54 protein-coding genes, 1 other RNA gene and 1 pseudogene (1 of these 56 running past the window's edge) are annotated in these 57,671 nt (G+C 40.3%); 32 read left to right on the top strand and 24 right to left on the bottom strand.

Annotation, left to right across the window (positions count from 1 at the left end; all coding sequences use genetic code 11):
• Positions 1-571: 571 nt before the first annotated feature.
• The 10 genes from pyk to KSK37_RS05910 form a co-directional block, all read right to left on the bottom strand.
• A complete protein-coding gene (gene pyk / locus KSK37_RS05865) occupies positions 572-2,017 on the bottom strand; it encodes a pyruvate kinase (RefSeq protein ID WP_088359482.1) in 1,446 nt (481 codons plus the stop codon).
• Positions 2,010-2,483, bottom strand: coding sequence for an IPExxxVDY family protein (locus KSK37_RS05870; RefSeq protein WP_217200096.1), 474 nt, complete (start codon positions 2,481-2,483; stop codon positions 2,010-2,012). The genes pyk and KSK37_RS05870 overlap by 8 nt, the downstream gene beginning before the upstream one ends.
• Positions 2,452-3,219 (bottom strand): ribonuclease III, encoded by a 768-nt coding sequence (rnc, locus tag KSK37_RS05875; protein ID WP_088359484.1) that lies wholly within the window; start codon positions 3,217-3,219, stop codon positions 2,452-2,454. Before rnc ends, KSK37_RS05870 begins: the two co-directional genes overlap by 32 nt.
• Before the next feature lie 11 nt (positions 3,220-3,230).
• Positions 3,231-4,475: a beta-ketoacyl-ACP synthase II gene (fabF, locus tag KSK37_RS05880; protein ID WP_088359485.1), complete on the bottom strand. Its 1,245-nt coding sequence runs from the start codon at positions 4,473-4,475 to the stop codon at positions 3,231-3,233.
• 32 nt (positions 4,476-4,507) lie between these two features.
• On the bottom strand, positions 4,508-4,747 hold the full coding sequence (locus KSK37_RS05885) for an acyl carrier protein (RefSeq protein WP_015807007.1): 240 nt from the start codon (positions 4,745-4,747) through the stop codon (positions 4,508-4,510).
• 242 nt (positions 4,748-4,989) lie between these two features.
• Positions 4,990-5,904 carry a formimidoylglutamase gene (hutG, locus tag KSK37_RS05890; RefSeq protein ID WP_217200098.1) on the bottom strand — a complete coding sequence of 305 codons (915 nt, stop codon included), beginning with the start codon at positions 5,902-5,904 and terminating at the stop codon, positions 4,990-4,992.
• A gap of 41 nt (positions 5,905-5,945) precedes the next feature.
• On the bottom strand, positions 5,946-6,398 hold the full coding sequence (locus tag KSK37_RS05895) for a hypothetical protein (protein WP_217200099.1): 453 nt from the start codon (positions 6,396-6,398) through the stop codon (positions 5,946-5,948).
• A 17-nt stretch (positions 6,399-6,415) separates the two neighbouring features.
• On the bottom strand, positions 6,416-7,360 hold the full coding sequence (gene paaA / locus KSK37_RS05900; protein ID WP_217200101.1) for a 1,2-phenylacetyl-CoA epoxidase subunit PaaA: 945 nt from the start codon (positions 7,358-7,360) through the stop codon (positions 6,416-6,418).
• Positions 7,361-7,403: 43 nt separating this feature from the next.
• Positions 7,404-7,661 (bottom strand): hypothetical protein, encoded by a 258-nt coding sequence (locus tag KSK37_RS05905; protein ID WP_088359489.1) that lies wholly within the window; start codon positions 7,659-7,661, stop codon positions 7,404-7,406.
• Between the two features lie 52 nt (positions 7,662-7,713).
• The gene (locus KSK37_RS05910) at positions 7,714-8,802 is read right to left on the bottom strand and encodes an FAD-binding oxidoreductase (protein ID WP_217200103.1); all 1,089 of its coding nucleotides are present in this window, start codon (positions 8,800-8,802) and stop codon (positions 7,714-7,716) included.
• A 350-nt stretch (positions 8,803-9,152) separates the two neighbouring features.
• On the opposite strand from KSK37_RS05910, the gene clpB reads away from it, so the two are divergent.
• A complete protein-coding gene (gene clpB, locus KSK37_RS05915; protein WP_217200105.1) occupies positions 9,153-11,756 on the top strand; it encodes an ATP-dependent chaperone ClpB in 2,604 nt (867 codons plus the stop codon).
• A gap of 451 nt (positions 11,757-12,207) precedes the next feature.
• On the opposite strand, the gene KSK37_RS05920 is transcribed toward clpB, so the two are convergent.
• Entirely contained in the window at positions 12,208-13,041 is an 834-nt protein-coding gene (locus KSK37_RS05920) for an endonuclease/exonuclease/phosphatase family protein (RefSeq protein WP_217200107.1), read from the bottom strand.
• A gap of 144 nt (positions 13,042-13,185) precedes the next feature.
• Here KSK37_RS05920 and KSK37_RS05925 point away from each other — a divergent pair, with 144 nt between their 5' ends.
• The 6 genes from KSK37_RS05925 to sucC all read left to right on the top strand — a co-directional run bounded on the left by KSK37_RS05925 (position 13,186) and on the right by sucC (position 19,583).
• Positions 13,186-15,108, top strand: coding sequence for an ABC-F family ATP-binding cassette domain-containing protein (locus KSK37_RS05925; protein ID WP_217200109.1), 1,923 nt, complete (start codon positions 13,186-13,188; stop codon positions 15,106-15,108).
• Between the two features lie 139 nt (positions 15,109-15,247).
• Positions 15,248-16,579: a hydroxymethylglutaryl-CoA reductase, degradative gene (locus KSK37_RS05930; protein ID WP_217200699.1), complete on the top strand. Its 1,332-nt coding sequence runs from the start codon at positions 15,248-15,250 to the stop codon at positions 16,577-16,579.
• 175 nt (positions 16,580-16,754) lie between these two features.
• Positions 16,755-17,141, top strand: a complete 387-nt coding sequence (locus tag KSK37_RS05935) for a DUF423 domain-containing protein (RefSeq protein ID WP_217200110.1) — start codon at positions 16,755-16,757, stop codon at positions 17,139-17,141.
• A gap of 2 nt (positions 17,142-17,143) precedes the next feature.
• A complete protein-coding gene (locus KSK37_RS05940) occupies positions 17,144-17,404 on the top strand; it encodes a zinc ribbon domain-containing protein (protein WP_217200113.1) in 261 nt (86 codons plus the stop codon).
• A 2-nt stretch (positions 17,405-17,406) separates the two neighbouring features.
• Entirely contained in the window at positions 17,407-18,273 is an 867-nt protein-coding gene (locus KSK37_RS05945) for a DMT family transporter (protein ID WP_217200115.1), read from the top strand.
• A gap of 113 nt (positions 18,274-18,386) precedes the next feature.
• Entirely contained in the window at positions 18,387-19,583 is a 1,197-nt protein-coding gene (gene sucC, locus KSK37_RS05950; RefSeq protein WP_088359500.1) for an ADP-forming succinate--CoA ligase subunit beta, read from the top strand.
• A 187-nt stretch (positions 19,584-19,770) separates the two neighbouring features.
• On the opposite strand, the gene KSK37_RS05955 is transcribed toward sucC, so the two are convergent.
• Positions 19,771-20,637 (bottom strand): mechanosensitive ion channel family protein, encoded by an 867-nt coding sequence (locus tag KSK37_RS05955; RefSeq protein WP_217200117.1) that lies wholly within the window; start codon positions 20,635-20,637, stop codon positions 19,771-19,773.
• Positions 20,638-20,734: 97 nt separating this feature from the next.
• Here KSK37_RS05955 and rnpB point away from each other — a divergent pair.
• Positions 20,735-21,061: RNase P RNA component class A (gene rnpB / locus KSK37_RS05960), an RNA gene on the top strand.
• Between the two features lie 83 nt (positions 21,062-21,144).
• On the opposite strand, the gene KSK37_RS05965 is transcribed toward rnpB, so the two are convergent.
• A complete protein-coding gene (locus KSK37_RS05965; RefSeq protein WP_217200119.1) occupies positions 21,145-22,014 on the bottom strand; it encodes a polyphosphate kinase 2 family protein in 870 nt (289 codons plus the stop codon).
• Positions 22,015-22,095: 81 nt separating this feature from the next.
• Positions 22,096-22,602: a DUF1573 domain-containing protein gene (locus KSK37_RS05970; protein ID WP_088359504.1), complete on the bottom strand. Its 507-nt coding sequence runs from the start codon at positions 22,600-22,602 to the stop codon at positions 22,096-22,098.
• A gap of 124 nt (positions 22,603-22,726) precedes the next feature.
• Here KSK37_RS05970 and KSK37_RS05975 point away from each other — a divergent pair, with 124 nt between their 5' ends.
• The 4 genes from KSK37_RS05975 (at position 22,727) to KSK37_RS05990 (ending at position 27,969) form a co-directional block, all read left to right on the top strand.
• Positions 22,727-25,345, top strand: a complete 2,619-nt coding sequence (locus tag KSK37_RS05975) for a valine--tRNA ligase (RefSeq protein ID WP_217200121.1) — start codon at positions 22,727-22,729, stop codon at positions 25,343-25,345.
• 31 nt (positions 25,346-25,376) lie between these two features.
• Complete coding sequence (locus KSK37_RS05980) at positions 25,377-26,015, top strand: DUF4241 domain-containing protein (RefSeq protein WP_088359506.1); 639 nt, start codon at positions 25,377-25,379, stop codon at positions 26,013-26,015.
• 117 nt (positions 26,016-26,132) lie between these two features.
• Positions 26,133-27,026, top strand: a complete 894-nt coding sequence (locus tag KSK37_RS05985; protein WP_088359507.1) for a ribokinase — start codon at positions 26,133-26,135, stop codon at positions 27,024-27,026.
• Positions 27,027-27,126: 100 nt separating this feature from the next.
• Positions 27,127-27,969, top strand: a complete 843-nt coding sequence (locus tag KSK37_RS05990; RefSeq protein ID WP_217200124.1) for an alpha/beta hydrolase family protein — start codon at positions 27,127-27,129, stop codon at positions 27,967-27,969.
• A 35-nt stretch (positions 27,970-28,004) separates the two neighbouring features.
• On the opposite strand, the gene KSK37_RS05995 is transcribed toward KSK37_RS05990, so the two are convergent.
• Positions 28,005-28,598, bottom strand: a complete 594-nt coding sequence (locus tag KSK37_RS05995; RefSeq protein WP_217200126.1) for a hypothetical protein — start codon at positions 28,596-28,598, stop codon at positions 28,005-28,007.
• On the bottom strand, positions 28,585-29,070 hold the full coding sequence (locus KSK37_RS06000) for an RNA polymerase sigma factor (protein WP_217200128.1): 486 nt from the start codon (positions 29,068-29,070) through the stop codon (positions 28,585-28,587). Before KSK37_RS06000 ends, KSK37_RS05995 begins: the two co-directional genes overlap by 14 nt.
• Positions 29,071-29,325: 255 nt before the next feature.
• On the opposite strand from KSK37_RS06000, the gene KSK37_RS06005 reads away from it, so the two are divergent.
• From KSK37_RS06005 to KSK37_RS06015, 3 genes are all read left to right on the top strand, one after another.
• Positions 29,326-29,895: a cob(I)yrinic acid a,c-diamide adenosyltransferase gene (locus tag KSK37_RS06005; protein ID WP_217200131.1), complete on the top strand. Its 570-nt coding sequence runs from the start codon at positions 29,326-29,328 to the stop codon at positions 29,893-29,895.
• Positions 29,885-30,505, top strand: a complete 621-nt coding sequence (locus tag KSK37_RS06010; protein WP_217200132.1) for a thiamine diphosphokinase — start codon at positions 29,885-29,887, stop codon at positions 30,503-30,505. The genes KSK37_RS06005 and KSK37_RS06010 overlap by 11 nt, the downstream gene beginning before the upstream one ends.
• Positions 30,506-30,704: 199 nt before the next feature.
• Positions 30,705-32,096: a type III PLP-dependent enzyme domain-containing protein gene (locus KSK37_RS06015; RefSeq protein WP_088359513.1), complete on the top strand. Its 1,392-nt coding sequence runs from the start codon at positions 30,705-30,707 to the stop codon at positions 32,094-32,096.
• 155 nt (positions 32,097-32,251) lie between these two features.
• Here KSK37_RS06015 and KSK37_RS06020 read toward each other — a convergent pair whose 3' ends face one another.
• Positions 32,252-32,911, bottom strand: a complete 660-nt coding sequence (locus KSK37_RS06020) for an HAD family hydrolase (RefSeq protein WP_217200134.1) — start codon at positions 32,909-32,911, stop codon at positions 32,252-32,254.
• A gap of 123 nt (positions 32,912-33,034) precedes the next feature.
• On the opposite strand from KSK37_RS06020, the gene speB reads away from it, so the two are divergent.
• Positions 33,035-33,886: an agmatinase gene (gene speB, locus KSK37_RS06025; protein WP_217200137.1), complete on the top strand. Its 852-nt coding sequence runs from the start codon at positions 33,035-33,037 to the stop codon at positions 33,884-33,886.
• A 56-nt stretch (positions 33,887-33,942) separates the two neighbouring features.
• Here the strand turns inward: speB and KSK37_RS06030 are convergent, their stop codons facing one another.
• Positions 33,943-35,799, bottom strand: a complete 1,857-nt coding sequence (locus tag KSK37_RS06030; protein WP_217200139.1) for a CocE/NonD family hydrolase — start codon at positions 35,797-35,799, stop codon at positions 33,943-33,945.
• 63 nt (positions 35,800-35,862) lie between these two features.
• Between KSK37_RS06030 and KSK37_RS06035 the strand changes: the two genes are divergently transcribed.
• The 10 genes and pseudogenes from KSK37_RS06035 to KSK37_RS06080 all read left to right on the top strand — a co-directional run bounded on the left by KSK37_RS06035 (position 35,863) and on the right by KSK37_RS06080 (position 48,133).
• On the top strand, positions 35,863-36,477 hold the full coding sequence (locus KSK37_RS06035) for an alpha-ketoglutarate-dependent dioxygenase AlkB family protein (protein ID WP_217200701.1): 615 nt from the start codon (positions 35,863-35,865) through the stop codon (positions 36,475-36,477).
• Between the two features lie 184 nt (positions 36,478-36,661).
• Positions 36,662-37,141, top strand: a complete 480-nt coding sequence (locus KSK37_RS06040) for a BON domain-containing protein (protein WP_088359517.1) — start codon at positions 36,662-36,664, stop codon at positions 37,139-37,141.
• 8 nt (positions 37,142-37,149) lie between these two features.
• Positions 37,150-37,569 carry an SH3 domain-containing protein gene (locus tag KSK37_RS06045; protein ID WP_217200141.1) on the top strand — a complete coding sequence of 140 codons (420 nt, stop codon included), beginning with the start codon at positions 37,150-37,152 and terminating at the stop codon, positions 37,567-37,569.
• A 188-nt stretch (positions 37,570-37,757) separates the two neighbouring features.
• Entirely contained in the window at positions 37,758-40,460 is a 2,703-nt protein-coding gene (locus tag KSK37_RS06050; RefSeq protein WP_217200143.1) for a TonB-dependent receptor, read from the top strand.
• A gap of 158 nt (positions 40,461-40,618) precedes the next feature.
• Entirely contained in the window at positions 40,619-41,869 is a 1,251-nt protein-coding gene (locus KSK37_RS06055) for a dicarboxylate/amino acid:cation symporter (RefSeq protein WP_217200145.1), read from the top strand.
• Positions 41,870-41,926: 57 nt separating this feature from the next.
• Positions 41,927-43,242: pseudogene (brnQ, locus tag KSK37_RS06060) on the top strand (branched-chain amino acid transport system II carrier protein).
• An 81-nt stretch (positions 43,243-43,323) separates the two neighbouring features.
• The gene (locus KSK37_RS06065; protein WP_088359521.1) at positions 43,324-44,427 is read left to right on the top strand and encodes an Mrp/NBP35 family ATP-binding protein; all 1,104 of its coding nucleotides are present in this window, start codon (positions 43,324-43,326) and stop codon (positions 44,425-44,427) included.
• A 64-nt stretch (positions 44,428-44,491) separates the two neighbouring features.
• Positions 44,492-44,734, top strand: coding sequence for a NifU family protein (locus KSK37_RS06070; RefSeq protein WP_088359522.1), 243 nt, complete (start codon positions 44,492-44,494; stop codon positions 44,732-44,734).
• Between the two features lie 180 nt (positions 44,735-44,914).
• Positions 44,915-45,775, top strand: coding sequence for a BadF/BadG/BcrA/BcrD ATPase family protein (locus KSK37_RS06075; RefSeq protein ID WP_217200147.1), 861 nt, complete (start codon positions 44,915-44,917; stop codon positions 45,773-45,775).
• A gap of 72 nt (positions 45,776-45,847) precedes the next feature.
• Positions 45,848-48,133, top strand: coding sequence for an NADP-dependent malic enzyme (locus KSK37_RS06080; protein WP_217200149.1), 2,286 nt, complete (start codon positions 45,848-45,850; stop codon positions 48,131-48,133).
• 81 nt (positions 48,134-48,214) lie between these two features.
• On the opposite strand, the gene KSK37_RS06085 is transcribed toward KSK37_RS06080, so the two are convergent.
• Positions 48,215-48,709, bottom strand: coding sequence for a CinA family protein (locus KSK37_RS06085; RefSeq protein WP_217200151.1), 495 nt, complete (start codon positions 48,707-48,709; stop codon positions 48,215-48,217).
• Positions 48,710-48,815: 106 nt separating this feature from the next.
• Between KSK37_RS06085 and KSK37_RS06090 the strand changes: the two genes are divergently transcribed.
• The 6 genes from KSK37_RS06090 to KSK37_RS06115 all read left to right on the top strand — a co-directional run bounded on the left by KSK37_RS06090 (position 48,816) and on the right by KSK37_RS06115 (position 54,072).
• Positions 48,816-50,327: an FAD-dependent oxidoreductase gene (locus KSK37_RS06090; RefSeq protein WP_217200153.1), complete on the top strand. Its 1,512-nt coding sequence runs from the start codon at positions 48,816-48,818 to the stop codon at positions 50,325-50,327.
• 11 nt (positions 50,328-50,338) lie between these two features.
• Positions 50,339-50,569, top strand: a complete 231-nt coding sequence (locus tag KSK37_RS06095; RefSeq protein ID WP_088359527.1) for a hypothetical protein — start codon at positions 50,339-50,341, stop codon at positions 50,567-50,569.
• Positions 50,570-50,620: 51 nt separating this feature from the next.
• On the top strand, positions 50,621-51,631 hold the full coding sequence (locus KSK37_RS06100; RefSeq protein ID WP_217200155.1) for an SDR family oxidoreductase: 1,011 nt from the start codon (positions 50,621-50,623) through the stop codon (positions 51,629-51,631).
• Positions 51,632-51,636: 5 nt separating this feature from the next.
• Positions 51,637-52,803 (top strand): zinc-dependent alcohol dehydrogenase, encoded by a 1,167-nt coding sequence (locus tag KSK37_RS06105; protein ID WP_088359529.1) that lies wholly within the window; start codon positions 51,637-51,639, stop codon positions 52,801-52,803.
• A 192-nt stretch (positions 52,804-52,995) separates the two neighbouring features.
• Positions 52,996-53,322 (top strand): PAS domain-containing protein, encoded by a 327-nt coding sequence (locus tag KSK37_RS06110; RefSeq protein WP_217200157.1) that lies wholly within the window; start codon positions 52,996-52,998, stop codon positions 53,320-53,322.
• Positions 53,323-53,340: 18 nt separating this feature from the next.
• Positions 53,341-54,072: a sensor histidine kinase gene (locus tag KSK37_RS06115; RefSeq protein ID WP_217200158.1), complete on the top strand. Its 732-nt coding sequence runs from the start codon at positions 53,341-53,343 to the stop codon at positions 54,070-54,072.
• A gap of 85 nt (positions 54,073-54,157) precedes the next feature.
• Here KSK37_RS06115 and KSK37_RS06120 read toward each other — a convergent pair whose 3' ends face one another.
• The 5 genes from KSK37_RS06120 to KSK37_RS06140 all read right to left on the bottom strand — a co-directional run.
• A complete protein-coding gene (locus KSK37_RS06120) occupies positions 54,158-54,814 on the bottom strand; it encodes a DUF6766 family protein (protein ID WP_217200160.1) in 657 nt (218 codons plus the stop codon).
• Positions 54,815-54,852: 38 nt separating this feature from the next.
• Positions 54,853-55,326, bottom strand: coding sequence for an adenylyltransferase/cytidyltransferase family protein (locus tag KSK37_RS06125; RefSeq protein WP_088359531.1), 474 nt, complete (start codon positions 55,324-55,326; stop codon positions 54,853-54,855).
• Positions 55,327-55,335: 9 nt separating this feature from the next.
• Positions 55,336-56,460, bottom strand: a complete 1,125-nt coding sequence (locus tag KSK37_RS06130; RefSeq protein ID WP_088359532.1) for a hypothetical protein — start codon at positions 56,458-56,460, stop codon at positions 55,336-55,338.
• A 230-nt stretch (positions 56,461-56,690) separates the two neighbouring features.
• Positions 56,691-57,398, bottom strand: a complete 708-nt coding sequence (locus KSK37_RS06135; protein WP_217200162.1) for a ferritin-like domain-containing protein — start codon at positions 57,396-57,398, stop codon at positions 56,691-56,693.
• Between the two features lie 65 nt (positions 57,399-57,463).
• On the bottom strand, positions 57,464-57,671 hold the end of the coding sequence (locus tag KSK37_RS06140; RefSeq protein ID WP_217200164.1) for a hypothetical protein. The gene runs 653 nt beyond the window's last position; 208 of the gene's 861 nt are visible here — the last part of the coding sequence; the start codon falls outside the window, past its right edge; the stop codon is at positions 57,464-57,466.

Here is a 57,671-nt window from a genome sequence, read left to right on the forward strand (position 1 = left end):
CATTCTATTTGAAGCAATTCAACAAATAAGAGAAAGTAGAGGACTAATGCGGCAGATAAGTCGTAGAACTTAGCGCGAATCATAGTTCACCTCTACTTCTCTTTCTAAAGATAAGGTTTTACATTTACTTATAGAATACAAAGTAAAGGCACGAAATGCAAATTCGACGAAGACAATCCTTTCGCGTGGCTTGCATAGAGGTAAAACTTTACGTCCATAGCTAAATGTTTACTTGAGGAATCTAAAATTTTAAGTCAGAAACCTAAAGCTTTACCTCCAGAACCTAAAATTTTACCTTCAAGACCTAAATACTGACGTCGTCAACCTAAACAATGAGGTTCCGAACCTAATCGTTGGTGTTCGAAACCCCAAATTTGAAGTCCAAGACCCCAAATTTGAGGTCCGAGACCCCAAATTTGACGTCGATAGCCTCAAAAATGAGGGTGAGAACCCCAAAAATGAGGTCGTTATCCTCAAATTTGAGGTGAAGAACGTCATCCACCATGTGTCACCATCCAAACATAGAAAAGCCCGCCATACCGGCGGGCTTTTTATATTTTATAACAACCGATTAAATCGTCGTTAATCTCAGCGTATTGGTTTTACCGCCTTCATAGGCAGGTGTTGCGTTGAGGTTGATAACGAAATCACCCTGTTCAACATAACCTTTTGTATGAGCCATCATATTCACCTGAATAATGGTTTCGTCAGTAGATTTCTGCATGTCGTAATGAAATGCACGAACGCCCCAAAGTAAATTCAGCATTGTGAGAACTCTTTTGTTTGAAGAGAAAACGATGATATTTGAATTCGGTCTGTGCGCCGAAATCTGGAACGCTGTATAACCTGAATAAGTAAGCGTAATGATCGCTTCTACATTCGCTGACTTTGCAATTCTTACCGCTGCAAGACATACTCTGTTCGTAATGAAACGCTCATCTACACAGTTAAATTCGTGTTCGATAGGGGAGTTTTTATTCTGATAGAAATGGGTCTGTTCGATATTTTTTACAATTTTCGACATGTTTTTCACCACATCCACCGGATATTTTCCTACAGAAGTTTCTCCGGAAAGCATTACTGCATCAGCGCCGTCCAATACGGAATTGGCAACGTCATTTACTTCAGCTCTTGTCGGCGTTAAACTTGAAATCATTGTTTCCATCATCTGGGTTGCAATAATTACCGGTTTGGAATATTTTCTTGCAATTTCTACAAGATTTTTCTGGATGGCCGGAACTTCTTCCATTGGAACTTCCACTCCAAGATCTCCTCTGGCAACCATTAATCCGTCACACTCCATTAAGATCTGTTCGATGTTTTTTACCCCTTCAGGTTTTTCAATCTTTGCAATGATCGGAGTTTTCACTTTGTTGGTAGGATGGTTTTTCATCAGTTCCTTCAGATCGATAATATCCTGTGCATGACGAACGAATGAAAGGGCAATCCAGTCCAGCTCCAAATCGAGCATAAAATTGGCGTCTTCAATATCTTTTTCAGTAAGCGCGGGCAGCGATACGTTGGTATTTGGGAGATTCACTCCTTTTTTAGAACTCAGTGGTCCACCTTGAATTGTTTTGGCTTTTACCGTGTCTATATTGTTGGTTTCAATAACTTCAAGAACGAGTTTTCCGTCATCAATCAGAATTCTTTCTCCAGCTTTTACATCCTGAGGAAACTGCTGATAGGTCATGTAAACTCTGGTGGAATCGCCCTCGATTTTTTCGTTGGTAAATGTTAAGATATCACCAGGGTTAAGGTAAGAACCTTCTTTTACAACACCTACTCGAAGTTTAGGACCCTGCAAATCTCCAAGAATTCCTACAGAGAAGCCATATTCCTGATTAAGTTCACGGATGGTCGCTACATTTTTTTTAACTAAGTCGTAATCGGCGTGTGAAAAGTTTATTCTGAAAACATCTACTCCTGCCTGGATCAGCTGCAGCATTGTTTCTTTATCAGATGATGCCGGACCCAGGGTTGCAATAATTTTTGTCTTTTTTAAATATTTATTCATAATATTGAATTATTTGATAAAGCTCCTCGTGGGGGCTTAGGGAAAAATTCTGTGTTTTGAACACAATATTTTCCGGGAGCAAAATTACGGAAAAATCGTCAAATGGCTCCGATGTTTTAATGATATAATCTACGTCCTGGAAATGTTCGAGCAGAAATTTGGTTTCATGCTCACCTGAAAACAGTTCAGTTGAAATTTTCTTCTGAATGTTGTGGGAAGATTTGTTGGCAATGAAGTGAATGCAGATTTTGGAATCGGTGTGAAAAGCTTCAAATCTCGGAAAAAAATAATCGAAATGGTTTCCTTCAAAAATAAAATCTGAAATCCTCGAAAAATTAAAAGAATTGATGGAATTGATGTGAAAAAAAAGTTCGTGATCGGCAACTTCTTTCGCCAAACGAACCAGGCCTAAAGTTATTTCTTCATCCTGTTCTTCAATATCCAGCAGTATCTTTTGAGTTTTCAATGATGCTTTGTTTTTTATTTAAGATATAAAAAGCTCTTTGTGCTGCCTTTTCTTCAGCTTTTTTCTTGGATGTTTCCGCGGCATTGGAAATTTTTTCGTCATCCAGCCAAACATGACTCCTGAACACCAGATTTTTATTGGGTTGAATTTCTTCATGGGTTTCATACCTGATGGCCACTTTCTTCTTCTGGCTCCACTCCAGCAGTAAACCTTTATAACTCACAATTTTGTTTTCGAGTTTATTGATTTCTGAAGGCGTTAAGAGGCGTTCCAGAACTACTTTTTTGCAGGTTTCGTAATCAACATCAAGGTACAGCGCTCCAATTAGTGCTTCGAAAAGGTTTCCTGCAATGTTTTCGCTCAATGTAGTAGGCGAGTCGTTCTGCAGAAATTTTGTTAATGCAAGTTCGTCACCCAACTTATTAAGGTTTTTACGGTTGACGATTTTCGATTTCATCTGCGTAAGGTACCCTTCATTCGCATGAGGATACGTTGAAAAAAGGTGACACGAAATAATAGCCCCCAAAACAGAGTCGCCTAAAAATTCAAGTCTTTCGTAATTTTTAACCTGTTTTTTAGAAGATGTTTTTAAAGAAAATGCTTCCCGGTAAAGATTGATATTCTGTATGTTGCAACCTGTAATTTTGGTAATTTCGTTGCTTAAAAAATAATCTTTCTCCGAGAGATGTTTTTTTCTGTTGACTAGGAATTTAGGAAAATACTTCTTTAACTCCATAGATTTTTTGCTTAGATTTTTTGGAAAAGTACACAGGCATTGTGTCCACCGAAGCCGAAAGTATTACTCATAGCGATTTTCACTTCTTTTTCCACCGCATGATGGAAAGTGAAATTCAGTCGGCTGTCGATTTTTTCATCATCAGTAAAATGATTGATGGTAGGTGGAACGATATTGTGAATGATCGTGTGCAATGCTGCAATAGCCTCAATAACTCCAGCTGCACCTAAAAGGTGACCGGTCATTGATTTGGTAGAGTTGATCTGAATATCGAAAGCATGATCTCCCAGTAATTTCGAAATTGCATTAGATTCCGCGATGTCGCCCAATGGAGTAGAAGTACCGTGCATATTGATATGATCTACTTCGTCGGCCGTTACACCTGCGTCTTCAAGACAGTTTTTCATTACGAGATATGCGCCTAATCCTTCAGGATGCGGTGCGGTCATGTGATACGCATCTGCACTCATTCCGCCGCCTTTTAATTCAGCATAAATGGTAGCACCACGTTTCACAGCATGCTCATATTCTTCAAGAATGATAGATCCTGCACCTTCACCGAGAACAAATCCGTCTCTGTCCTTGTCAAAAGGTCTCGAAGCGGTTTTAGGATCATCGTTTCTGGTAGAAAGAGCCATCATTGCATTAAAACCGCCAACGCCACTTGCTGTAACTGCTGCTTCGGAACCTCCGGCCACAATGATATCTGCTTTTCCTAACTGGATCAGCATTTTCGCATCGATAAGCGCATTGGCAGATGAAGCACAGGCAGAAACTGTGGTGTAATTTGGTCCGTGAAATCCGTACTCGATAGAAATCTGACCTCCGGTAATGTCGGCAATCATTTTCGGAATAAAGAACGGATTAAAACGGGGGATTTCCGTGTTTGCCCAGCCCAGAACTTCCTTTTCGAAAGTTTCCAAACCGCCAATTCCCGAACCCCAAATTACCCCAACTCTGTTTTTGTCGATATCAGCGTTGAGAATACCGGAATGTTCCACGGCTTCTCTGGCTGCAACGATCCCTAACTGAGTGTTTCTATCCATTTTTTTTGATTCTTTCTTATCGAAATGATCTAATGGATCGAAGTTTTTTACCTCGCAGGCGAATTTGGTTTTAAAATTTGAGGCATCAAAAAGAGTAATAGGAGCGGCACCGCTCTCACCTTTTACAAGGTTTTCCCAGTAATCTTTGGCATTATTTCCAATAGGCGTAATAGCGCCGAAACCGGTAACAACTACTCTTTTTAATTCCATAAATTTTTCTTTGATTCTTTGTTAATAGAATATTATTTGTTTACTACTTCTTCGATATAAGTAATAGCGTGACCTACAGTTGTAATTTTTTCTGCTTGATCATCTGGGATCTGAATGTTGAATTCTTTTTCAAATTCCATGATTAATTCTACAGTATCCAAAGAATCTGCTCCAAGATCGTTTGTGAAGCTTGCTTCTGGAGTTACTTCTGTTTCCTCAACGTCGAGTTTATCAGCGATAATAGCTTTTACTCTTGATGCAATGTCTGACATAGTAATTTATTTTAATTAGTTGTTAATTGGTGCAAAGATATAAAATTCTTTATGAATTGAAATTTTTTTAATAATAATTAAGTTTTAATTTGATTCCCTGTTTGCCTGTTTTTAAACTCCGGAACATCCCAAATTATAGCAATGGTATTCACTATTAGATGATTCTGAGATTTAGTTGATACACGAAAAGATTCTGTTTTACTTAATAAGTATAAGGCAAAATATTAATCCATCAATTGGAATCAAATAATGAACCATTCGTTTGCCAGACTTGCAGCCAATCTTGCAGTTCTTTCCCCAATATCAAAAGTTGGATTTACTTCAGCAATATCCATTGCCGCTATTTTTTCTGATTTTAAAATATGGCGGAAATAATGCATAAAAGGTGAATCGGAAAAAATTCCGTTATAAGCTGCTGCTGAAACCCCGGGCGCAATGGAAGCATTGAAAACATCCATGCAGATGGTGAGATAAATAACGTCTGCCTCTGCAGTGAAGTCGTCGATTTTTTGATAAACAGCAGGAAGGTTTTCAAAGAAAAGTTCGTCAGCCAACATGTATTTCATTCCGAATTGATGGGCAACATCAAACAGTTTTAAGGTATTTGAGTTTTTCTGAATTCCCAAATGAAGCGAATGTATGTTTCCATCCTGAGCGATTTGCCAGAAACCGGTTCCGGAACTTGGCCCGACGGATTCTCCAGGTTCTCTGTTATCAAAATGGGCGTCAATATTGATGATTCCGATTTTTTGATCAGGAAATGCATTTTTAATTCCGGAATAATGAGCGAACGTTACCTCATGGCCGCCGCCAAAAACGATAGATTTTCCTTTTCTTTTTAAGACTTCTGAAACTTTAGCTGCGAGTTCTTTCTGTGATTTTTCTAAATCACCGTCATCGCAGGAAATATTCCCGAAATCTTTTAAAACAAATTCCGGATTGACCACCGGAAAATTAGCGGTGTTTTTCCTGATAATATCAGGGGCGTCTTTTGCTCCGGTTCTTCCTTTGTTTCTTCTCACGCCTTCATCTACAGCGAATCCGTGTAAAACGAAATCGTTAGGTGAAATCGCGCCGTAATTGGTTTCAAGTGAAACCCTCTGAAAGATTCGGTGATAAAGCGGGTCATCGCCGTCAAAGCGTCCTTGCCAAAACATAAATTTAATTTGAGAATTTGTTAATTTGAGAATTTTTTAGTTTATTTTTTGACTTTGCGAACAAATTGTTGAATAACTGAATTTTGATTATTTAGAACAAGATTATTGGCATCCAATTTCATAATATAAAAAGAGTCCCATCTATTAAAAGTTCTGTTAAATATTTTTAAAGAATCATTCTCAATTTTGTAAATAGTTTTCCTTCCTAATTTTTCAATATCTGAATAATGTCCTCTAAAATCTATTTGTCTGGTATCATTAATTTTAAAAAAGGAAAAATTAGTTTCACAACTATCATTAGTGTAGAAATTATATCCTAATCTTTCTCTCGGTGGAGGCGGGGGAACTAAAAATCCTTCATTATCATAAGTTGATATAAAGTGCTCTTCTGCAAATATCCATTTTCCTAAAATTTCCGAATGAATATTTTTATTGTCATTCGATTGACAGTTAGTTAGGATAAAAACAAAAAAAATCCGCTGAAAAAATTTCATTAGAAATAATAAAGGATTTATTTGTTTACCCTGTTATTCTCCTTCTCCGCATAAGCCATCGCCGCTTCTTTCACCCACGAATGTTCGCGCTGTGCCTGTTTTTTGGTTTCCAGGCGTTTTTTATTGCACGGCCCGTTTCCTTTTAAAACTTCCATGAATTCGTCCCAGGGCAGTTTGCCAAAATCATAATGTTGGGTTTCTTCATTCCATTTTAAGTTCTCGTCAGGAATTTTCAATCCTAAAAATTCCGCCTGTCCTACGGTAACATCTACAAATCTTTGTCTCAAAGAATCATTGCTTTCCCTTTTAACACGGTAATTCATTGATTTTTGTGAATTGGGTGAAGCTTCGTCATTTGGGCCAAACATCATCAAAGCCGGCCACCAGAAACGGTTCAGTGCTTCCTGTGCCAAATCTTTCTGCTCTTTGGTGCCACGACAAAGTGTCATCAGAATTTCGTAACCCTGTCTTTGGTGGAAAGATTCTTCCTTGCAAATCCTCACCATCGCTCGGGAATAGGGACCGTAAGAATTTCCCATCAGCATGACCTGATTCATAATTGCCGCGCCGTCAACTAGCCAGCCGATTGCGCCAATATCCGCCCAGGAAAGCGCGGGATAATTGAAGATACTGGAATATTTTGCTTTTCCTGAAAGCATGTCGTTGTAAGTAGAATCTCTGTCAGCGGCTATTTCGCCGTTATTTAATGTTTCAGTTGCGGCATACAAATATAAACCGTGTCCCGCTTCATCCTGAATCTTAGCTAAAAGCGCCATTTTTCTGCGAAGCGACGGAGCTCTGGTAATCCAGTTGGCTTCCGGAAGCATCCCCACGATTTCGGAATGGGCGTGCTGGGAAATCTGGCGAACCAATAATTTTCTGTAATCGTCGGGCATTACATCTTTTGGTTCTACTTTGTTTTCCGCCTGAACGTATTCTAAAAATTTTTCTAAATGTTCCATATGGTAACGCAAATGCGTAAATATTAAATTATTCCTTTTTTAATCAGAGTTTTGTATCACTCAAATCATCCTTCAGGTAAATTCCTACCTGATAATCAGCGAATTCACCTGCAACAAAATTGATTGTTTTGCCGTTTCCGTCGATTTGGTACTCTTTGAAATAATAGGGATTTCCCCGGTCCGGGCCTATTACTTCCACTTTTTTGTCAACACAGTGCCAATAATGGTTCCAGATATTTATTCCTTCAATCTTGAACTCTTCATTTTCGTTGATTGCTTTTGCAAATTTCCATTGTGCCATAATCTTAAATTTTTTTCAGCCTTCTAAAGATAGAAAAATCCCGAAGGTTTGTTTAAACATCATAATTAAGCATCACCACATTCGTAGTGGGGTGGCATTGGCAGGTGAGGACAAATCCTCTTGCCACTTCGTCTTCGGTAAGGGCGAAATTTTTTTCCATAAATACTTCGCCTTCCATAACCTGTGCTTTACAGGTGCAGCAAACGCCGCCTTTACATGCAAACGGAACCGGCAGTTTGTCGTTGAGTGCCTGATCCAGAATGCTTCTTTTCTTGGAATTGAGATGGAAAGAATATTCGTCATCATCAATAATCAGCGTCACCATACTTTCCAAATTGGGAATCGCTTTGAATTCATCGCTCATTTCAGCATTCTCGTCATCGTCTGGCGCAGCATAATATTCATACATGATCTGCAGCGACGGTACTTTTTTGTCTTTTTTCAGGAATTCCGCGATGCCTTTGATCATTTCTGAAGGACCGCAGATAAAGTAAGTGGCTTCCTGCGCAGGGATTTCAGTAAAACGCTCAAATAAAATATCTAATTTTTCTGCAGAAATTCTTCCTTCAAAAAGTTCGTCTTCATAATGTTTTTCGCGGGAAAGAAGATAAATTACCTGTAATCTGCCTTCAAATTTTTCCACCAGTGCGTCGATTTCTTTTTTGAAGATAATGTCGCTGAGGCTTTTATTGCTGAAAAACAGGTAAGCCTTACTTTTTGGTTCCTGATATAGTGCTTCTTTTAAGTTGGATAAAACCGGGGAAATTCCGCTTCCTGCCGCAAGTCCAACATAGGTTTTCTCATTGGATGCGTGGTAATTGGTGAAAAAATGTCCCATCGGCGCAAGTACTTCAACGGTGTCACCTACTTTCAAACTGTTATTCAGATAAGTGGAGACTTTGCCGTCTTCAAGATGTTTTACAAGGATTTCAAGTTCAGCATTTCCTTCGGTTGGAGCGTTCACAATCGAATAGGAGCGGCGTAGATCTTCATCCCCAAAAACAAATCTCACGTTGAGATACTGCCCCTGTTTAAAAGAAAATTCATGTCTTAAATCTTGGGGTATTTCAAAAGCGATATGTACGGAATCGTTCGTTTCCTTCGCTATTTTGGACGTTTTTAATTGATGAAAATGATGCATATTTTAACTGAAAAACTTTTAATAACTGATTTTAACAAATATACTTATTTTTTAAAAGGAACAAAGAATTTCCGATCGCGTGTTTGTTTAAATCAGGTCAATCGTAATAAGCAGGTAAATACCGTTTTTGTCCGCTGAAAAGATTTAAAATCGCCGTTTTCGGAAATTATGACTTAAAACACACGTAACCAGTTGTTTAATCCGGAAATTTTGTCTCGAAAAATAGTTAGAATTAAATAAAGAACACTTTTTGTGAATAATACTTTGATTAAAAATGATTGATAACGATATTAAGAATTCATAAATTTGTATGGGTTCTTAATATTTTCTGAAAACTAAAAATTATTAATATGAACTTAAATCAATATACCGTAAAATCTCAGGAAGCCATCCAAAAAGCACAACAGGTTGCAATGGAATTCGGCAACCAAAGTATTGAACCTCAACATTTGCTTGAAGGAATTTTTCAGGTAGATGAAAATATTTCTGAATTCTTAATGAAGAAATCAGAAGCTGAACTTAGTCTGGTAAGGGAAAGAAACCGTGAAAATATCGAGAAACTTCCGAAAGTGGAAGGCGGAAATATTTATCTTTCACAGTCCGCCAACAGGGTTTTGCTTGACGCACCAAATGTCGCCAAAAAAATGGGTGACGAATTTGTAACGATAGAACATCTTTGGCTTTCTATATTGGAGGTGAATTCTGACGTATCGAAAATGCTGAAGGATATGGGCGTAACCAAAAAAGGTCTGGAGACCGCAATCAATGAGCTCCGCAAAGGATCAAAAGCGACATCAGCAAGCTCCGAAGAAACGTATCAGAGTTTAAATAAATACGCGAAAAATTTCAACGAACTCGCTGCGGAAGGCAAACTGGATCCTGTTATCGGCCGTGATGAAGAAATCCGCAGAGTTTTGCAGATCCTTTCCCGAAGAACCAAAAATAACCCGATTCTTATCGGTGAACCCGGTGTTGGTAAAACAGCTATCGCAGAAGGAATCGCGCATAGGATTATCTCCGGCGATATCCCTGAAAACCTGATGGATAAAACCTTGTATTCACTGGATATGGGCGCATTAATTGCCGGCGCAAAATACAAAGGTGAGTTTGAAGAAAGACTGAAATCGGTCATCAATGAAGTGATAAAATCTGAAGGACAGATTATTTTGTTCATCGATGAAATTCACACTTTAGTCGGCGCAGGTGGAGGTGAAGGCGCAATGGATGCGGCGAATATCCTTAAACCGGCATTGGCAAGAGGCGAACTGAGAGCAATAGGCGCAACGACTTTAAATGAATACCAGAAATATTTCGAAAAAGACAAAGCACTGGAAAGACGTTTCCAGAAGGTTATGGTGGAAGAGCCTGATACAGAATCGGCTATTTCCATTCTGCGCGGAATTAAAGATAAATATGAAGCGCATCATAAAGTGCGAATCAAAGACGAAGCGATTATTGCTGCAGTGGAACAGTCTCAGCGTTATATTTCTGACCGTTTTTTACCGGATAAAGCAATTGATCTGATCGATGAAGCTTCAGCAAAATTAAGAATGGAAATCAATTCAAAGCCTGAAGAACTGGATGTTTTGGACAGAAAACTGATGCAGATGGAAATTGAGCTGGCTGCTATTTCAAGGGAAGGTAATGAGGTGAAGATTAATCACCTGAAAGAAGATATTTCAAAAGTTTCGGAGCAGCGCAACGAGATCAATGCAAAATGGCTTAAAGAAAAACAGAAGTCCGAAGATTTAACCTCGATCAAAAAAGATATTGAAGCTTTAAAACTGGAAGCGGAACGAGCATCAAGAATTGGTGATTACGCAAAAGTTGCTGAAATACAGTACGGAAAAATAAAAGAAAAAGAAGCCGATCTGCACAAACTAGAACTCGAAATGCAGAACAATCTGAATGAACTGATCAAAGAGGAAGTAACCGCTGAAAATATCTCCGAAGTTATTTCGAAATGGACGGGTATTCCTGTGACCAAACTTCTGCAGAGCGAAAAAGAAAAATTGCTGCATTTGGAAGACGAACTTCATAAAAGAGTAGTGGGACAGGATGAAGCGATTGAAGCTGTTGCTGATGCGATCCGCAGAAACAGAGCCGGCCTCAACGACGAGAAGAAGCCGATCGGATCTTTTCTGTTTCTCGGAACGACCGGTGTAGGAAAAACGGAACTGGCGAAAGCACTAGCGGAATTGCTGTTCGATGACGAAAATAACATGACCAGAATTGATATGAGCGAATATCAGGAAAGGCATTCGGTTTCCCGTTTGGTTGGTGCTCCTCCGGGATATGTGGGTTATGATGAAGGTGGGCAGCTGACCGAAGCTGTTCGCAGAAGACCTTATTCTGTGGTGCTTCTGGATGAAATTGAAAAAGCGCATCCCGATGTTTTCAATACTTTGCTGCAGGTTTTGGATGACGGAAGACTGACGGATAATAAAGGAAGAGTGGTAAATTTTAAAAATTCAATTGTTATTATGACCTCCAATCTCGGTTCCCAGCTGATTCAGGAACGTTTTGATCTCGCTGATCATGACGAAAATGACGATATTGATGAAAAAACACTGATCCAGACAAAGGACGATGTTTTTTCCTTACTAAAACAGACTTTAAGACCTGAATTTTTGAACAGGATTGATGAGGTAGTGCTATTCCAGCCTTTAAACAGAAAAGAGATCGGAAAGATTGTACATTATCAGTTACGCGGATTCAATAAAATGCTGGAAAAACGCGGAATTTTTATGACTGCAACCGATGATGCGATCGATTATATTATGACCAAAGGTTACGATCCGGCTTTCGGAGCGCGGCCACTAAAAAGGGTTTTGCAGCAGGAGGTACTCAATAAATTATCAAAAGAAATCCTTGCCGGCAAAGTAAATGACGGTGACCGGATTACGCTTGATTATTTTGAAGAAAGCGGTTTGGTCTTTAGAAAAACAGAATAATATTTTAATAAGGAAAAATAAATCCTTAAAAACTCCGTTACATATTAGAATTTTTTTTTCATCATTTGTGTTTTTGAAAATCCACCAAATATTTTGGTGGATTTTCTTTTTGTTTGATGAATTGGAGTTACAAACGATTATTTTAATTCAGCTGGAAAATATCGGTTAAAGTTTAACTTGATTTAACATATTATTGCATGAAATTTGATAGATCAAACACGAAATTTAATTTCAACATTTGTGTTTTTGGAATCCACTGCTTACTCGCAGTGGATTCTTTATTTATCTGATTTTCAACAGTAATGATTCAAACTGAGATAATATATGAAATTATATTTTGCTATGTCCGAAATATTACTTTCCTTTGCCCTATTCTAATGCTTCAATAGCAAGAGAATAAATTTTTTTTCATCATTTGTGTTTATCCACCGGAGTCATCCGGTGGATTTTTTTATTGCATGAATTTCAGTTCTGCCATCACCGGAAAATGGTCGGAAGGATACAAAAGGTTTTCCCGTCTGTCATTGATGGTTCTGATGGTTTCGCATTCGAAATGTTTCACAAAAATATAATCTATTCTCTCTTTTGGAACGGTATTAATATCAAAAGCAGTGAAGGTTCCCACAGGTCCGTAATGCGGTTTTTTCGAATGATAAAAAGTGTCATTTAAATTCTCAGAAAGGATTTTTATGGGCTCACTTTTATCCGTTAAATTAAAATCTCCTGTTAACACGACAGGCAGGTTTTGAGGATTAAAAGCTTTGATCTTTTTCAGAATTAATTTTGACGAATTTTCTCTCGCACCATCGCCAATATGATCGAAATGAACATTAAAAGCCCAAAACTTCTTACCGCCCTTTTTCGTTTTAAAAAGAGCATATGTGCAGACTCTGTTGTAAGCAGCGTCCCAGCCTTTTGAGGGTTTTTCAGGTGTTTCGCTTAGCCAGAAAGTTCCCGATTGCAGAACCTGTAGTTTTTGGGTATCGTAGAAAATGGCTGAATATTCACCTTTATTAGCTCCGTCATCACGTCCAACGCCTACAAAGTCATAATTTTTAAGACCTGTTTTGATGTCCGCCATTTGTTGCGGAACCGCTTCCTGAACTCCGAAAAAATCGGGATGATAATAATCCAGCAGTTTCAAAGCGTCAGATTTTCTGTTGTCCCAGGAATTTTCTTTGTCTGATTCTAAAGAAAGCCTGATGTTGAAAGTCATCACTTTTAAATTTTGAGCATTGAAATTTACCGTGAGAAAAGTAGCGAGTACAAGGATTAAATTCTTCATTTTTTGTTGGATTTAAAGACTTTAAAGGTAGAAATTTTAAAACTTTTATTCCGGAATATAGCGTGTTTTCTTAAAATAGAACAATTCAATTAGTTTCCTTACTTTTGCACCTCGAAAATACTCATTACTAATTGCTTAATATATATGTTATCAGTTCAAGGTTTAGGTCTTCATCATTCAGGGAATTATCTTTTCCAAAATGTAAATTTTACCATTAAAAAAGATGATAAGATTGGTCTTGTCGGTAAAAACGGTGCAGGAAAATCTACGCTGCTCAAAATGTTAACCGGCGAAATCAATTTCTATGAAGGGAATATCGTTCCGGAAGGAAATATTACCATTGGATTCCTGAAACAGGATCTTGATTTTGTGAAGGGACGTACCGTTTGGGACGAAACTCTGCAGGCTTTTGAACAGATCAACGCAATGAAAAACGAGTTGGATGAGGTGAATCATCAGCTGGTTACCAGAACTGATTATGAAAGCGATTCTTACGAGAATTTGATTCATAAAATGACCGAATTGAATGATCTTTTAATGCATCACGATGCCTACAATCTGGAAGGTGATGTAGAAAAAGTTTTGTTAGGTTTAGGTTTTAAAGCCGATGATTTTCATAAAATTACTGATGAATTTTCCGGAGGATGGAGAATGAGGATCGAACTTGCAAAACTGCTTCTTCAGAAGAATGATCTGATGCTTCTCGATGAGCCTACGAATCACTTGGATATGGAGTCGATCATCTGGCTTGAGGAGTTTCTGAAAGACTATCCGGGCGCTATCGTTTTGGTGAGTCACGATAAACAGTTTATGACTTCCGTCTGTAACAGGACTTTCGACATCAACAATAAAAAAGTTGATGATTACAAAGCGAATTATACAAAATATCTTGAATTAAGCAAAGAACGTAAAGAAAAACTTACGCAGGCAAAGAAAAATCAGGATGTGGAAATCAAGCAGATGGAAGATAACATCAACCGTTTCCGCGCTTCGGCAACCAAATCATCTTTCGCGCAGTCTTTAATTAAGAAACTCGATAAAATCGAAAGAATTGAAATCGATAACGAAGATGTTTCCAAATTCAATATCCGTTTTGTACAGTCTGTTGTGCCTGGGAAAGTAATTTTCGAAGCTAAAAATTTAGGTAAAGCTTACGGACACAAACAGGTTTTCGATAAAGTTGATTTCTTTGTAGAACGTGGTGACAGAATCGCGCTTCTTGGGCAGAACGGACAGGGAAAAACAACTTTGGCTAAGATTCTTTCCGGGGAAATTAAAGATTATTCAGGTGAGTGGAATCTTGGTCATAACGTGAACATCGGCTATTTCGCGCAGAATCAGGAAGAGGTTTTAACACCGAATAAAACGGTTCTGGAGGAAGCGGAAGACGCTGCAACCGAAGAAACCCGCCCGAGAGTCCGCGACTTGTTGGGAAGCTTTCTTTTCCAGGGTGATGATGTTCAGAAAAAGACGAAAGTGCTTTCCGGAGGGGAAAGAAACCGTTTAGCGTTGTGTAAATTGCTGCTTCGGCCTTTCAATACGCTGATCATGGATGAGCCGACGAATCACCTTGATATTCAGTCCAAAGAAATTATCAAACTTGCGCTTCAGAAATTTGAAGGAACCTTAATCGTAATTTCTCACGACAGAGAATTTTTACAGGGACTGAGCGACAAAATATTTGAATTCCGCGATGGAAGAATGAAGGAGTTTTTAGGAGACGTCAATGAATATCTGGAATTCCGTCAGAAAGAAAGTATCCGCGAGGTTTCTGCCGAGAAATCGAAACTGCAGGAATTACGAAACGAACCTGTTGCAGAAAAAGTGGTTGAAAAACCGGTAGAAAAGAAAACCGTGATTGTTTCCAAAGATCAGAAGGTAATTCAGAACAAAATCAAGAAAGTTGAAGAGAAAATCGCAGAACTTGAACTGAAGATCGAGGAAATGGAGGCAACTTTTACCAAAGAAAATCCGTCCGAGGAAGTTTTGGAAAAATACAATAACCAAAAAGCTGAGCTTGATCTGGCTTTGCAGGAATGGGAATTTCTGGGCACGCAGCTGGATTAAAGCTATCGCAGCAAATTTATAAATCATCACCGAAATTTATCGGTGATTTTTTTTGTTCTTTCAGAGTGACAAAAAGTTGCGTTCGCTTTCCTCGTCTTACAGCCAAAAATCCCTATATTTGGACTTTAATCCTATTTCCATGAATCACAGTCCTGTAGAAGGTTTTTCTAAACTTTCAAAACAAAGAAAAATCGATTGGCTCATCAAAGAATATCTTAATGACGACCGCAGTTACGAGCAGATTTTACAGCAATACTGGAATGGCGATACAACGCTTCAGAAACTTCACGAAGAGTTTTCCGAAAATACAATTTCCAACTTTTACATGCCGTACGGAATCGCACCCAATTTCCTTATCGATGGTAAACTGCTTGCGTTGCCTATGGCGGTCGAGGAAAGTTCGGTCGTTGCAGCAGCTTCAAAAGCCGCTAAATTCTGGATTGATAAAGGCGGTTTCAAAACGACCATCATTAATACTAAAAAATTAGGTCACACCCATTTTATTCTGGATGTGGAACCTCATAAACTGCAGCATTTTTTCAATTTTAAACTGAAGAAAAGACTGTTTGAAGCAACAGAGGAAATCACCAAAAACATGAGAAACCGTGGCGGCGGAATATTAAACATCCGTCTCATTGATAAAACTGCGGATCTTGAAAACTATTTCCAGCTGAAAGCCAGTTTCGATACTGTCGATTCTATGGGGGCTAATTTCATCAACTCCTGCCTGGAGCAATTCGGGAAAACTTTGAAAGAAGAAGTAGCGAATGAAGAAGCTTTCACTCAGCAGGAAAAAGATTCTCTGCAGATTGTGATGAATATTCTGTCGAATTTCACACCTGACTGTATCGTCAGAGCTGAGGTTTCCTGTAAAATTGAAGATCTGAAAGACGACAGCGGCATCTCCAATGAAGAATTTGCAACTAAATTTAAGAGAGCTGTAACGATTGCCGAAATCGAACCTTTCCGTGCAACTACACATAACAAAGGAATTATGAACGGTGTTGACGCTGTGGTAATCGCGACCGGGAATGATTTTCGGGCTACAGCAGCCTGCGCTCATGCGTACGCAGCGAAGGACGGAAAATACACCAGTTTGACACACTGCACGATTGACGACGGAATTTTCAGATTCTGGATTGATTTGCCGATTTCTGTCGGTGTTGTAGGCGGTTTAACGAATCTTCATCCGCTCGTGAAATTTTCGCTTGCGCTTTTAGGAAAGCCTTCCGCGCAGGAACTCATGAGTATTCTCGCGGTTTCAGGCCTGGCGCAGAACTTTGCGGCGCTGCGTTCTCTGGTAACTACGGGAATCCAGAAAGGTCATATGAAAATGCACCTGTTCAATATTTTGAATCAGTTAGGAGCTACTGATGAAGAAAAAAATCATTTCGTTACGTACTTTAAAGATAAAACCGTGACACATCACGAAGTGATTACGGAGTTCAATAATTTGAGAAACAAAAATTAGAAAGTGTTTCAACTGTTTTTAGGGCTGTTGCTTTTAATTTTCGGAGTCTTTCTGAAAACGACAAAAGATCAGGGATTTGCAAAATCGAAGAAATTTGCCTGGATGTTTATTGGAATTGGAATTCTTTCAGTTATAGGGCAGTTATTAATCATGTATCAAAAAGGAGAATTATAATATGAAGACATTTACGTTAGTTGTCGGCGCGGTTTACGGACTGCTTTCCGTTATTTTAGGTGCATTCGGTGCGCACGCATTAAAGAAAGTTTTATCGGTGGAAAAACTCACGAGTTTCGAAACCGGGGTAAGATATCAAATGTATTCCGCATTGTTTTTACTCATTGTGGGTTATATTTTAAAATTCGAAACTCCTTCAGAAAAATGGATTTCCATTTTAATGATCGCAGGAACATTTATTTTTTCGTTCAGCATTTACCTGTTGGCGTTCAATGATGTTTCAGGTATGAATTTTAAATTTTTAGGACCCATTACCCCAATTGGCGGATTGATGATGATCATTTCATGGGCGATGCTGATTTTTTATTTTCTGAAGAATAAAATTTAATAATGTTCTTTTTCATCGCAGGAAACACCAAAAAATTAGTCGGTCAGGAAACCAGAAAAATCAATAAAAACGGTTTTATGGTGAATGCCGAGATTAAAGTGTTCAAAAATTACATCACCTTATTTTTCATTCCGCTTATTCCTTTAGGAAAAAAGTACAGTATTTATATTCCGCATACTGATGAATATTACGAGACTGATTATTTTTCTAAAATGCCAGAGAATTATTTAGAAATCTGTAAGGAAGTCGGTAGAAAATTTTAAAAATGACCAAAGCAAGAATCGCATTATTCATCGGGATTTTGTGTATTTCCATATTTCCCGTGATCGTCCGCATGAATCTTACTTCAGGACTCATTTCTGCATTTTACCGAATGGCAATTGCAACTGCCATTCTTTTGCCTGTTGCGCTTTACAAAGGTAAACTTGTTTTAAAGAACCGAAAACTGATATTTCCGATTGCGATTTGCGGAATACTTTTCGCTTCAGATATTGCAGTTTGGAATATCTCGATTCAGCACTCATCAGCAACCCAGGCAACGCTGCTGACGAATCTTTCACCGATTTGGGTGGGCATTTTTTCATTTGTTTTTCTGAATTACCGCCCCAGAAAAAGCTTCTGGCTGGGAACATTCATCGCATTAATGGGAATGATGGTTTTCGTTGGTATTGACACGATTTTAGAATTGAAATTAGACACCGCTTTTTTCCTCGGAGTGTTATCGGGATTGCTATATGCTTTATATATTTTAGTAAGCAAAACGGTTTTGGAAAAAGTTGAAGTGATCACTTTTATCACCTACAGTATGATTTTCTCTACCGTTTTTCTCTTCATTGTTAATGTTGCTTTTGGGGATGAATTTTTTGGGTTTTCCAGTCAAGCCTGGATTTCGCTTTTTGTTCAGGGAATCGTATGTCAGTTAATTGCTTGGCTGCTCATCAGTTATTCGACCCAAAATATGCGGGCAACCCGCGTTTCATTAAGCCTTCTCAGTCAGGCTATTTTTGCGGCGCTTTTGGCTGCAGTGTTCATCGGGGAGAAAATAACATCCGTTCAAATGATTGGAAGTATCATCATATTGGCAGGCATCGCAACCACTTTCTATGAAAAGAAAAAACAGGAAACGGCGTAACCGTAACTTTATAAACCGTTTGGTGACAAAAATCTTGTAGGTTCAATCATTATCTTCTCAAATTTTCTTAAATTTGTCAATCTTTAAAAAAAATTAAATCTAATTCAAATATTATGAATCTTCACGAGTATCAGTCAAAAGAGATTTTAGCAAAATATGGCGTTAACATCCAACGCGGTTTTGTTGCAAACAATGTAGATGAAGCAGTAGATGCAGCCAATAAATTAAAAGAACTGACCGGAGGTGCAGAAGGTTGGGTAGTAAAAGCTCAGGTTCATGCAGGTGGTCGTGGAAAAGGCGGCGGTGTAAAGTTTTCTCCGAATTTGGAAAAACTTAAGGAAAATGCTCAGAACATCATCGGAATGCAGCTGGTAACTCCTCAAACGTCTGCTGAAGGTAAAAAAGTAAACTTCGTTTTGGTAGCTGAAGATGTATATTATCCAGGAGCTTCAGAAACTAAAGAATATTATGTTTCAATCCTTTTAGACAGAGCTTTAGGCAAAAACACAGTAGTTTATTCTACAGAAGGTGGAATGGATATCGAACATGTTGCCGAAGTAACCCCTCATTTGATTCATAAAGAAGTGATTGATCCGGCTTTCGGACTTCAGGGTTTCCAGGCGAGAAAAATCGCGTTCAACCTTGGTTTGTCAGGAAATGCGTTCAAAGAATTTACCAAATTCATTACCAGTCTTTATAATGCTTATGTAGGAATTGATGCTTCACTTTTCGAGATCAATCCTGTTTTGAAAACTTCAGATGATAAGATTATCGCTGTGGATGCGAAAGTAACTTTAGACGGTAACGCACTTTTCCGTCACAAAGATCTGGAAGCTTTAAGAGATACGAGAGAAGAAGATCCTACAGATGTTGAAGCTGGTGAGGCTGGTCTTAACTTCGTGAAACTGGACGGTGACGTTGCATGTATGGTAAACGGAGCCGGTTTGGCAATGGCTACTATGGATATCATTAAATTATCCGGCGGTAACCCTGCTAACTTCCTTGACGTTGGTGGAACTGCCGATGCAGAAAGAGTTCAGAAAGCTTTCGGTATCATCCTTAAAGATCCGAACGTAAAAGCAATTTTGATCAACATTTTCGGTGGTATCGTACGTTGCGACCGTGTAGCTCAGGGTGTTGTGGATGCTTACAAAGCAATGGGAAGCCTTCCTGTTCCTTTGATTGTACGTCTTCAGGGAACCAACGCTGTTGAAGCGAAGCAATTGATCGACAATTCAGGTCTTCCTGTACATTCAGCAATTACTCTGGAAGAAGCAGCCAATAAAGTAAAAGAAGTTTTAGGTCACTAAGATTTTTAAAATATTTATTATAAACCGTTCAATTTTTTTTGGGCGGTTTTTTTTGTTTTTAGGAGCCGGGAACCTGCTTGTAGTTTATCCTGAGCCTGTCGAAGGACGGTATCTTTTTCTCCTCGTTCCTCGTCAAAAAAAGGATGCCGCTGCAATCAGGGCTAGGGGATTTCGGGACAAAAGAAAACTATTCCTGAGCCGAGTTTCCGGTATCAATCTGGGTCTGTGTCGCCAGCTGAATTCCATTGTCATCCAGTTTTTTCTTGATCCTTAAAAGCGCTTCGCTTCGCACGTGTGAGATTTTTTCTCCGTTTTTCATCTGGAAACGCGCTTCCAAATAAAAGATGCCCAAACTCTGTTTCAGGAAGATCACTTCGGCACTGTCCTTATTATCAGCAAAATCAAAAGTGTGAATTTCATCAAGGATTACTTTTTTAGCTTTTTCTAAATCCTCATTGTTGGGAATTTCAAGATCAATAAAGACTTTTCTTTGCGATGATGCAGAATAATTGATAAACGGCGCGCTGAAAATCAACTGATTTGGAATGTAAACTTTTTTACCTTCATCGGTAATCACTTTGGTAGTGAGAAATCCTATCGTTTCCACCGTTCCCGAAATTCCTTTAATCGAAACATAGTCACCCACAGCGAATGCTTTATCAAAGCTAATCAGCATCCCCGAAAACATCGAGGAAACCAAATCTTTCAGCGCAACCCCAGCAATAACCCCGGCAACGCCCAAACTTCCAAGGAACTTCAGCACAAATCCGCCCAATCCCATAATTTCAAAAGCGATAAAAGCGCCCATTAAAATAATGAGGAACTTGAAAACTCCGATTAATGTAACAATGGAGTTGCTTTTACTGTTGGGAAACAGCCTGTGGAAAATCTTTACAGAAACTTTACTCAGATAAGAGCTCATCATCAGAATCAAAACAAACACGATAATTCCGACGGCGATATTAGGAGTGGTTTCTGCGAATTTGGTATACCAGCGTTCCAGAACACGGTAAACGATATCTATATATTTTATTTTAGTTACATCTACTTCCATATTCAAATATATTCTTTTTAAAAGATTTTGACCAAACAAATTTCAGTCCAGACAATTTTAACCGGAAAACTTGAAAATTCATTATCTTTGCCCTCCACAAGAAAGACGGCCTGTTGATTCCGGGGAACCGGGGTAGGAAAGTCCGGACACCACAGAGCAGCAAAGCGGGTAACACCCGTCGGTCGCAAGATCAGGACCAGTGCAACAGAAAGTATGTATATTAATTTATAGTGAAACCAGGTAAACTCTTTGCGGTGCAATGTTAAGTATATCGGATTTCCCGGTTCGCCGGGATAGGAGTTGCTCGCTCCAAAAACCGAGGGGTAAACAGCTAAAGCTTTGCAGTAATGTAAAGCGCAGATAAATAACAGGCACTTTCGTTTCGGCGAATGTACAGAATCCGGCTTACAGTTTTTCTTGTGGTTTTTTAATAAAAAAGAAAAAGCAGAAATTTAGGTTTCTGCTTTTTTTTATGATCATTAGTGAATTTGGTATATCTAAATAAAACTATTCGCTTTCCAGCTGTGTTCTCGCTCCTTCCAATTCTTTCCGGTCAGCTTCTGAAAGCTTGGGGAATTTTAAATTCATACCTTCCAGAGCATCAATAATAATCTGGATCGCGGCAACTCTGGCAAACCATTTGTCATCGGCAGGAATCACATACCACGGCGCATAATCTTTGGAGGTTTGGTTGATAGCATCTTCATAAGCGGTCATGTACTGATCCCAAAGTGCACGCTCCGGCAGATCTGCCATAGAAAATTTCCAGTTTTTTTCCTGTTCGTCAATTCTTTGAATTAATCGCACTTTCTGCTCTTTTTTCGAAACGTTCAGAAATAATTTAATGACTGTGGTTCCGTTATCTGCTAAATGTCTTTCAAAATTTCTGATGCTTTTGTAGCGTTTTTTCCAGAATTTCTTGTCAAAATTCTCTACAGAATTCCACACTTTTTCATTCAAATTAAATTCGGGATGAACTTTGCAAACCAACACACTTTCGTAATGGCTTCTGTTAAAGATTCCGATGTCTCCTTTTTCCGGCAGCGCGATATAATGTCGCCACAGAAAATCATGGGAATATTCTTTATGACTCGGCGCCTTAAAACTGGTTACCTCACATCCCTGCGGATTTACCCCACCGAAAACATGCTCAATTAAGGAATCTTTTCCGGCTCCGTCCATTGCCTGCAGCACGACCAGTAAAGATTTGCTGGAATCCGCGTAAAGTCTTTCCTGAAGTTCACGGAGTTTTATTTTTTCGATTTGAAGCATTTTCTCTCCTTCCTCTTTCGTAAGACCTCCTTTATAGCTGGTATTAGAATTTTTAATAGAAAACGGTGCTTTCACAATGAAATTGTCGCTGAAATCTAAATCCATAATTGTTATTTTCATTAAAAATAAAAAAAATCACTTCAATAAAGAAGTGATTTTAAAAATTATTTTTTAAAACTGCAAATATTACATTGCAGCAGGTTTTTTAGTTGCTTTTTTAGCTTTTGCTGGTGCTGCTTTCGCTTTTACAGAAACTTCTGCTGCCACTGGAGCGGCTACAGCTCTTGCTTCCTGCATTGCTTCAGCTTTCATTGCCGCAGGTTCTGCACCTCCTTCTACCGTACCTTTAATGTTAATTACAGATCTGCTGTTTGCAGGGTCGTTAGAATACACCTCGATAATTTTGGTAAATGGACCGACAATGGTCGTGTTATAACCTACTTTAATTTGAGCGGTTTTTCCCGGCATGATAGGGTCCTGGCTCCATTCCGGAGTAGTACATCCGCAAGATGCCTGTACTTTGGAAATAATCAGAGGTTTGTCTCCTGTATTTTTTACAACAAACATTCTGTGACCGTCAGCTCCGTTTTTTACGGTTCCGTAATCGAAGGTTGTTTTATCGAAGGAAATGGTTTGTGCTGAGGCGAATGCGAATGATGCTGTCAAAAATAAGCCAGCTAATAAATTTTTCATATTTTTAAATGTTATGTTGATGTTTTGATAAAATTAGAACGACAAAGTTAAAAATTATTTCAATAGGTAGATAATTTTTTTTATTTCCCTATTTTTGCACCTATTAAAGACAAAGAAAAGATTTATGCAGATCTCAGAAAAATATAATCCTCAGGAAACTGAGAACAAGTGGTACAGCTATTGGCTGGAAAATAATTATTTCCATTCCGAACCTAACGAAAAACCGCCCTACACGATTGTAATTCCTCCGCCTAACGTTACCGGAATTCTTCACATGGGCCATATGCTGAATAATACCATTCAGGATGTTTTAGTCAGACGTGCGCGGATGCAGGGCTTCAACGCATGTTGGGTTCCCGGTACCGATCATGCATCTATTGCAACGGAAGCTAAGGTGGTAGCAAAACTGAAATCTGAAGGAATTAATAAATCTGATCTAACCCGTGAAGAGTTTTTAAAACACGCTTGGGACTGGACCGACAAATACGGAGGAACAATCCTTGAGCAGCTTAAAAAGCTCGGCTGTTCCTGTGACTGGGAAAGAACCCGTTTCACTCTGGAACCGAAACTTTCTCAGCAGGTGATCAAATCTTTCGTTGATTTATACAACAAAGGCTTGATTTACAGAGGTTACCGAATGGTTAACTGGGATCCGGAAGCAAAAACCAATATTTCCGATGAAGAGGTAATCTTTAAAGAACAGAATGGAAAACTTTATTATTTAAAATATAAAATCGAGGGAACGGGAGAATTTCTTTCGGTGGCGACAACGCGTCCTGAAACTATTTTCGGGGATACTGCTGTTTGTATAAATCCTGATGATGAAAGGTATGCACATTTGCGCGGCAAAAATGTTATTGTTCCTATCGTTAACCGGATAATTCCAATTATTGAAGATGAGTATGTGGATATCGAATTCGGAACCGGTGCATTGAAAATTACGCCGGCTCATGATATCAACGATTATGAAATCGGGAAACGTCATGGTTTACCAATGATTGATTCTTTGGATGATGATGCTAACTTAAACGATCACGGACAGCATTATGCAGGAAAAAACCGGTTCGAGGTAAGAAAAGCAATTGCCAAAGAACTGGAAGAAAAAAATCTTTTGCTTAAGGCTGAAGATTATGTGAATAAAGTAGGAACCTCTGAGAGAACGGGCGCGGTAATCGAACCGAAAGTTTCAGTTCAGTGGTTTCTCAAAATGGAAGACATCGCTAAGCCTGCACTAGATGTGGTGATGAATGATGAAATTAAATTTCATCCTGAAAAATTCAAAAACACCTATAAACACTGGATGGAAAACATCCGCGACTGGAACATTTCCCGTCAGTTGTGGTGGGGACAGCAAATTCCTGCCTATTTCTATGGTGAAGGCGAAAATGATTTTGTTGTTGCACAAAGCATCGAAGAAGCATTGGTATTGGCCAGAGAAAAATCTCAAATCTCAACACTGGAAATTGCTGATTTAAAGCAGGATTCAGATGCTTTGGATACCTGGTTCTCTTCGTGGCTGTGGCCAATGTCGGTTTTTGACGGAATGCTGGATCCTGACAACAAGGAAATCAACTACTATTATCCAACTTCAGATTTGGTTACCGGTCCGGATATTATTTTCTTCTGGGTGGCAAGGATGATTATGGCAGGGTTGGAATACCGCAAAGAAGTTCCGTTCAAGAATGTATACTTTACAGGAATTGTCCGTGATAAGCAGAGAAGGAAAATGTCGAAACAGCTTGGAAATTCCCCTGATCCGGTTGAACTGATTGAAAAATACGGCGCGGATGGTGTTCGAGTAGGAATTTTATTGAGTTCTGCAGCCGGAAACGATTTGCTTTTCGATGAAGAACTGATGCTGCAGGGACGTAATTTTGCCACCAAGATCTGGAATGCATATAAGCTGATTCAGGGCTGGAACAAAGACGAAACAATCAAAGCCAATGATTCCGACCGCCAGGCGATTGAGTGGTTCGGTCATCAGATGGATAAAACCATTGCGGAAGTAGCTGATCAGTTTGAGAAATTCAGAATTTCTGATGCGTTGCACTTGCTTTATAAACTCGTGTGGGACGATTTCTGTTCGTGGTATCTTGAAGCCATTAAACCTGGATTCGGCGAGCCGATTTCAAAAGAAGTATATGATCAGACAATTGCTTATTTTGAAGAGTTGATGAAGATGCTTCATCCGTTCATGCCGTTTTTGTCAGAAGAGCTGTGGCAGAATATTGCGGAAAGAACACCTGAAAACGCATTGGTTATTGCACAGCAAAGAAAACCTGAAACATTTAATAATGATTTGATTCGGAATTTCGAAACCTCCAAGGAACTGATTTCCGGAGTAAGAAATTACCGCCAAAGCAAAGGGATTTCCCCAAGAGAAACGGTTGAAGTGTTTACAAATGCCGAAACCTTCGCGAATGAAAATCTGGTAAAAAAATTAGCCAATATTTCTGAGATCAGTTTCGGTCAGAAAACAGACAAGCCAAGTTTTACCTTTTTGGTAGGTTCTACGGAAATTTCAATTCCTTTAAGCGAAAACCTCGATTTAGAGGAAGAGAAAATTAAAACTGAGGAAGAAATTAAGTACTTAAAAGGTTTCCTTATTTCGGTGGAGAAAAAGCTTTCCAATGAAAAATTTGTGGCCAATGCAAAACCGGAAGTCGTGGACGCGGAACGCAAAAAACAGAAAGATGCTCAGGATAAAATCGACTTGCTGGAAGCTAAACTGAAAACGCTTTAACTCAATTAATTTTTCAAATCTGCCCACAAAAATGACTCACATTGAAAACATTTCCAGACTCTTCAGCAAAGATTTTGTTGAAAGTCCTTTAATCGAGACCTTCGATGCCGGAAAAATTATGCTGACGACCGGCCGTCTCGTGGCCTGTGATCCTTTGATCACTAATGATATGAAGGATTTTAAAATTAATTTTCCTCAGGGCGAATTTCCTGTTTTGGTCCATAAAGAACGGGAAAGTAACTGCATTGCCTATGTTGAAATTGTTTTCAGTAATTCCCAGGTTTCCGAATGGAAAATGGCAACTACGGAAGGGCAGAATATTGAAGATTTAAAAGGTGAAGAAATCTTCGGATACCCTGTAGAAAGTGGAATGGGCTGTTTCATGGATGTAGAAACCCAGGATTGCCTGAATCATTTAGAAAACAAACTGTTTCACAGAAAAGGCGGCGAATTTATGGGGATTTATGAAGAGTTTTTCCATAATCATTTCTTCGATGAAAATGGTGCGATTGATCAGTTTGCTTTTTTAAAACCGGACGATGAAAAGTCAGGAAATATATTTGCTTTTGAAACCGGTTATGGCGAAGGGTTTTACGCGAGTTACATCGGTTTCGGGAATGATAATCAGCCGGTAAAAATTGTTACAGAATTCATTGAAATCGGCAGTTAATATTAGTTAAATAATTTCCGCAATTGTTTTTAAATGAATAAATTTGTTCAGCAGACAAAAAAAATGGGACGCGATTTATCGCGTCTCTATTATTAAAATACCTAACCTTCAAAGCTAATGAAAATTACTCCGGAACAACCAAAAATTATTGTTGTTGGCAGTTCGTCTATTGATTTGGTGCTCAATACCAATCATCTTCCCAAGCCTAATGAAACCGTGATGGCCGAAAAATCTGAAAGTTTTTTTGGTGGGAAAGGCGCCAATCAGGCGGTGGGAACAGCAAGGCTTGGAGCAAGCGTATATTTTATCGGATGTGTCGGGATGGATCCTTTCGGGCAGCAGATTTTAAGAAATCTTGTAGATGAAGGGGTGAATGTAAGTTTTGTTGCCGAAACTGAAGAGGGAGCAACCGGAACGGCATATGTTACTTCTTCGGAAGGAGTGAATTCAATCGTGGTGGTTCCCGCGTCTAATTACTGTTTGAAGCCGAAGCATGTTGCCGAAGCGGAGAAGTTTTTTTCTACGGCGGATTTAGTTATGATTCAGCTGGAAATCCCGATGGATGTTGTTGAGTTCACTGTTGAACTTGCGAAGAAAAACAATAAAAAAGTAGGGATTTATGCTTCTCCGGCAAAAAAGCTTTCTGCGGAGGTCATCGAAAATGCCAGTTTTATCGTGGCCAAAAGCGACGAGCTTTCCATTGTTTTTGGGGAAGATCAGCGGGAAGAAATCCTGAAAAAATATCCCAACAAACTTTTTGTGCGCGACGATTCCAATTCCACCACCTATTTTAACGGTTCGGAAATGAAATATTACCGGAACGATCACGATTCGGTTCTTCATAAAATGGGGATGGGCGATGCTTTCACTTCCGGTTTTGCAGTGGCCATGTGTCACGGGAACAGTGTTGACGAATGTGTTCAGTTCGGCAATGATGTTTCGTTAAAAGTTGCAATAAACCGTGGCTCACAAAGCGGTTTGCCTTATCTGAAAGATCTTACAGGCAGTTAGATGTTATTCCCGGCATACTTAAATTCGAAAGAATCACCGATAAATTTAATACTTTTAAAAACTCAAAATTCACTTATTTTAAGTGAATTTTTTTTGAACAATGAAAGAATTATTGCTAAAAACTTCTGATGATTCAGTGATTTCCGTTAAGGTTTTTGAACCGGACATTTCCAACGGAAAACTGCTGCTGATCAATTCTGCAACGGGTGTTAAACAGCAGGTTTATTTCGCCTTCGCAAAGTATTTTGCAGAGAACGGATATGTCGTTATCACTTATGATTACAGCGGAATCGGCGAATCGAAACCAAAAAAAATGAAAGGTTTTGAAGCTTCGATGAGGTCTTGGGGAATGGAAGATTTCAGAACCGTGACGGATTTCATTAAAACTGGTTACCCAAACCACAGAAAATTCTGTCTCGGCCATTCCGTAGGTGCTTTGATTTTGGGAATGAATGAAGATGCTCAGATTTTCGAAAAGTTTATTTTCGTCGCCACACAGGATGCGTATATTGGACATCTTTCGCCTAAAGTAGGTTTAACTGCTTTTTTAGGTTTTGGTATTGCGCTTCCTTTGACCATCAGATTATTGGGTTATTTCCCGGCTCATTGGTTTGGTTTGGGAGAAAGTTTGCCAAAAAATGTCGCTCTGGATTGGCGGACATTAATTCTGAACAGAAAATCAACCAAACGCCTTTTCGAAAAAATTGATAAAGAGGTTTCAGCAGATTTAAGACAGAAAGCATTTGTTATTCACGCTGAAGATGATCATTGGGTTACGCTGAAAGGAATGGAAAGTCTGATGAAAACTGCATATCCCAATTTGGATAAAAAGTTCAGAGAAATAAAAATCACTGAATCTGAAAAACGGGAAATTGGGCACATTAATTTTTTCCGGAGTTTTAATAAGAATCTCTGGAAAATCGTTTTGGACGAACTTAAATAAAAATCCGGGAGCTAAAATATAGCTCCCGGATTTCTTTAATTAAACTGGTTTTCGAGACTTTTCAGTTCCGCGATAATACCGTCAAGTTTTGCGTCCTGTTTCTTCACTTCCTTTTTTCCGAGATAAAAATAAGCAAACAGCATCCAGGAATAAGTGACCATAAAAGCGAGAATCATTTTCCATAAATCCACTGTTTTCAACAGTTCGTACATATAGACGGCGAGAGCAATGCTCAGCAAAACATAATATACCGGCATATTCCAGTGTCTCTGTTTTTTCTGAAAGAGTCTGAAATTTTGCCACTGTTTCAGATGCATACCCGGCGTTTGGGTTTCATCTATTTTACTGATTTTTTGAGCGGTGAAAAGCATCAGACCTGCCTGAAGAAAACAGGTTATCGAGATGATTATCATTGACGAGATGATCGGTGCGGTTTTGATTTTAGCGTCAAATGTGGTCATTAAGATCAGGATTCCGATTCCTGTTACAATGAGTATTATTGCGCCTTTGGTGTAAGTGTTTTTCAGTTTCATACGGTTGTTTTTTATTTTTGAAATATCTGTGTTTTTTGCCGGAACCTCGGTTTCAGACTGTTTCCATAGGTTTTCGAGTTCTTTAAATTCTTCCATGATTCAAATATATTTCCTGAAGTTCTTTTTTAATTCTGTGGATTTTCACACGCAGATTGTTTTCCGTGATTCCGGTGATTTCCGCGATTTCTTCATAAGGTTTTTCTTCCAGAACCAGAGTAATGATGATCCTTTCGTTTTCTTTCAGTTTGCTGATTGATTCGTACAGGCGATTGATTTCCTTTGAATTGTCATCGCTTTCTTCGTGAATCAGTTTCGATAAAATAGCCTCAGAATTATCTGCTTTGTTTTTCTGCTTTTTAATTCCCATTAAACAGGTGTTAATCGCGATCCTGTAAATCCACGTCCCGATTTTGCTTTCATTGCGGAACTTGGGCAGGCTGTTCCAAACCGCGATCCAGGTTTCCTGATGAAGGTCGTCCGCAAAAAGCCGGTCTCCGGAGTAACTCAGACAGAGTTTGTAAATTCTCGGTGAAAACTCTTTGTAGAGCTGTTCAAATTCCTGATTCATTGGTTATGGATTAGTGAAGATTTCGGTAAGGTAATCTTTCGTATTCAAAGTTTTTATACTGTTCATTTCGTATTGAATTTTTAATTTGTAAATGAAGTTTTTTAGAATATTCTGTACTTTGGATATAAAAGTTCTGAAATTATTACAAAAAAATTGAATAAAAATTAAATAGTGGTGTTTTGGTGTCAATGTTTTTTTGAAATGCAGGTTTAAGAACCGCAATAAAATCATTAAATTTACCTCAAAGAAAAGCCAATGAAAATTTATACCAAAACCGGAGACAAAGGTGAAACCGCGCTCTACGGAGGAACACGGGTTTCCAAAGCGTCTGCAAGAGTGGAATCTTACGGGAATATTGATGAGCTGAATTCATTCATTGGATTTGCGAAATGTGAAATTACAGACGAAAAGGTTTTAAATCAACTCAGAAAAATTCAGTTTGATTTATTTACCGTCGGTTCAGAATCGGCTACACCAACTGATAAATTAACATTGGCCAACGGAAAATCACGGCTTACGCTGATGATTTCCGACATCGAAATCGAAGAACTTGAAAACTGGATGGACGCTTTCGAACAAGAGCTGGAGCCATTACAGTATTTCATCCTTCCCGGAGGCGGAAAATCTGCAACCTCCCTTCATATCTGCAGAACCGTTTGCAGAAGGGCAGAACGGAGCTTGGTCTTTCTGAATGAAAGCGAAGAAGTACGTCCGGAACTGATTAAATATCTCAACCGCCTTTCAGATTACCTTTTCGTGTTAGCAAGATATGTTTCGAAAATGAACGGCGAAACAGAAGAATACTGGAATCCCAATGCCAGATAAAGCTCTTCTTTTCATCAACGGAATTCCTCCGGCACATCTTCCCGAAACGGAAGATTATTCATTGGTTGCCTGTTCAGACGGCGCTTTTCACTATCTGAAGGAAAAGAACTTTCCGCTGGATAAGCTTGATTTTATTTCCGGGGATTTCGATTCCCATTCCGGATCTGACGAAGATATTTACCACGAAAAATTTATTTTTACACCGGATCAGGATAAAACCGATTTCGAAAAATCTTTGGAAATCATTAAAGTAAAAGGTTTTAAAAAAGTAGATGTTTACGGAGGAAGTGGCGGCGAAATGGATCATTTTTTGGGGAATTTAACCACGGCATTTCTCTTCAAAAATAAATTGGAAATCACTTTCTATGATGAATTTTCAACCTATTTTTTCTCACCGAATCATTTAGTTTTAGAAAACGTCAAGGGAAAAATGATCTCACTCTATCCTTTTCCTGCAGCAGAAAAAATTTCTACTCAGGGTTTAAACTGGCCACTAACGAAAGAGGATTTAATACTCACCCAAAAAATAGGAACCAGGAATTTCGCCTCGGAGGACCGGGTTATTATTGATTTTGAAAGTGGAGATTTGGTAGTTTTTGTTGGAATTTAAAAGCAAATCGGAATTTTAAAGATCTTTCGGCAGATTTCTTTCTCCTGAAAATCAACTGAATGTTTTTGCAGATATTTTCATTTCGGCGGAGATTCGGCTGTTTTTGCGTGCAAATTGTTTTTTATGATAAATTTAAAATAAAAAACCAACTTTTTTCACCAAATTTGCACTCTCAACCCGTAAATACGACCGCTAAAAAATGAAAATTAAATATTCAGAACTCATCGACCAAACTTTGTATTTCCCGACCGAAGAATTCAACGTCTCGGAAAATACGCTGCAATTTCACGATATTCCTTTGATGGAGGTCGTCGAAAAGTTTGGGACGCCTTTGAAATTTAATTATCTGCCGAAAATTTCTACCAATATTCAGCGGGCAAAAGCGTGGTTCAAAGAAGCAATTGAAAAAAGTGATTATAAAAAAGGATATCGCTATTGCTACTGCACGAAATCCAGTCATTTTGCTTTCGTTCTGGAAGAAGCGTTAAAAAACGATATTTCTTTGGAAACTTCTTCGGCTTACGATATGGATATTGTGAAATCGCTTTATGACAAAGGGAAATTCGATAAAAATGTGGAGGTGATCTGTAACGGTTTCAAAACTGACGATTATCTTGCAAAAATTTCAGATTTAATCAATAGCGGTTTTGAAAATATTACACCGATTCTGGATAATTACCGCGAGCTCGATAAGCTTACCGAAAGCATCGATACCACTTTCAACATCGGGATCAGAATCGCTTCCGAGGAAGAGCCGAAATTCGAATTCTATACCTCAAGATTGGGTATTGGATACAAAGATATCATCCCTTATTACAGTCAGAAAATTGCTGAACATCCGAATGCAAGACTAAAAATGCTTCACTTTTTCATCAATACCGGAATTAAGGATACTGCATACTACTGGAATGAATTATACAAATGTCTCCGCGTTTATGCAAGACTGAAAAAGATCGCGCCTGAAGTGGATTCTCTCAACATTGGCGGCGGTTTTCCGATAAAAACTTCCCTGAATTTCGATTACGATTACCAGTATATGGTGAATGAAATTGTTTCTCAGATCAAGAAATTCTGTGAAGAAGAAGGAGTTGAAGAACCGAATATCTATACCGAATTCGGTAGTTTTACCGTTGGCGAAAGTGGCGGTCACCTGTATAAAATTATTTCTCAGAAACGCCAGAACGACAGAGAAAAATGGAACATGATTGATTCATCTTTCATGACGACTTTGCCGGATACGTGGGCGATTTCGCGCCATTTCATCATGCTTCCGCTCAACCGTTGGGAAGATACTTACGAAAGAGTGTTTTTAGGCGGTTTAACCTGTGATTCGGATGATTATTACAATTCCGAACAGCATACCAACGCAATTTATCTTCCGGTTTTCAGCGACACAAAACCGCTTTACATCGGGTTTTTCCATACCGGAGCCTACCAGGAAACGATTGCGGGTTACGGCGGTGTTCATCACTGTCTGATGCCGCAGCCAAAGCATATCCTTATCGATAAAGACGAGGACGGCAACTTCACTTACGAAGTGTTCCGTGAAGAGCAGAGACCTGAAGACGTCCTGAAACTTTTAGGTTATTAAAAATAAGGAGCAACGAAACAGTTGCTCCTTTTTTATTTAGGTCCCGCTTTACTCTGCAATCTTTTTGGCGGAAACGCCAAAAAGGATTTTCGCTGCAATCGGGGCTAGAAGATCAGGAAGAATCCCTTTTGTGAAAATTTATATTAAATTTGGTTTTAAAAATACTTTTCGATTTTTTCAAACTCAATATCAGAAAAATCAGAAACCAGCAAACCCGCTCTGTCATAAATCTGACTTTTAGAATGAGCGCTTTGGTAAGCGACACAGAAAATTCCGGCAGCATAAGCAGCTTTAATTCCGTTCGTGGAATCTTCGATAACCATGCAGTTTTCTTTTTGTTCACCGGCCATTTCCGCGGCGGTGATAAAAATTTCCGGATGAGGTTTTGATTCCTGAAGATCCGCGCCGCTGATCTTTCCGAGAAAATATTTTTCAAGATCAAATTTCTCAAAGACCCAGTTGATCGTATTCATGTGTGCTGACGAAGCCAAAATCAGTTTGAGGCCATTGTCATAATAATTTTTTATCAGATTTTTAACGCCAGGAATTAAACCGAAATCCGGATCGGTATCAAAATAATGTTTAAAATAGTTCCTTTTGATGGCAGCTAAGGTTTCGTGAGTTTCATCGATTTGGAACCGTTCAACCAGGGTGATGCAAACTTTTTTCGTGGATGCGCCGGTGAAAGTGGTGTACATTTCCTCAGAAACCTCCAGTCCGAAGTCTTCAAACATTCTGAAATAGGCTTTCCGGTGAAGAGGTTCGGTATCAACAATAACTCCGTCCATATCGAACAAAACAGCTTTTAAAGGCATTTTTTTAATTTTTGCAAATTTACGCATTCAGAATAGAAAACGGGAAAAAGCCATATCAGGAAATAGAGGAGAAATAATTATCTTTGAAAATTCAAATTTATAATCTCAAATTCAAAACGTCACATGAAAACATACGCAGGAATTCCTGAAGAAAATGCTCAGTTAGAAACTTCAAAAGTAGTGTTGGTAACAGTTCCTTACGACGGAACTTCAACCTGGGGAAAAGGAGCCGATAAAGGACCGGAACTTTTTCTGGATGCTTCGGAAAACATGGAACTTTACGATATCGAAACCGGAACAGAACCTTATCTGGAAGGCGTTTATCTGGCGGGAGAAATTACAGAAAAATCTTCCCCTGAAGCAATGACAGATGCGGTTTACCAGAAAACAAAAGAATTGCTGAATCATGATGATAAACTGTTCACGCTTTTTGGCGGCGAACATTCAGTCTCCATCGGTTCTATCCGCGCTGTCGGGGAGAAATACGAAAACCTGACCGTTCTGCAGCTTGATGCGCATACCGATTTGCGTCCGGATTTTCACGGTTCTACTTCCAATCATGCATGTGCGGTATATGAAGCAAGCAAAAAACATAACCTGGTTCAGGTAGGCATCCGTTCCATGGATGTGGAAGAAAGGGAGCATGTCAATCAGGAGCAGTGTTTCTGGGCTCACACGATCGCCAACAACGAAAACTGGATCAATGATGTTCTGGAGAAAGTTTCGGGGAACGTGTATATCACGATCGATCTTGATGTGTTCGATCCTTCCATTGCGCCGTCAACAGGAACTCCGGAACCGGGCGGATTACAGTGGTATCCGACTTTGGAGCTTTTAAGAAAAGTGTTTGAAAAGTGCAATGTAGTTGCTTTTGATATTGTGGAATTAATGGATTCACCGATGCCAAAACCTACAGCTTTCCTTTCTGCAAAGCTGTATTATAAAATGCTGGCTTACTATCATATCAACAAATAACAAATATTTAAATCTATAAAAAAGTCCTGAATTTCTTCAGGACTTTTTTGTGAGTTTTATTTGAGAATATCGGCTTCAATTGAACTGTCGCCGAAGATCTTAATGAAAGCTTTCGTATAGTCTTCTTTGGTGGCAAAGTTAGGATTGTCCATAAATTTTTGAGGATTCACGGCAAAAAGCGGAAACCATGTGCTGGAAATCTGAATCTGGATCCGGTGCCCTTTTTTGAAAGTGTGCATCACATCCTGAAGCTGAAAATTCACTGCCGTTTTCTGATTCGCTTGCAGTGCTTCCGGTTTTTCTCTGGAATTTCTGAATCTGGCCGGCATAATTTCGCTGCGAACCATCTGATGATAGTTTCCATAAATCACCCCTTCTTTTTTTTCTTTCGGTACAAAATCTTCCGGATAAACATCGATGAGTTTCACCGCAAAATCTGCGTCAGTGGAAGTCGATGCAATGTTCAGTTTGGCCATTATTTCGCCAGCAAAAGTAAGGTCTTCAGTAAGAATATCCGTGGTGAAAGTTAGGACATCAGGTCTTCCTACGGCGAAACGCTGGTCTTCACTCATGTAATTTCTTGGCGTAAATCCGTTGAATTCTTTAATGTTTTCAGAACTTAAAACAGGATTATTGGGATCGCTGTAATATTCAGAAACACTTTGTGACGGTGATTTCTTAAGAGTTCCGTCGGCCAGATAAAAGTTAACTTTCTGCGCGTTTTTCGGTGGATAGGCAGCAAATTCTTTCCATTCTTTATTCCCGGTGTCATACATCACGGCTTCCGGTAAACCTGCGTCCGCTTTTGTGTTCCCCTTCAGATAATGATTGAAGAATTTAGTTTCCAGGTTTTTCTGATAATATGTCGCGATACTGTCTCCAAAATAAATCTCATTATGGAAATGTTTTCCGTTTTCACGCGCCCATGCTCCGTGAGAAAAAGGTCCCATTACAATAGTGTTTTTGGCTTTAGGGCTGGTTTTTTCAATGGTTTTATAAATGTTCAGCGGACCGGATAAGTCTTCCGCATCAAACCATCCGCCCACCGTCATTACGGCATGTTTTACATTTTTTAAGTGGGGAAGCAGGCTTCTTTTCTGCCAGTATTCATCGTAGTTCGGGTGATTCATGATCTCGGTCATGAAGAAATTGTTTTTATAATATTTCTCGTAACCGTCTTTCAGAGTTCCCATTTCACGGTAGAATTTCAGCCCGTCTTCTGAAGATTGCTTTACAAAAGAATCGTTGTACCAGGCTTTGTTTTCAGCTTTGGTTTTCTGCACTCCAAACACAGGGAATGTTCTGAAATAGCCAAGCATGAATTTTCCGTTATGCAGAAAATCATCATTCCAGAAGTCGGAGATTGGTGCCTGCGGAGAAGAAGCCACTAAAGCCGGGTGATCGGACAGAATTCCTGCAGCGGTATAAAAACCGGGATAGGAAGTTCCGTACTGACCTACTTTTCCGTTATTGTTGGGGATGTTTTTCAAAAGCCATTCGATCGTATCGTAAGTATCGGTGCTCTCATCAACATCTTTCTTGGTTTTATAGTCAACCTGCGGGGTCATGTTGGTAAAGGTTCCTTCACTCATATATCTTCCGCGGACATCCTGATAAACGAAAACATATTTGTCGTTCATGAGATATTTGTTGGGACCCAAACCTGCGCGGTATTCATTTTCACCGTATGGAGCAACGCTGTAGCAGGTCCGCTGCATGATAAACGGATATTTTTTAGCTTTTGAAATATCTTTTGGAATATAAATGGAAGTAAATAATTTTACACCGTCACGCATCGGAATATAAACTTCTTTTTTGGTGAAGTTATCTTTTACGAAAGTGTTGTCAGGAGCAGTTTGTGCAAATGCCGCTACCATGCAAAAGAAGAAAATAAAATGGAGGTATTTTTTCATGAATATTAATTTTAGACGAATTTATAAAAAAAATGAAGAAATTTGATTTTTAAAAAGTGTATGATGGATTTATTCGGAAACCTTGCAGATGCTGATGCCAATCTCCTTCCCAGAGACGGAACAGTCAGTTATTATGGTAAAATTTTAAACCATACAGAAGCGGATGACTTCTACCGGAGACTTATGGAAAATATTGAATGGAAAAATGATGAAGCAGTCATCTTCGGAAAAAAAATTATCACCAAAAGGAAAGTGGCCTGGTACGGCGACGAAAGTTTCGAATATACTTACTCAAAATCTACAAAAAAAGCCATCCCATGGACGGAAGAACTTCTCCAACTAAAAAAATTAACGGAAGAACTCACCGGGGAAAAATTCAATTCATGCTTGCTGAATCTTTATCACAGTGGGGAAGAAGGCATGGCCTATCACAGTGACGGTGAAAAAGATCTGAAGAAGAACGGTGCGATTGCTTCCTTAAGTTTCGGCGCGGAGCGAAAATTTTCCTTCAAACATAAGTTCACCAAAGAGAAAGTGGAGCTTATCCTTGAACACGGGAGTTTATTGGTAATGAAAGACCAAACCCAAAGTTTTTGGCTTCACCGGCTTCCTCCCACAAAAAAAATCACTTCGCCCAGAATTAATCTGACGTTCCGGACCATTGAAGAAAATTTATAGCAGTTTTACTCTGAAAATCACAGCTTTATTAAAAGTGTCTTTTTTGAATTATTGCTAAAATTTAACCGTATTCTATGGGTTATTTGGTGAAAGTTTAAGAAAACTTTATCATTTATTAATATTTCGGCATACATTTTATTATTAAATTTGATCATCATATATATTAACATTAAATAATCCAACTATGAAAAAAACATTTGCAATGGCAGCCCTGGCGCTTGCAGTATCTTTCGGTTCTGTGGCATGTAAAAAGAAAGTAACGGATGCTGAGCTTCAGACTCAGGCTACTACGGTAGTAACTTCCAACCCAACTGCTTCTGTAGAAGTGAAGGATGGAACTGCTCACCTTAGCGGCACATTTAAGGATCAGGCATCAAAAGATGCGATGATTGCTTCATTAAAGGCAATTCCGGGAATTAAGGATGTTATGGATATGTCAACCATTGAAGCTCCGGTCGTAGTAGAAACTGTTTCAGCCGTAGATCCTGCAGTTCAGCAAAAAGTGACTGATGCTGTAAAAGATTTCCCTTCAGTAAAAGTGGAAGTGGTGAATGGTGAACTTACCCTTACCGGAAATGTTTCCCCAGAACAGGCAAGAAAAATCAAAATGTCTGTTGACGGCCTGAAAGCAGGAAAAGTGAACTACAATTACACCGTTAAATAATTTTCAAAATGAGCGCATTACAGGATAAATACGCAGGCGTGATTTCCGCAGCACAGTCTGCAGGAGTATCAGATCTTCAGGTGACTGAACAGGGCGGAATTCTTTATGTTTCCGGAAAGGCGACTTCCACAGCAGCTAAAGATGCAGTATGGAACGCTTTGGGAGCAATAGATTCTACATATTCGGCTTCGGATATTAACGTCGACGTTCAGGTTGCAGAGTTGGCATCGGGCGCAGCGCTGAAAGTGGCGACTGAAGACTCTAACCTTAATATCAGACAGGAACCTTCCACTGACGCAGCGATCGTTGGAAAAGCAGCGAAAGGCGAGTCAGTTACTTTAGTGGAGCAGACTTCCGACGACTGGTGGAAAATAAGAACTGCCGATGGTGAAGAAGGTTATGCTTACGCAAGGTATTTGCAGGCATAATGTTTTGAACAAAAAAAATTGAAACCTCTGATTTTTCAGAGGTTTTTTTATGGTCCAGCTTTTCCGCTTGTCTTTTCAGTTTTTGCAGATTGCCGTATATTGTCCCTGAGAGGAACGCTATTTGCTAAGCATTTTGGTAGACGTTCCTTTTACGGTGCTCATGAATCAGAAGATCAGAAAAAAAATTAATGAAAAGTCTTTATTTCCTATTTTTATTATTGGCTGCGCAACTAGGTGCGCAAACTTTCACGGTTGAAGGTCGTGTTCAGGATGCTGACGGTCAGCCTTTAGAAAATGCTGCGGCAACTCTTCTCAAACAAAAAGATTCCACGGTTGTGAATTTCACAGGAACCGACACCAACGGAAACTTTAGTTTTAAAATTCCGGCCCAGAAAGAGCCCACGTTTCTGCAGATTTCTCATGACAAATTCCGGGCGTTTTCGAAAAAGTTTGAAACCGTACAGCAAGATCTTAAAATTGGGACAGTGCTTTTACAGAGAGACATGGTGAGTGATATTGAGGGAGTAACCATTAAAGCATCTCCTGTTCAGATAAAAAAAGACACCGTGGAGTACAATGCTTCTTACCTCAAAGTGAATCCTGATGAAAAGATTGATAAGTTGCTGGAGCAGATTCCGGGTGTAGAAACCGACGCCGACGGGGTAATGACTGTAAACGGGAAACCGGTGAACAAAATCCTGATTAACGGGAAGCCGCTTTTTAACAAAGACGGAAAAATTGCAATGGAAACCATTCCGGCCGATCTTATCCGAAAAATTCAGATCACCACCTCCAAAACCAAAGAAGAGGAATTTACGGGCAGGACGCCCAAATCAGACAGTATCACCGTCAATTTCAATATTGACGAAAAAAATAACAAAGGAACCATCAAAAATTTTAATCTCGGTTATGGTACCAACCGGCGCTATGATGTTAAAGGCTTATTTGCGAAATTCCAGCAGGACCGTAATATAGCGGTGATTGCAGGATCCAATAATATTAACGTGTCAGATTTTTCCGTGGACGGGTTTTTTGAAAAAAATAACAGGAACAAAGCCGCAAACGGAAGAACCGCCAACACAGGTGTTTTACGGACATCCATGGCAGGATTTAATTATTCAGATAAAATAGGCGGTAATTTTGACCTCGATAAATTCAGTCTGGAGTACAAAGACAGCAACCTCGATACTTTCTCTAAAATCTCCAGAACCACCTTTCTCCCAGATTATACCCTGGATAACCGTTCCGAGCGAAGCGGGAATACCGACAAAAGAACCTTTAATTTCAATACTGATGCGTCCCTTGCGCTCGATGCGCTCACCCGAATTACTTTTTCTACGGGTTTTTCCAATAACGCTACCGATCTTACCCTTGAAAACAATACTTCGACGCTGCGGGACGGTGTTTTGCTCAACACCAGCACGGGATCGTCCAGAGGAAATACAGTCTCCAACAGTTTCAAACCGCAGATCGGGTTCATCAGAAAATTTGAGAAACCGAACCGCTCGCTATCTGCCTCGCTAAGCAACGTTTTTTCGCAAAACAATAATGCGAATTTTAACCTCCAGGAGACGCTGTTTTACCAAGATCCGGAACGGAATGATTACAGAAACCAGCTTTCAAAACTTCACAATGCTGCCAACGTATTCCGGACGAATATGAAATATACTGAACCTGTTTCTGATTCGGCAACCGTTAGTCTGGAAGTGAATTACGAAAGGCAGAAACTCGGCCGGACACTCAATGTCAATGATTTTGACGGACCGACCGGAGGTTACTCTATTTATAACACGCTATTATCAAATGAACTGAACCAAAATAACAGTCTTTTCAATACAGGGCTGATTTACAATTTAAACCGATCAAAATATAGTTTCCGTGCCGGTACAAACCTGAATACTGCGCAGATGAATGTAATGTCAGTCTATAATCTCCAGAATTACAGTTTCCAGAAAAAATTTATTTTACCTGAATATGAGTTGATGCTGAATTATAAATTCAACAGAACAACAGCGCTGCGGATTTCCAATGCCGCTAATTATACCCTTCCCGACGTAAATGATCTCAATCCTTACGTAGATAGTTCGGATCCCTTAGTAACCATTCAGGGGAATCCGGATCTTAAAAGCACGTGGCAAAATTCCACCAATATTAACTTTAATACGATGAATTTTGCCAAAGGGATTAATTTTTATTCACGGCTGGGTTTCAACTATACCGATAACGACATCGTAAATTATTCTTTTTATGATGATTCAGGGAGGCAGTTCAGAACGTTTGAGAATATCAGCGGCAATAAAAGGCTGAATTTTTCCACTTCACTTACCAAAACCTATAAATGGAATGGAAACAAGCTGGATCTGGTTCCGTCACTTTCGGCCGGTTACAGCTACCGCAGAGGTTTTCTTGATGCTTTGGAATTTACCAACAGCACTTATACCGTTGCACCCAAATTTGGGGTAAATATCAACCTTAAAGATTTGATGAATCTTAGGGCCTCTTATGGATTCAGTTTTTCGACATCCCGTTATACCAATGGCCAAACCGACCGTACGGATACTTCCAGACAGAATTTTTCACTGCGTGTGACCAATTATTTTTTCAGTAAAAACCTTTTTTTCAGCAATGATTTCACTTTTGTGAAAAATAACAATATCGCCTCAGATTTTGCGCGGAGTTCGTATTTCTGGAATTCAAGTGTGAATTATCAGTTTCTCAAAAAACAGATGATACTCAAGTTCTCTGTGAATGACCTGCTTAACCAACGGCAGAATGCGACTCAGACGATAGGAGACAATTATCTGGAAGACCGTGAAGAGCTTGTTCTGAAAAGGTATTTTATGCTTTCACTGGCGGTAAATCTGAACAGCTTCGGTGGCAGTAAAAACTGATCTTTCTTATCCTCTGACTCCTCATCCTCTTAAGCTCTGGTGTAAAGCTCCTGTCTTCGGTCAGTCAATATATATTTAATAAAAAAACATATATTTGTAGCCTTACAAATCCGTAGCAAACCATTGCCGCGGACGGTATCTACGAAAAAACAAACTACATGAAAGGTCAAAACAAGCTGTTCATTGCCATCATTATTGCACTGATTCTAGGGGTAATTATGGGCGGAATCGTTCACACGCAATATCCTGAAAGTGCTGAGGGATTTTCAAAAAACATCAAACTTCTGGGAACGGTATTCATCCGTTTGGTTCAGATGATTATTGCGCCGTTGGTTTTCACTACGCTTGTCGTGGGAATTGCCAAAATGAGTGACATGAAAATGATTGGCAGGGTGGGAACAAAAGCGATGCTTTGGTTTATCACTGCTTCTTTAGTTTCACTTTTTATAGGATTGCTATTGGTAAACTGGCTGGAACCGGGGCATGTTACGAAACTTCCCATTCAGGACGCAGCATCAGCTGATGAACTGCTGAAATCCAGCAAAGGATTTTCAATGGAAGATTTTGTAAAACACATCATCCCCAAAAGTTTATTTGAAGCTTTTGCCACCAACGAAGTTTTGCAGATTGTGGTATTTTCCATCATGTTTGGGGTTGCTTTGGCCAATATGGGAGAAGATTATGTAAAACCAATTGTGAAGGCTTTTGATATCTGTGCACACGCCATTTTGAAAATGGTAGGCTACATTATGTGGTTCGCTCCTTTGGGGGTTTTGGGATCGATAGCAGCAGTGGTAGCTACAAATGGTTTCGAAATCTTTAAAGTGTACGCCATTTATCTCCGCGATTTTTTCTTTGCACTCGGAATTTTATGGTTGGTCTTGCTGTTGGTGGGTTATTTAATTCTAGGAAACAGGCTCTTCGAATTGTTAAGAAGAATCAAAGCACCTTTACTGATCGCTTTTTCAACGACAAGTTCAGAAGCGGTTTTCCCCAAATTAGTGGAAGAACTCGAAAGATTCGGCTGTAACAACAGAATCGTTTCCTTCATCTTGCCTTTAGGATATTCTTTCAATCTGGACGGAAGCATGATGTACATGACTTTTGCATCCATTTTTATCGCTCAGATTTACGGTATTGAAATGTCCGTCGGACAGCAAATCACGATGCTTTTGGTGCTGATGCTTACTTCCAAAGGAATCGCGGGAGTACCGCGCGCAAGCTTGGTGATTATCGTAGCGACCTGCACCATGTTCGGTATTCCGCCTGAAGGAATTGCACTCATACTTCCAATTGATCATTTCTGTGATATGGGAAGAAGTATGACGAATGTTCTTGGAAATGCGCTTGCAACTTCTTCTGTTTCCAAATGGGAAGGGCAGCTGGAAGATCACGGTGGAAATTTGTAAAGTCTTTTTAATAAGTAAATTGGTTGGGATTTACTGTAATTGTTGAAGATTAAACCAATGAAAAATAAATTAGGGACAGCGGTCACTTTGGGTTTTGCCCTTTTTGCGATGTTCTTCGGAGCGGGGAATTTAATTCTGCCTCCATTTATTGGCCTGAAAACGGGAGACGAATGGTTTGCTGCAATTGCCGGATTTTTTACCACAGGCATTGTTTCTCCATTTTTAGGGGTTCTTACAGTGGTGCTTTTCGGGACTTCTTTTACAGATCTGGGCCGGAAGGTAAATCCTGTTGTGGTGACGGTTTTAGCTTTGCTGATTATGCTCTGTATCGGTCCGCTGGTTGCGATCCCCAGAACGGGAGCAGCAACTTTCGAAATTGGAATCAAGCCGTTGCTGCCCAATTTCAGCAATATTCTTTTTTCATTTATTTTTTTCGCGGTCGTGTTGGCCTTGTCGGTTTCCAAATCTAAAATTGTAGATATCATTGGGAACTTCCTGACTCCTTTTCTCATATTGAGTTTAGGGATTTTGGTTACTGTCGGTCTGCTTAATCCCACAGCGGTTGCGCAGGCTACAAATGTAACTTCTCAACAGTCTTTCGTTTTTGCCTTTCATGAGGGTTACCAGACTTTGGATGTATTGGCTTCCGTCATTTTTGCAGGAATAATTATTTCGGCGGCAATCGATAAAGGATATACCAATGCCAAAGACCGTTTTAAAATCACCATTGCGGCTGGCCTGATTTCTATGGTTGCGCTGCTGTTTATTTAGGCGGATTGATTTATCTCGGTGCGCATTCCGGATATGCGTTTTCTGAAAATGTGTCCCGAACCGATTTACTGCTGCATATTTCCAAAGCATTAATGGGTGAAACCGGAACGCTGATTATTTCTATCGCTGTGGCTTTAGCCTGTCTTACCACCGCCATAGCGCTTACTTCTGCAATGGGAAGTTTTCTCGAAGAACTTACAAAAGGAAAAATGAGCTATAAAACAGGGGTTTTGCTCACGTGTTTGGTTTCTACATATTTTTCAGTAAAAAGCGTTGAAGAAATTATCGAATACGCGGTAGTCATTCTGGATTTTGTTTATCCCATTACCTTTGCGCTTATTCTTACCGTGCTGTTTTTTGGTAAAATTATCTTTTCTAAAACTCCTTTCATCGCTGCGGTAGCTACTGCCGCTGTGGTTGCTTCGCTTTCTGTTTTTAAGCATTTTAATCTGTTTTCTCCTCATATTGAAGAGATCAAAACCTGGCTTCCTCTGTCAGAGCATCATCTGGAATGGCTGCTGCCATCGTTCGCGGCATTCTTCATTGCAGCAGGTTTTAACAGCGGCAGAAAAGTACATCATAAAACATCGGGGACTGATTGATATCATCTCTTCTAACTTTTATTCATTCTAAATTAAAGAAAAATTTCCGTAAATTTGTCACACAATTTTTATGTGATAATTATGTTGACTAAAGATAAAGTTCAGGCCTTTCTGAAAGAAATAGAAGTAGATGATTTGGTACACAATTTCCAGGTGATGGGAAATGATGTATATATTGATATGACGGCACATTCGCCGGCAATGCACGAAAAAAAGAAACTGGAAGCTGCCATGAAACAGGCTTTCGCTTCAGAATTCGGTGAAGACATTGTTCTGAAGCTGAAGATCGCTTCTCCGGAACCTACTGAAGTTCAGCAGAATTTAATCAAAGGAAAACAGATTCCGGGAATACAGAATATCATCGCGGTTGCATCAGGAAAAGGTGGCGTAGGAAAATCTACCGTCGCTGCAAACCTTGCCGTGACTTTGTCTAAAATGGGCTTTAAAGTTGGTATTCTGGATGCTGACATTTACGGGCCTTCCGTTCCTACAATGTTTGATACAGAAGGTGCAAAACCGATTTCTGTAGAAATTGACGGGAAAAACTTAATGAAACCTATTGAAAATTACGGCGTGAAAATGCTTTCTATCGGATATTTTTCCGGAGCAAATCAGGCTGTAGTTTGGCGTGGACCGATGGCTAGCAAAGCTTTGAACCAAATGATTCGTGATGCAGCCTGGGGAGAACTGGATTTCCTTTTAATCGATTTGCCTCCGGGAACTGGTGATATTCACCTTTCAATCATTCAGGAAGTGCCGGTTACCGGGGCTGTAATTGTGAGCACCCCTCAGCATATCGCGCTTGCCGATGTAAGAAAAGGGATCGCAATGTTCCAGATGGAAAGTATCAATATTCCGGTTTTAGGTTTAATTGAAAATATGTCGTATTTTACCCCTGATGAATTACCGGAAAACAAATATTATATCTTCGGGAATCAGGGAGCGCAGTTTTTAGCTGAAGATTTGGGAATTCCTGTTTTAGGTGAAATTCCAATCATTCAGAGCATCAGAGAGGCTGGAGATGTCGGAAGACCGGCTGCAATGCAGGAAGGTTCGGTAATCTCAGAAATCTATGTGAAAACCGCTCAGAATATGATTGAAAGTCTGGTTGAAAGAAATAAAAATCTTCCGCCGACCGAAGCTGTTAAAATTACAACCATGGCAGGTTGTTCACCCAAAAAGTAAAAACGAAATGAGAAATTTTTGATGTACTTTTAGACATCAAAAACGATCACTCAAAAAGATAAACATGGAAACGAAACAGGAACAGACCGTAACAAAAGTACTGGAAGCGCTGGAGAGTATCCGCCCGTTTCTGAACAAGGACGGCGGCGATATTGAACTGGTGGATTTGAAGGATAATGTTGTATATGTGAAACTTCAGGGAAACTGCAATGGCTGCCCGATGAGTTTTTCCACCATGAAACTGGGCGTTGAAAGCACCATTAAACAGTTCGCTCCCGAAATTGTGGACGTTTTGAGTGTAGAATAATCATGTATTCAAAATATTCAGATCATACAGGAAACGGGTTCGGCCCGTTTTTTTTGGTATTTTGAAAATTTAGCTTTTCTGCACTTCAAAACCGCGGGTTTTGTGTGTTCAAAATAAATTGATCTTTAAGAAAAGGTTTAGAATTAAATTAATATTTTAGCGGATTAAACTTTACAGCATATGATTGCCATTATTGACGGCGGCTCTACGAAATGTGACTGGGTGATTCTGGAAAATTCCGGAAAACTCAATCTCAAAACCACAACGCTGGGATTCAATCCGAATATCATCAATCCGGATTTTATCATGCAGGAAATAGATAAAAACCAGGAACTGTTTTTCCTTAAAAATCATATCGAAAAACTGTTCTTTTACGGTTCAGGTTGTGGAACTCCGGATAACGCCAAAAAAGTGGCCGATGAGTTTCTGAAAACTTTTCCAACTGCAGAGATTTCTGTGAAAGAAGATATGACCGCAGCGGCGTATGCAGCGTATAACGGAACACCGGCAATTATATGTATTTTGGGAACGGGCTCCAATTCCTGCTATTTTGACGGCACAAAAATACGGACAGATTTGCCTTCACTGGGCTTTCTGATCGGGGACGAAGGCAGCGGAAGTGCTTTAGGAAAACATCTTTTGAGAAGGTTTTTCATGAAAAAACTCCCGAAGGATCTGGAAGCTGATTTCATCGCGACCTATAATCTGACCATCGAAGAGGCGATCCGCAGCATGTATCACAACCCGAGAGCCAATGCTTATCTTGGAGAATTCAATAAATTTGTAGCGGAAAGAAAAAAGCATCCGTATTTTCAGAATATGGTCTTTGATGAAATGAAAAATTTTCTTGATTATCAGGTTTTACCTTATCCGGAAGCGGGCGAACTAGAAATTAATTTTATTGGATATATCGCTTATATTTATGAAGATATTTTAAGGGCTGCCGCGGCAGAGCTGAATCTGCAGATCGGAAAAGTAGTGCAGAAACCGATCGAAAGTTTAGTAGATTACCACAAAAAATACATTCTGAATTTAAGTTAAATATAAAAATTCACATCATTTAAAAAGTTGCCAGCAACTTTATACTTGCAGTTTGCAAAAAAAAGAAAAATTATGTCAAGCAAAACGAACCGAGACGAAAAAAACTTTAACCAGGCAGCACTCGATTATCACAAAAACGAGCCGAAAGGAAAAATTGAGGTTATCCCTTCAAAACCGCATTCTTCGCAGAGGGATCTTTCTTTAGCGTATTCACCTGGAGTTGCGATACCGTGTCTGGAAATTGAGAAAAACCCAAAAACGGTTTACGATTACACCGGAAAAGGAAACCTTGTGGCGGTAATTTCTAACGGAACCGCAGTTCTGGGGTTGGGAGATATCGGTGCGGAAGCATCAAAACCGGTGATGGAAGGGAAAGGACTTTTGTTTAAGATTTTTGCCGACATCAATGTTTTCGATATTGAAATCGATGAAAAAGATCCTGATAAATTCATCCAGATTGTAAAAGGAATTGCGCCCACTTTCGGCGGAATCAACTTAGAAGATATTAAAGCTCCGGAAGCATTTTATATTGAACAGAAATTGAAAGAAGAGCTCGATATTCCTCTAATGCACGATGATCAGCACGGTACAGCGATTATTTCTGCAGCGGCATTAATCAACGCGCTGGAAATTGCAGGAAAGAAAATTGATGAGGTGAAAATGGTGGTGAACGGCGCAGGAGCTGCAGCCATTGCCTGTACAAAGCTTTACGTGGAATTGGGACTAAAGAAAGAAAATATTCTGATGTGCGATTCCAAAGGAGTTATTAATCACAAAAGAGAAAATCTTACCCCTGAAAAATTAGATTTCGTTGCACAAAGCGATATTGAAACCTTAAATGATGCCGTGAAAGGTGCCGACGTTTTTATCGGTCTTTCCAAAGGAAATGTGATGACGCCGGAGATGCTGCTATCCATGGCTTCAAATCCTATTGTTTTTGGTTTGGCCAATCCGGATCCTGAGATCGAATATGATTTGGCAATGGAAACCCGGAAAGATACCATTATGGCAACAGGACGGAGTGATTATCCTAATCAGGTGAACAATGTGCTTGGTTTCCCGTATATTTTCCGCGGTGCTTTGGATGTTCAGGCAACCGGCATTAATGAAGCGATGAAACTGGCAGCGGTACATGCTATTGCAAATCTTGCGAAAGAACCTGTTCCTGAAGCGGTAATTCTCACTTATAATTTAAAGAGTTTAAGTTTTGGCAGAGAATATTTCATTCCGAAACCGTTTGATAACCGTTTGATCACCAGAGTTTCAAAAGCGGTAGCCAAAGCAGCGATGGAGAGTGGAATTGCCGGTAAACCTATTGAAGATTTCGATGAGTATGAAAATACACTTCTGGACAGAATGGGGCGTGATGAGAAGCTGATCCGAATGATGCAGAACCGCGCAAAAGCCAATCCGAAAAGAGTAACTCTTGGAAATGCCGAAGAATACAATGTCCTGAAAGCGGCGCAGATCCTTTATGAAGAAGGCATTGCTCAGCCGATTCTTTTGGGTGAGAAAAAATATATACAGGAGCAGATGAAGAAATTCGGAATCGATCTCAATGTTCCGATTGTAGATCCTGCAGATGACGATCAGGAAGAAAACCGTAAAATATACAGAGATGACCTTTGGAAGCTGCGTCAGCGAAAAGGCATGAACGAGTATAAAGCCAAAAGATACGTGCGTCAGAGAGATTATTTCGGACCCCTGATGCTCAGAAACGGAGATACCGACGCCCTGATTGTTGGGTTCTCCAAAAATTATTCTTCTACGCTCAGACCGGTACTGGAGGTAATTGAAAAGGAAAAAGGCGTGGACAAAGTATCGTCAATGATGATGATTTTAACGGAGAAAAAACCTATTTTCTTTTCCGACGCTTCCATCATCCAGAACCCTACTTCCGAAGACCTGGTGAATATTGCTAAAATGTCGGAAATGGTGGTGAAGTCTTTTGCTATTGAACCAAGAATTGCGATGCTCTCTTTTGAGAATTTTGCAGGGATTTCCGAAACATCCAAAAAAGTAGCGAAAGCCGTTTCTATTCTTCATGAGAAATTCCCGAACATGATTGTGGACGGCGAAATTCAGCCTGATTTTGCAATGGATGCCGATCATCTTTCAGATTATCCTTTCTCAAAATTAGGAACTACACCTGCGAATGTGTTTGTTTTCCCGAATCTTGAAAGTGCAAATCTTTCCTACAAAATTATCCGCGGAATGAAAGTGGCTCAGGTTGTCGGTCCTATTTTAATGGGATTGAAACAGCCGGTTCACGTATTACAGATGCGTGCAAGTGTAGATGAAATTGTAAACCTTGCTACGATCGCAGTGCTGGATGCACAGATGCGGGAAGGAAAATAATTTTACGAACATATTTTAAAAAAAACTGCGGATATATTTATCCGCAGTTTTTTTATTTAAGTAGCAATACGCGTGACCGTCTTATTTTTTATTTAAAATATTTAATAACACCTTGACCGTTTTGCGTGTATATTCAGACTGATTATAGGACAGGGATTTTGCAGGATTTCCTTTGATCATCTTAGAAAGTGCCGTTGTACCGTTAATATTAAACGCGATGTATGCGAAGCAGTTATCGATATTTTTATCAGGTACCGGCTGTGAATAGCCTGTTATTCCTATTCCGACTTCAGCATTGAAGTTTTGCGCGACCTGTAATGCCATCTGCTCCGCGATTTCCTTTGAAACGGAATTGCATGCTTCGGCCATTATAGGATTGATGTTAAGATGTTTGGCTTTCTGGCCGGCATTATACACGGTGATGCCGCCATGAAAAAAGGACATCGCTTCCGGCGCCTGAGATAATGTGAATTGGATCATCCCGGAAGTGCAGCTTTCAGCAACCGCAACCGTAATGCGCTTTTTTATGAATAATTGGGAAAGCAAGGCAAGGTTTTTGTTTTCAATAGTTTGCATTTTTCTGTTTATTTTTAAAATATCCCTTTTATTTATCGGTTATTTTTACATTATATATAAATTATTGAGCATTTTCATCTTATGCAGGAAACAAAAATAATTCCAAATGAAAAGAGACGGCACAAACAAAAGCATCTGGCAAGACGATTCTTCATTCTTACAGAATACCGCAGAAATACCGGACACGGTTGATACCGTAATTGTAGGCGCGGGACTTACGGGCATCAGTCTGGCGTTCGAACTGCAGAAGCGTGGGCAGCGCTGTCTGGTAATCGAGCAGCACGGCATCGGATCCGGAACCACCGGAGGCACCACTGCGCATATAAATAATTTTTTTGATGTTTCCTATGATCACCTGATCAGCCGTTTCGGCTCTGATGCTGCCGGCGTCGTTGCTGAAAATGCACTAAAGGTTGTTGATATAGTGGCTCAAAATATTGAGGAATGTGCTATTTCCTGCGACTTTGACCGGTGCAGTTTTTATCTTTTGAGTACAGAAGAAAAGCATGATAAACAGCTTGCAAATATATATGCCGCGCATCAGGAATTGGGAATTCCGGGACAGCGGGTGACGGAAATTCCTTTCCGGGTGCCTTTCCGCGAAGCAATTGAAATTGAGGGTCAGGCACAGTTTCACCCCCTAAAATATATTACCGCTCTTGCACACGAATTTGAGGTAAGAGGAGGCGCTATTTTACTCGATACGCGGATCAGAAGTCACAAAACTACCGGTGACGGGGTAGAAGTTCAGACAGAATTCGGAAGAAAATTTACAGCAAAGAATTTGGTCTGGGCAACGCATATTCCTCCAGGGATAACACGGTTCAGTACCATGAATGCGCCGTACCGGAGCTATGCGTTGGCAGCGAAAATTGATGGTTCTCCAATGAAGCTGGCACAGGGAGCCGATCTTTGTGATCCTTATCATTATTTCCGCTATCAGCTGATTAACGGAGCATGGCATATCATCATCGGCGGATTCGACCATAAAACCGGGCATGAAGAAGATACTGTCAGGCCTTTCGAAGCTTTGAAAGCTTATGCTCACCATCATTTTACTTTCACTGATATTGTCGCGCAGTGGTCAGCCCAGTATTATGTTCCCGTGGACGGTTTGCCTTACATCGGTAAAATGCCGGGTGAAGACCGGGTTTTTATCGCTACAGGTTATAACGGAAACGGAATGACATGGGGAACCCTGGCGGCTGGTATTATTGCTGATCTGATAGATGGCACGGAAAGCAGACTGGCGGAAACCGTATCGCCTTCCCGTCTGGAATTCACTGCAAGTGCGCGTGAATTTGTGAAGGAAAATGCAGATGTCGTCTTTCATCTGATTAAAGACCGTTTCGCCGCAGATAAAAAAGCAGAACTCGACTCGCTTAAAAAAGGGGAAGGGAAAATCATTGTTTTTGAAGGAAAAAATGTGGCCGCTTACCGGGATGAAGAAGATGCTTTGAAACTCCTTACCGCTGCCTGTCCTCATATGGGATGCACCGTGCGTTTCAATACCGCCGAAAAGACGTGGGACTGTCCGTGCCACGGATCTAGGTTTGATACCGACGGCAATCTGCTTACAGCACCTGCTACCGAAAACCTTAAACCTATAAATCTCTAAATCTTTATATTATGGACGCATCAACACCAGTAACTGCACGGGGAACTGCCGTGACCATCCCGGGCGAAACCACTACGATCCGGCACAATCTGGGAACTACCGATATTATTGTCGCATTATATAATGTAGCTACGGGGAATGAGCTTAACAGCGGAATTACTGTTATCGATAAAAATTCGGTGATGATTAGTACCGCCAGCGGCGCACCTGAGCAGATCAGAGTCGTAATAATGGGCATCTGATTCGCTATGCTGATGCTGCGTTAGCATCTCAATTTTCTAAACTCATCAAAAATGGATAAAACATTTGACATACATTCCCTGAGCGGGAAAACAGTAGTAATTACCGGTGCCAGCAGCGGGATAGGACGTGCCGCTGCTGAAGCTTTTGCCATCGAAGGGTGTTCCGTAGTTTTAGCCGCCCGGGGTGAGGCTGCATTGGAGGAAACCCTTGCCCTGTGCCGGGATTTAGGTGCCAGTGCAATTGCAGTTCCCACCGATGTATCGGATGCCGTGCAGGTAAAGCACCTTGCTGAACAGGCGCTGCAGTTCAACGGCCGTATCGATGTCTGGATTAACAATGCCGGGGTCATGGCGACGGGAAAACTTGAAGAAATGCCTGTAGAGGTAGTGGAACAGGTGGTTAAAACAAATCTTTTGGGCTATCTTTTTGCCGCACATACCGTTCTCCCTATTTTTAAAAGGCAGGAAGAAGGAGTACTTATCAATAATATTTCAATAGGCGGCTGGATGCCCGCTCCATACGGCGCAGCTTACTCCGCATCGAAATACGGTGCCAGAGGAATGGTAGAAGCACTGCAGGGTGAGGTGTCGCATTTTTCCAACATCCATGTCTGTGGACTGTATCCCGGTATTCAGCGTTCTACCGGCAATATGCATTCCGCCAAATATTCAGGATTTTCCTCTAAAATACCTCCGCTTTCCTTCGATCCCCGGGAGCTTGCCGCGACAATGGTGAATACTGCGAAAAATCCTAAAAAAGCCACATATACCGACTGGTCCTCCTTGCTGTTCAAAAATTTGTACGGCGTTTTTCCAAAATTAATGGTTAACAGTATGTCCGCGGGAATGAGGCTGATGATGAAGAATTCTGATCTATCTGAAACCAACGGAAACGTATTGGCTCCCTCTGGTGAACCGCACCGGATTTATGGGGGAACCATGATTCCGCCGCCTTCTCCCACCGCTAAAAAACTGATGCTGGCAGCATCTTTGGCTGCAGCAGCAGTAATGCTCTTCAGTCATTTAAAAGGACGAAACACTAAATCCAAACATTTAAAATAAAAAATATGAAAGCAGCCGTATTTCACAGTCCCGGGAAAATAACCTGCGACGAAACAGAAGACCCGAAAATTGAAGCTCAGGACGATGTGATTCTGAAAGTAACTTCCACTGCCATCTGCGGTAGTGATCTCCACATGTACTCAGGTGGTATTCCCCAGGCCCGTCCTATGGTGATGGGACATGAATTTATGGGAATTGTAGAAGAGACAGGAAGTAATGTCCACGGTTTGAAAGTAGGTGACCGTGTTGTGGTACCTTTCCCAATCGCCTGCGGGGGGTGTTTTTTCTGCGAACATGACCTTCCGGGTCACTGTGAAAACAGTAATCCGGAAATGTATGGACCCGAAGGCGGAATCCTTACTGAAAAAGGTGGAGGCATGTTTGGTTACAGCGATCTGTACGGGGGTTATAATGGCGGACAGGCGCAATATGTCCGCGTTCCTTTTGCCAACACAGGACCGCGAAAAGTGCCGGATCACCTTACCGATTCTCAGGTTCTTTTTCTCACCGATATTTTCCCTACAGGCTACACCGGAGTAATGTGGGGTGAATTAAAGGGAGGGGAAACTGTTGCTGTGTTCGGTGCCGGACCGGTAGGGGTAATGGCAGCAAAAAGTGCAGCACTTCACAGTGCTTCAAAAATAATTGTAATTGATACTCTGCAGTACCGTCTTGACCGGGTTAAAGCCCAGACAGGCTGCGAAACCGTTCTGTGGAAGAATGCAAAGGATACAGTGGAAGAAATCCGGCATCTTACTCAGGGGCGCGGTGCGGATCTTTGTATTGACGCAGTAGGTTTTGAGCCGGAGCGCAATATATTAGACCGGGTAAAGGCAACGGTGAATTTCGAGAAGGGAAGTATCAAGGTGTTGGATGCCTGCTTCAGTGCTGCAAGAAGGGGAGGAAGGATTTCCATACTCGGCGTTTATCCGGTAAATTATGACAACTTCCGTTTGGGGCAGATCTTTGATAAAGGACTTACCGTTAAAGCCGGGCAGGCTCCGGTTCATGCAGTAATCGACAAACTTTTGGGGTATGTTACAGACGGAATGGTAGTTCTTGATGACGTAATTACTCACCGCATGTCATTGACTGACGTGGCTAAAGGGTATGAAATATTTGATAAAAAAGAGGATGGCTGTGTCAAAGTGGTGCTTGACCCATGGAAATAACTTCCCAATCTTTCTTAAAATATTTTCCGCGCATACAAAAAAAATCAGTAATTTTAGAATAATAATTCATCCTGCAGGTTCTGCAGGGTGAAGCGCTTTTATTAATTTCAAAATAAGGTGAAATTTCCGTGAGGGGCTGGGGAGAAGAGGTGGGAGGAAAATCCGGCTGACATTTTTAAAATATTTACAGAGATGCCCAGTAAAAACCAACAGATCCGGGAACTCAGTTTTCACAATCAACTTCTGGAGAATTATTTCAGAAATACAATTATTCCGCAGCTCTTTATTGACGGTTCGCTGCGGCTTCAGAAATTTTCTCCTCCCGCGATGAAGCAGTTCAGTCTTGCAGACTCGGATATCGGCAGGCCGATTGAAGAGATTAAGGATAATTTCCGGTTTCCTTCTATCATTGATAATATTCAGAAGGTAACCGATACCGGTGAAATACTTGAAAAGGAAATTCAGACCGTGGACAGGCGGTGGTATCAGATGAATATTTTTCCTTATATCCTCCTTTAGGACAAGAAGACAGAGGGGGTGATCGTTACTTTTGTGGAAATTACTGCGATAGTCGAAGAGCTTATGGTACAGAAGAAACTGGTTGCTGACTACGAAATTCTGCTGGATACGATTTGTCACGACATTAAAAATCCCCTAACTAATCTCGTATTGGCTGTAGGGCTGCTTAAAAAAACTAAACCTGTCGAAACCAAAAAATATAATTCTCTGCTTGAAACTGTCGATAATGCCTTATGTAAAATGCATGCGCTGATTAATGATCTTGCCGCTGAAAGAAAAAACTGCTATGATATATCCGGAGAGGAAGAACTTCTCAGTATTGAAAATATCCTGGAAGATGTCCACAGTATTCTCAGCGATAATATAACTGAGACCGGGGCTATGATTCAAATTAATATTAATGTTCGTGAGATTACCTTCTCAAGAAGAAAACTCAGGACGGTTATTTATAATCTGGTGAATAATGCTTTGAAATTCCGGTCCGAAAAGCGAAAGCCGGAAATTTCTGTCACATCTTATACTGAAGACGGGTTCCTTGTAATCGCCGTAAAGGATAACGGCGTAGGAATCGAAGCCAGCAGACAGGATGAGGTTTTTTCAAAGTATTGCCGTCTGAAGCACAATATTGAAGGAACGGGGGTCGGCCTTCATTTGGTTAAGGAAATTGTAACGAATGCAGGCGGTAAAATTATGCTGCAGAGCGAAGTGGATAAAGGTTCTGAACTTAAAATTTATCTTAGAATCAAATAGAAAGAGGATGATCATACGATCACCTTAAGGCGGCCTGTTGGTTTTTCAGCATCATACTAATTTTGGTATCAGTTTCTGCGTTTTATTATTCACCGGTTTCACTGTGCGGGGCATCCACAGGTTTGGACTGGGATGAGCCCTGCTGCCTCAAAAAAATAGAAAGTACGATAATGCCGAATATAGAGAGGAATTCACTCTGCCAGTTCTGAAAGGATTCGAACCACAGCCGCGAGTCTGTAAGGTATTCGCTGAATTTCAGTAATGGTTTTCCCTGTAGTAGATTCTGAGTGTTCGCATCCCATAGGCTTCCGTAAACATGGAGCACAAAAGATGCCGCAAATAAAAGAAAAAGCGAGACAGTAAGTGAGTTTTTGTACAGTTTAAGCCATATACCGCCTTTGCGGACCGGCCAGGGCGCTCCTTTGCGGGTAGGAGAGGGGGTTCTGTCTACTTCATTGGGTTTTTCAATGTCTTTGGATTCTGAAGAACCTTTCTGTCTCAGAAAAATGGTGAACCATACCAAGAGACCCATCTGTAAGAACTCGCTTTCCCAGTTTTCGAAAGTAGCTTCAATAAAATGACCCGACTGCAGATATTGGCCAAGGCTTACTGTTTTTCCGCCCCATTCCTGAAGGTCTTTGTTATATTCAAGCAGCCCAAAGTAAATCTGGCCCGCTAAACCAAATAAAAACAAAAGGAGAAAAACAACAGAAAGGCTGTTGTGATAGAGCCATTTTTTCATTCTTAAAGAAATTGTTATGGAATTTTTATTAATATTAGTTATTTGTGAAGTTCCAGGGTGTTTTGGCGCTGCGCTTTCATTTTGGTGTTTTCGCTATGATACACTTCCTTGCGGAGGTTGCTGCTCGAAAACCGGTGATGGCGTTCATTGAAATACAGAACGATATTGTGTTCTTCGCAGAATTTTCGACCTGTAAAGTTTTTGTCTCTGTATTCCACGCCTATAATTCTTATATCAACGGAATACAGTTTCAGAATGTCTTCCAGATCCTGCTCTGTAGCGTAGGGAATAATTTCATCCACATATTTGCAGGCTTTCAACTGAACATATCTTTCAACCACGGTTTGCACGGGTTTGTTTTTTTCCGGCCTGTCAATCGTAGGATCGGTCTGTAAGCCGACGATAAGGTGATCGCACTGTGCTTTTGCTTCCGCAAGCATACGGATATGTCCCGCATGCAGCAGATCAAAACAGCTGAAGGTAATTCCCGTAATTCTTTTATTGGTATCCATAATAGTTTGTTAAATGTTTAATTCCTCCATTTCCTCAATGAATTCGGAGTGTTTGTAAATCGAAAGAATATATTCAGGATCGGGTACCCGGTTTTTTTCTTCGTCGAGATCAAAGATCCCGCACCGGCTGTAAACGCTGAGGTTGTCCCAATCTGGTCTGTCCGTAACAGGATAGATGCAGATGCCGTGAAAATCGACGCCCTCATTTGCGGCGATAATACATTCGGCTGCCACTTCATCCAGCCATTCAGCACGGCTGTCTTCGAAATGCCCGGTTTCGGAAAGAAACATAGGCTTTTTATACCGCTGATATGCATTGAGCAGAAGCTGATGTAAAGGAATTCTCTCGTTAGCGTGATCGGGCCAGCAAAGACTTTCAGCATCAGCTTTCCACTGGCAGTTCCAGTAATAATTGAACCCTAAAATTTCCAGATAACTTTCGTCACCTCCGAGTTCGGGACATCTTCTTCCCGCAATAATATCCATTGCTTCAAACTGGTATTCGTTGCGGATAGAAATTTCATCGGAATCGGGACCGTGTACTTTAACCAGCGGTTCAACGAGGACGATTTTACAGTTGGGATCTTCCTCTTTCATTGCACGGATTCCCTGAAGTGCTGCTTGGCAAAGGTGGTATTTGAGATCCCAGCCGCTGTTTACCGCAAAAGGGACAGTGCCTCTGTCATCGCCTGAAAGCCATGACAGAAAACTGATTTCGTTGATCGGAACTACGTATAATATTTCGCTGCTGTGTTTCCTATAGAACCTTACAAAAGTCCGGCAGAGTTTCTCGAACCGGTCAGCAAAATGCGGATGGGTAGGGAAGAGCCCGTCAGGATACCCAAAATGTATAAGGTCCCAGATCTGCTGGACGCCTGTTTCGCGGGCCGCACGGATTCGGTTAAGCACCCCAGAAAAATCATATTCTCCTTCTGTTTTCTCCACTTCACTCCAGCATATTCCTTCGCGAACGGTATAGATGTCGAGCGAGGTCAGCAGTCTGTAATCTCCGTGTACACGTAGATCGTGCTCGGTTTCTTTCAGGAGGTTTACTCTTTGGCCATGGCGGTTGATGTGATCAGCACATTCAAAACCACCCATCAGATAACTTTTAAAGAACGGTGAGCTTTTCATGATTTTCGGATTTTTCAGTTTCCAGAGTTGCAAATAAATCCAGTGCGTTTTGTAGTTTATTGTGTTGCGAGCACGCAAATAAAAGAATGAATCCTTATGGTAAAAAACTTATTAGCAATGTTATCATAAATATTTTTAATGTTCAATAAATTTTCTCATTAATTATGCGCAGCTAACCGAATTTTGATCTCTAACGGATACAAAAAAGCAAGCAGAGTGCTTGCTTTTTTTTATTCCATATCATAATCGTGATCATCCTCCTCTTCATCGTCATCATCATCTTCTTCCTCTTCATCTGCAGCACGGAAATTGATAGAAGATTCAGCGATATCGGTAAGGTCGAGGTCAGTATCCTCCTCTTCTTCCAAAGTCATTTGCAGCAAATCTGCGGCTCTTTCCAGCTGCAGCGTTTCCGCTAAAGCTACCAGTCCGCCGTAAGATGCGATCTCATAATGCTCCACTTTCTGTGCTGCGATGATAAGCGCCGCATCCCGGGTCATGCTTCCTTCCTCAGTTTCTTTGATGATGTTTTCACCTTCTTTTACAATACCGATGATGGCATCACATTTTTTTGCTTCGGCGCTTTCTCCGATGGACTTAAATACTTTTTCAAGTCTTGAAACTTGTTTTTGGGTCACCAGATGATGGTCCTCAAAAGCATCCTGAAGTTCTTCGGTAGTTGCTGCCTCTTTCATTTTGGGCAGAGCTTCAAGAATATGTTTTTCGGCAAAATACATGTCCTTCAGACCGTCCAGGAAAAATTTATACAGCGCACCATCTTTGGTTGCTTCCTGGCTGTAATCCCGGTTTTCAGACCTGCTGCCTGCAGTCCCGTTTTTTGAAGCTGTTGTGCCGGGTCCGGCGGTGCTTTTTTTAGCTGCTGTTTTTGTAGCTTCCGCAGTGGAAGCTGCTGCTGCTTTTGTTTTATCTGATTCCATAATATTTTATTTAATGTGTTTAGAAAAAAGGACCGACCATGGCAGCCGGCCCTTGTTATTTTTAATTAAGAATTTCTTCCGCCTCTGCTTCCGAAACCGCCTCTACGGCCAGATCCGCCACGTGCACTTCTTCCGTCCGAAGTAAATCTGCCCTGGCTGTCTCTCATTTGGTTACCGTTTCCTCTTCCGCCACCGCGGGAAGAACCGCCGCCCTGGCTTCCGCCTCTCGAAGAACCACCTCTGGAGCCTCCACCTTGGGAACCTCTTGAAGAA

Source organism: Kaistella soli, from assembly GCF_019038595.1.
GTDB lineage: Bacteria > Bacteroidota > Bacteroidia > Flavobacteriales > Weeksellaceae > Kaistella > Kaistella soli.

What these genes read in the sequence shown, in the direction of transcription:
- KSK37_RS06080 (WP_217200149.1), top strand. Translation starts at nt 45,848, where the DNA reads ATGTCAAGCAAAACGAACCGAGACGAAAAAAACTTTAACCAGGCAGCA.
- KSK37_RS06015 (WP_088359513.1), top strand. Translation starts at nt 30,705, where the DNA reads ATGAAAATTAAATATTCAGAACTCATCGACCAAACTTTGTATTTCCCG.
- clpB (WP_217200105.1), top strand. Translation starts at nt 9,153, where the DNA reads ATGAACTTAAATCAATATACCGTAAAATCTCAGGAAGCCATCCAAAAA.
- KSK37_RS06050 (WP_217200143.1), top strand. Translation starts at nt 37,758, where the DNA reads ATGAAAAGTCTTTATTTCCTATTTTTATTATTGGCTGCGCAACTAGGT.
- KSK37_RS06040 (WP_088359517.1), top strand. Translation starts at nt 36,662, where the DNA reads ATGAAAAAAACATTTGCAATGGCAGCCCTGGCGCTTGCAGTATCTTTC.
- KSK37_RS05955 (WP_217200117.1), bottom strand. Translation starts at nt 20,637, where the DNA reads ATGGAAGTAGATGTAACTAAAATAAAATATATAGATATCGTTTACCGT.
- KSK37_RS06085 (WP_217200151.1), bottom strand. Translation starts at nt 48,709, where the DNA reads ATGCAAACTATTGAAAACAAAAACCTTGCCTTGCTTTCCCAATTATTC.
- KSK37_RS06055 (WP_217200145.1), top strand. Translation starts at nt 40,619, where the DNA reads ATGAAAGGTCAAAACAAGCTGTTCATTGCCATCATTATTGCACTGATT.
- KSK37_RS05920 (WP_217200107.1), bottom strand. Translation starts at nt 13,041, where the DNA reads ATGAAGAATTTAATCCTTGTACTCGCTACTTTTCTCACGGTAAATTTC.
- sucC (WP_088359500.1), top strand. Translation starts at nt 18,387, where the DNA reads ATGAATCTTCACGAGTATCAGTCAAAAGAGATTTTAGCAAAATATGGC.
- KSK37_RS06100 (WP_217200155.1), top strand. Translation starts at nt 50,621, where the DNA reads ATGGATAAAACATTTGACATACATTCCCTGAGCGGGAAAACAGTAGTA.
- KSK37_RS05995 (WP_217200126.1), bottom strand. Translation starts at nt 28,598, where the DNA reads ATGGAAGAATTTAAAGAACTCGAAAACCTATGGAAACAGTCTGAAACC.
- KSK37_RS06035 (WP_217200701.1), top strand. Translation starts at nt 35,863, where the DNA reads ATGGATTTATTCGGAAACCTTGCAGATGCTGATGCCAATCTCCTTCCC.
- KSK37_RS06090 (WP_217200153.1), top strand. Translation starts at nt 48,816, where the DNA reads ATGAAAAGAGACGGCACAAACAAAAGCATCTGGCAAGACGATTCTTCA.
- KSK37_RS06010 (WP_217200132.1), top strand. Translation starts at nt 29,885, where the DNA reads ATGCCAGATAAAGCTCTTCTTTTCATCAACGGAATTCCTCCGGCACAT.
- pyk (WP_088359482.1), bottom strand. Translation starts at nt 2,017, where the DNA reads ATGAATAAATATTTAAAAAAGACAAAAATTATTGCAACCCTGGGTCCG.
- KSK37_RS05935 (WP_217200110.1), top strand. Translation starts at nt 16,755, where the DNA reads ATGAAGACATTTACGTTAGTTGTCGGCGCGGTTTACGGACTGCTTTCC.
- KSK37_RS05895 (WP_217200099.1), bottom strand. Translation starts at nt 6,398, where the DNA reads ATGAAATTTTTTCAGCGGATTTTTTTTGTTTTTATCCTAACTAACTGT.
- KSK37_RS05925 (WP_217200109.1), top strand. Translation starts at nt 13,186, where the DNA reads ATGTTATCAGTTCAAGGTTTAGGTCTTCATCATTCAGGGAATTATCTT.
- KSK37_RS05985 (WP_088359507.1), top strand. Translation starts at nt 26,133, where the DNA reads ATGAAAATTACTCCGGAACAACCAAAAATTATTGTTGTTGGCAGTTCG.
- KSK37_RS05980 (WP_088359506.1), top strand. Translation starts at nt 25,377, where the DNA reads ATGACTCACATTGAAAACATTTCCAGACTCTTCAGCAAAGATTTTGTT.
- KSK37_RS06095 (WP_088359527.1), top strand. Translation starts at nt 50,339, where the DNA reads ATGGACGCATCAACACCAGTAACTGCACGGGGAACTGCCGTGACCATC.
- KSK37_RS05910 (WP_217200103.1), bottom strand. Translation starts at nt 8,802, where the DNA reads ATGCATCATTTTCATCAATTAAAAACGTCCAAAATAGCGAAGGAAACG.
- KSK37_RS06045 (WP_217200141.1), top strand. Translation starts at nt 37,150, where the DNA reads ATGAGCGCATTACAGGATAAATACGCAGGCGTGATTTCCGCAGCACAG.
- speB (WP_217200137.1), top strand. Translation starts at nt 33,035, where the DNA reads ATGAAAACATACGCAGGAATTCCTGAAGAAAATGCTCAGTTAGAAACT.
- KSK37_RS06110 (WP_217200157.1), top strand. Translation starts at nt 52,996, where the DNA reads ATGCCCAGTAAAAACCAACAGATCCGGGAACTCAGTTTTCACAATCAA.
- KSK37_RS05970 (WP_088359504.1), bottom strand. Translation starts at nt 22,602, where the DNA reads ATGAAAAATTTATTAGCTGGCTTATTTTTGACAGCATCATTCGCATTC.
- KSK37_RS06005 (WP_217200131.1), top strand. Translation starts at nt 29,326, where the DNA reads ATGAAAATTTATACCAAAACCGGAGACAAAGGTGAAACCGCGCTCTAC.
- KSK37_RS06105 (WP_088359529.1), top strand. Translation starts at nt 51,637, where the DNA reads ATGAAAGCAGCCGTATTTCACAGTCCCGGGAAAATAACCTGCGACGAA.
- KSK37_RS06075 (WP_217200147.1), top strand. Translation starts at nt 44,915, where the DNA reads ATGATTGCCATTATTGACGGCGGCTCTACGAAATGTGACTGGGTGATT.
- KSK37_RS05930 (WP_217200699.1), top strand. Translation starts at nt 15,248, where the DNA reads ATGAATCACAGTCCTGTAGAAGGTTTTTCTAAACTTTCAAAACAAAGA.
- paaA (WP_217200101.1), bottom strand. Translation starts at nt 7,360, where the DNA reads ATGGAACATTTAGAAAAATTTTTAGAATACGTTCAGGCGGAAAACAAA.
- KSK37_RS06130 (WP_088359532.1), bottom strand. Translation starts at nt 56,460, where the DNA reads ATGAAAAGCTCACCGTTCTTTAAAAGTTATCTGATGGGTGGTTTTGAA.
- KSK37_RS06000 (WP_217200128.1), bottom strand. Translation starts at nt 29,070, where the DNA reads ATGAATCAGGAATTTGAACAGCTCTACAAAGAGTTTTCACCGAGAATT.
- KSK37_RS06125 (WP_088359531.1), bottom strand. Translation starts at nt 55,326, where the DNA reads ATGGATACCAATAAAAGAATTACGGGAATTACCTTCAGCTGTTTTGAT.
- KSK37_RS05975 (WP_217200121.1), top strand. Translation starts at nt 22,727, where the DNA reads ATGCAGATCTCAGAAAAATATAATCCTCAGGAAACTGAGAACAAGTGG.
- fabF (WP_088359485.1), bottom strand. Translation starts at nt 4,475, where the DNA reads ATGGAATTAAAAAGAGTAGTTGTTACCGGTTTCGGCGCTATTACGCCT.
- KSK37_RS05965 (WP_217200119.1), bottom strand. Translation starts at nt 22,014, where the DNA reads ATGGATTTAGATTTCAGCGACAATTTCATTGTGAAAGCACCGTTTTCT.
- KSK37_RS05940 (WP_217200113.1), top strand. Translation starts at nt 17,144, where the DNA reads ATGTTCTTTTTCATCGCAGGAAACACCAAAAAATTAGTCGGTCAGGAA.
- hutG (WP_217200098.1), bottom strand. Translation starts at nt 5,904, where the DNA reads ATGTTTTGGCAAGGACGCTTTGACGGCGATGACCCGCTTTATCACCGA.
- KSK37_RS06135 (WP_217200162.1), bottom strand. Translation starts at nt 57,398, where the DNA reads ATGGAATCAGATAAAACAAAAGCAGCAGCAGCTTCCACTGCGGAAGCT.
- rnc (WP_088359484.1), bottom strand. Translation starts at nt 3,219, where the DNA reads ATGGAGTTAAAGAAGTATTTTCCTAAATTCCTAGTCAACAGAAAAAAA.
- KSK37_RS06020 (WP_217200134.1), bottom strand. Translation starts at nt 32,911, where the DNA reads ATGCCTTTAAAAGCTGTTTTGTTCGATATGGACGGAGTTATTGTTGAT.
- KSK37_RS05990 (WP_217200124.1), top strand. Translation starts at nt 27,127, where the DNA reads ATGAAAGAATTATTGCTAAAAACTTCTGATGATTCAGTGATTTCCGTT.
- KSK37_RS05885 (WP_015807007.1), bottom strand. Translation starts at nt 4,747, where the DNA reads ATGTCAGACATTGCATCAAGAGTAAAAGCTATTATCGCTGATAAACTC.
- KSK37_RS05945 (WP_217200115.1), top strand. Translation starts at nt 17,407, where the DNA reads ATGACCAAAGCAAGAATCGCATTATTCATCGGGATTTTGTGTATTTCC.
- KSK37_RS06030 (WP_217200139.1), bottom strand. Translation starts at nt 35,799, where the DNA reads ATGAAAAAATACCTCCATTTTATTTTCTTCTTTTGCATGGTAGCGGCA.
- KSK37_RS05905 (WP_088359489.1), bottom strand. Translation starts at nt 7,661, where the DNA reads ATGGCACAATGGAAATTTGCAAAAGCAATCAACGAAAATGAAGAGTTC.
- KSK37_RS06070 (WP_088359522.1), top strand. Translation starts at nt 44,492, where the DNA reads ATGGAAACGAAACAGGAACAGACCGTAACAAAAGTACTGGAAGCGCTG.
- KSK37_RS06120 (WP_217200160.1), bottom strand. Translation starts at nt 54,814, where the DNA reads ATGAAAAAATGGCTCTATCACAACAGCCTTTCTGTTGTTTTTCTCCTT.
- KSK37_RS06065 (WP_088359521.1), top strand. Translation starts at nt 43,324, where the DNA reads ATGTTGACTAAAGATAAAGTTCAGGCCTTTCTGAAAGAAATAGAAGTA.